48 protein-coding genes (2 of these 48 cut by a window edge) are annotated in these 57,671 nt (G+C 64.5%); 28 read left to right on the top strand and 20 right to left on the bottom strand.

Features of this window, described 5'->3' with window-relative positions:
- Both LVJ94_04510 and LVJ94_04505 read left to right on the top strand, forming a co-directional pair.
- Window positions 1-82 carry the end of a class I SAM-dependent methyltransferase gene (locus LVJ94_04510; protein WXB06506.1) on the top strand. Its footprint begins 755 nt before the window's first position, so the window shows 82 of its 837 coding nt (coding positions 756-837); its start codon lies off the left edge, out of view; it ends in the stop codon at window positions 80-82.
- Between the two features lie 184 nt (window positions 83-266).
- A complete protein-coding gene (locus LVJ94_04505; protein WXB06505.1) occupies window positions 267-446 on the top strand; it encodes a hypothetical protein in 180 nt (59 codons plus the stop codon).
- 259 nt (window positions 447-705) lie between these two features.
- Here the strand turns inward: LVJ94_04505 and LVJ94_04500 are convergent, their stop codons facing one another.
- The 3 genes from LVJ94_04500 to LVJ94_04490 all read right to left on the bottom strand — a co-directional run bounded on the left by LVJ94_04500 (window position 706) and on the right by LVJ94_04490 (window position 3,341).
- Window positions 706-1,521, bottom strand: a complete 816-nt coding sequence (locus LVJ94_04500) for a uracil phosphoribosyltransferase (GenBank protein WXB06504.1) — start codon at window positions 1,519-1,521, stop codon at window positions 706-708.
- Window positions 1,522-1,603: 82 nt separating this feature from the next.
- Complete coding sequence (locus tag LVJ94_04495; GenBank protein ID WXB06503.1) at window positions 1,604-1,987, bottom strand: SMI1/KNR4 family protein; 384 nt, start codon at window positions 1,985-1,987, stop codon at window positions 1,604-1,606.
- 286 nt (window positions 1,988-2,273) lie between these two features.
- Window positions 2,274-3,341 carry a hypothetical protein gene (locus LVJ94_04490; protein ID WXB06502.1) on the bottom strand — a complete coding sequence of 356 codons (1,068 nt, stop codon included), beginning with the start codon at window positions 3,339-3,341 and terminating at the stop codon, window positions 2,274-2,276.
- 386 nt (window positions 3,342-3,727) lie between these two features.
- On the opposite strand from LVJ94_04490, the gene LVJ94_04485 reads away from it, so the two are divergent.
- Window positions 3,728-5,122: a hypothetical protein gene (locus LVJ94_04485; GenBank protein WXB06501.1), complete on the top strand. Its 1,395-nt coding sequence runs from the start codon at window positions 3,728-3,730 to the stop codon at window positions 5,120-5,122.
- A gap of 3 nt (window positions 5,123-5,125) precedes the next feature.
- Here LVJ94_04485 and LVJ94_04480 read toward each other — a convergent pair whose 3' ends face one another.
- The 3 genes from LVJ94_04480 to LVJ94_04470 form a co-directional block, all read right to left on the bottom strand.
- The gene (locus LVJ94_04480) at window positions 5,126-6,298 is read right to left on the bottom strand and encodes a CoA transferase (protein ID WXB06500.1); all 1,173 of its coding nucleotides are present in this window, start codon (window positions 6,296-6,298) and stop codon (window positions 5,126-5,128) included.
- 26 nt (window positions 6,299-6,324) lie between these two features.
- Complete coding sequence (locus LVJ94_04475; protein WXB06499.1) at window positions 6,325-6,657, bottom strand: SCP2 sterol-binding domain-containing protein; 333 nt, start codon at window positions 6,655-6,657, stop codon at window positions 6,325-6,327.
- A 106-nt stretch (window positions 6,658-6,763) separates the two neighbouring features.
- The gene (locus tag LVJ94_04470; protein ID WXB06498.1) at window positions 6,764-8,329 is read right to left on the bottom strand and encodes a family 1 glycosylhydrolase; all 1,566 of its coding nucleotides are present in this window, start codon (window positions 8,327-8,329) and stop codon (window positions 6,764-6,766) included.
- 31 nt (window positions 8,330-8,360) lie between these two features.
- Between LVJ94_04470 and LVJ94_04465 the strand changes: the two genes are divergently transcribed.
- Entirely contained in the window at window positions 8,361-9,206 is an 846-nt protein-coding gene (locus tag LVJ94_04465) for an SDR family NAD(P)-dependent oxidoreductase (protein ID WXB06497.1), read from the top strand.
- A 23-nt stretch (window positions 9,207-9,229) separates the two neighbouring features.
- Window positions 9,230-9,883: a hypothetical protein gene (locus LVJ94_04460; protein WXB06496.1), complete on the top strand. Its 654-nt coding sequence runs from the start codon at window positions 9,230-9,232 to the stop codon at window positions 9,881-9,883.
- 152 nt (window positions 9,884-10,035) lie between these two features.
- On the opposite strand, the gene LVJ94_04455 is transcribed toward LVJ94_04460, so the two are convergent.
- A complete protein-coding gene (locus tag LVJ94_04455; GenBank protein ID WXB06495.1) occupies window positions 10,036-10,449 on the bottom strand; it encodes a MarR family transcriptional regulator in 414 nt (137 codons plus the stop codon).
- A gap of 74 nt (window positions 10,450-10,523) precedes the next feature.
- On the opposite strand from LVJ94_04455, the gene LVJ94_04450 reads away from it, so the two are divergent.
- Window positions 10,524-12,020 carry a DHA2 family efflux MFS transporter permease subunit gene (locus LVJ94_04450; protein WXB06494.1) on the top strand — a complete coding sequence of 499 codons (1,497 nt, stop codon included), beginning with the start codon at window positions 10,524-10,526 and terminating at the stop codon, window positions 12,018-12,020.
- 85 nt (window positions 12,021-12,105) lie between these two features.
- Here the strand turns inward: LVJ94_04450 and LVJ94_04445 are convergent, their stop codons facing one another.
- The 7 genes from LVJ94_04445 to LVJ94_04415 all read right to left on the bottom strand — a co-directional run bounded on the left by LVJ94_04445 (window position 12,106) and on the right by LVJ94_04415 (window position 24,634).
- Window positions 12,106-13,095 (bottom strand): SurA N-terminal domain-containing protein, encoded by a 990-nt coding sequence (locus LVJ94_04445; protein ID WXB06493.1) that lies wholly within the window; start codon window positions 13,093-13,095, stop codon window positions 12,106-12,108.
- Between the two features lie 38 nt (window positions 13,096-13,133).
- Window positions 13,134-15,425, bottom strand: coding sequence for a hypothetical protein (locus tag LVJ94_04440; GenBank protein ID WXB06492.1), 2,292 nt, complete (start codon window positions 15,423-15,425; stop codon window positions 13,134-13,136).
- Window positions 15,401-15,709, bottom strand: coding sequence for a hypothetical protein (locus LVJ94_04435; protein ID WXB06491.1), 309 nt, complete (start codon window positions 15,707-15,709; stop codon window positions 15,401-15,403). Before LVJ94_04435 ends, LVJ94_04440 begins: the two co-directional genes overlap by 25 nt.
- Before the next feature lie 112 nt (window positions 15,710-15,821).
- Window positions 15,822-16,220 carry a 30S ribosomal protein S9 gene (gene rpsI / locus LVJ94_04430; protein ID WXB06490.1) on the bottom strand — a complete coding sequence of 133 codons (399 nt, stop codon included), beginning with the start codon at window positions 16,218-16,220 and terminating at the stop codon, window positions 15,822-15,824.
- A gap of 23 nt (window positions 16,221-16,243) precedes the next feature.
- Window positions 16,244-16,690, bottom strand: a complete 447-nt coding sequence (gene rplM / locus LVJ94_04425) for a 50S ribosomal protein L13 (GenBank protein ID WXB06489.1) — start codon at window positions 16,688-16,690, stop codon at window positions 16,244-16,246.
- A 113-nt stretch (window positions 16,691-16,803) separates the two neighbouring features.
- Complete coding sequence (locus LVJ94_04420; protein WXB06488.1) at window positions 16,804-20,205, bottom strand: BamA/TamA family outer membrane protein; 3,402 nt, start codon at window positions 20,203-20,205, stop codon at window positions 16,804-16,806.
- Window positions 20,159-24,634, bottom strand: coding sequence for a translocation/assembly module TamB domain-containing protein (locus LVJ94_04415; protein WXB06487.1), 4,476 nt, complete (start codon window positions 24,632-24,634; stop codon window positions 20,159-20,161). The genes LVJ94_04420 and LVJ94_04415 overlap by 47 nt, the downstream gene beginning before the upstream one ends.
- Before the next feature lie 76 nt (window positions 24,635-24,710).
- Between LVJ94_04415 and LVJ94_04410 the strand changes: the two genes are divergently transcribed.
- From LVJ94_04410 to LVJ94_04390, 5 genes are all read left to right on the top strand, one after another.
- The gene (locus LVJ94_04410; GenBank protein ID WXB06486.1) at window positions 24,711-25,421 is read left to right on the top strand and encodes an RNA methyltransferase; all 711 of its coding nucleotides are present in this window, start codon (window positions 24,711-24,713) and stop codon (window positions 25,419-25,421) included.
- A gap of 12 nt (window positions 25,422-25,433) precedes the next feature.
- Complete coding sequence (locus LVJ94_04405) at window positions 25,434-26,027, top strand: nucleotide exchange factor GrpE (protein ID WXB06485.1); 594 nt, start codon at window positions 25,434-25,436, stop codon at window positions 26,025-26,027.
- Between the two features lie 67 nt (window positions 26,028-26,094).
- The gene (locus LVJ94_04400; protein ID WXB06484.1) at window positions 26,095-27,384 is read left to right on the top strand and encodes a LeuA family protein; all 1,290 of its coding nucleotides are present in this window, start codon (window positions 26,095-26,097) and stop codon (window positions 27,382-27,384) included.
- Between the two features lie 16 nt (window positions 27,385-27,400).
- Complete coding sequence (locus tag LVJ94_04395; protein WXB06483.1) at window positions 27,401-28,810, top strand: anthranilate synthase component I family protein; 1,410 nt, start codon at window positions 27,401-27,403, stop codon at window positions 28,808-28,810.
- Window positions 28,811-28,978: 168 nt separating this feature from the next.
- The gene (locus LVJ94_04390) at window positions 28,979-30,151 is read left to right on the top strand and encodes an acyltransferase (protein WXB06482.1); all 1,173 of its coding nucleotides are present in this window, start codon (window positions 28,979-28,981) and stop codon (window positions 30,149-30,151) included.
- 11 nt (window positions 30,152-30,162) lie between these two features.
- Here the strand turns inward: LVJ94_04390 and LVJ94_04385 are convergent, their stop codons facing one another.
- A complete protein-coding gene (locus LVJ94_04385) occupies window positions 30,163-31,629 on the bottom strand; it encodes a hypothetical protein (protein ID WXB06481.1) in 1,467 nt (488 codons plus the stop codon).
- Window positions 31,630-31,801: 172 nt separating this feature from the next.
- Between LVJ94_04385 and LVJ94_04380 the strand changes: the two genes are divergently transcribed.
- Complete coding sequence (locus LVJ94_04380) at window positions 31,802-32,170, top strand: Bor family protein (protein ID WXB06480.1); 369 nt, start codon at window positions 31,802-31,804, stop codon at window positions 32,168-32,170.
- On the top strand, window positions 32,167-32,535 hold the full coding sequence (locus LVJ94_04375) for a hypothetical protein (GenBank protein ID WXB06479.1): 369 nt from the start codon (window positions 32,167-32,169) through the stop codon (window positions 32,533-32,535). Before LVJ94_04380 ends, LVJ94_04375 begins: the two co-directional genes overlap by 4 nt.
- Here the strand turns inward: LVJ94_04375 and LVJ94_04370 are convergent.
- Complete coding sequence (locus tag LVJ94_04370) at window positions 32,532-33,194, bottom strand: pyridoxamine 5'-phosphate oxidase family protein (protein WXB06478.1); 663 nt, start codon at window positions 33,192-33,194, stop codon at window positions 32,532-32,534. The two genes, LVJ94_04375 and LVJ94_04370, sit on opposite strands and share 4 nt — an antisense overlap.
- A gap of 71 nt (window positions 33,195-33,265) precedes the next feature.
- Here LVJ94_04370 and LVJ94_04365 point away from each other — a divergent pair, with 71 nt between their 5' ends.
- Both LVJ94_04365 and LVJ94_04360 read left to right on the top strand, forming a co-directional pair.
- Window positions 33,266-34,732 carry a PLP-dependent aminotransferase family protein gene (locus tag LVJ94_04365; protein WXB06477.1) on the top strand — a complete coding sequence of 489 codons (1,467 nt, stop codon included), beginning with the start codon at window positions 33,266-33,268 and terminating at the stop codon, window positions 34,730-34,732.
- Window positions 34,733-34,830: 98 nt separating this feature from the next.
- Window positions 34,831-35,556, top strand: coding sequence for a hypothetical protein (locus tag LVJ94_04360; protein ID WXB06476.1), 726 nt, complete (start codon window positions 34,831-34,833; stop codon window positions 35,554-35,556).
- A gap of 1 nt (window position 35,557) precedes the next feature.
- Here the strand turns inward: LVJ94_04360 and LVJ94_04355 are convergent, their stop codons facing one another.
- Entirely contained in the window at window positions 35,558-38,107 is a 2,550-nt protein-coding gene (locus tag LVJ94_04355; protein WXB06475.1) for a hypothetical protein, read from the bottom strand.
- Window positions 38,108-38,284: 177 nt separating this feature from the next.
- Between LVJ94_04355 and LVJ94_04350 the strand changes: the two genes are divergently transcribed.
- Window positions 38,285-39,289, top strand: coding sequence for a LacI family transcriptional regulator (locus LVJ94_04350; GenBank protein ID WXB06474.1), 1,005 nt, complete (start codon window positions 38,285-38,287; stop codon window positions 39,287-39,289).
- Between the two features lie 42 nt (window positions 39,290-39,331).
- Window positions 39,332-39,832, top strand: coding sequence for a hypothetical protein (locus LVJ94_04345; protein WXB06473.1), 501 nt, complete (start codon window positions 39,332-39,334; stop codon window positions 39,830-39,832).
- On the opposite strand, the gene LVJ94_04340 is transcribed toward LVJ94_04345, so the two are convergent.
- On the bottom strand, window positions 39,817-40,371 hold the full coding sequence (locus tag LVJ94_04340; protein WXB06472.1) for a hypothetical protein: 555 nt from the start codon (window positions 40,369-40,371) through the stop codon (window positions 39,817-39,819). The genes LVJ94_04345 and LVJ94_04340 overlap by 16 nt on opposite strands.
- A gap of 121 nt (window positions 40,372-40,492) precedes the next feature.
- Here LVJ94_04340 and LVJ94_04335 point away from each other — a divergent pair, with 121 nt between their 5' ends.
- The 4 genes from LVJ94_04335 (at window position 40,493) to LVJ94_04320 (ending at window position 45,309) form a co-directional block, all read left to right on the top strand.
- Window positions 40,493-41,854, top strand: coding sequence for a hypothetical protein (locus LVJ94_04335; protein WXB06471.1), 1,362 nt, complete (start codon window positions 40,493-40,495; stop codon window positions 41,852-41,854).
- 185 nt (window positions 41,855-42,039) lie between these two features.
- Window positions 42,040-42,816: a sugar ABC transporter permease gene (locus LVJ94_04330; GenBank protein WXB06470.1), complete on the top strand. Its 777-nt coding sequence runs from the start codon at window positions 42,040-42,042 to the stop codon at window positions 42,814-42,816.
- Window positions 42,813-43,697: a carbohydrate ABC transporter permease gene (locus LVJ94_04325; protein ID WXB06469.1), complete on the top strand. Its 885-nt coding sequence runs from the start codon at window positions 42,813-42,815 to the stop codon at window positions 43,695-43,697. Before LVJ94_04330 ends, LVJ94_04325 begins: the two co-directional genes overlap by 4 nt.
- A gap of 7 nt (window positions 43,698-43,704) precedes the next feature.
- The gene (locus tag LVJ94_04320) at window positions 43,705-45,309 is read left to right on the top strand and encodes a glycoside hydrolase family 13 protein (GenBank protein WXB06468.1); all 1,605 of its coding nucleotides are present in this window, start codon (window positions 43,705-43,707) and stop codon (window positions 45,307-45,309) included.
- A 365-nt stretch (window positions 45,310-45,674) separates the two neighbouring features.
- On the opposite strand, the gene LVJ94_04315 is transcribed toward LVJ94_04320, so the two are convergent.
- On the bottom strand, window positions 45,675-47,123 hold the full coding sequence (locus LVJ94_04315) for a hypothetical protein (protein WXB06467.1): 1,449 nt from the start codon (window positions 47,121-47,123) through the stop codon (window positions 45,675-45,677).
- Between the two features lie 368 nt (window positions 47,124-47,491).
- Between LVJ94_04315 and LVJ94_04310 the strand changes: the two genes are divergently transcribed.
- Genes LVJ94_04310 through LVJ94_04290 form a run of 5 tightly spaced genes read left to right on the top strand, consistent with a single transcriptional unit; the run spans window position 47,492 to window position 53,184 of the window.
- Window positions 47,492-48,835, top strand: a complete 1,344-nt coding sequence (locus LVJ94_04310; GenBank protein WXB06466.1) for a sugar ABC transporter substrate-binding protein — start codon at window positions 47,492-47,494, stop codon at window positions 48,833-48,835.
- The gene (locus LVJ94_04305; GenBank protein WXB06465.1) at window positions 48,832-49,713 is read left to right on the top strand and encodes a sugar ABC transporter permease; all 882 of its coding nucleotides are present in this window, start codon (window positions 48,832-48,834) and stop codon (window positions 49,711-49,713) included. Before LVJ94_04310 ends, LVJ94_04305 begins: the two co-directional genes overlap by 4 nt.
- Window positions 49,710-50,543: a carbohydrate ABC transporter permease gene (locus LVJ94_04300; GenBank protein WXB06464.1), complete on the top strand. Its 834-nt coding sequence runs from the start codon at window positions 49,710-49,712 to the stop codon at window positions 50,541-50,543. Before LVJ94_04305 ends, LVJ94_04300 begins: the two co-directional genes overlap by 4 nt.
- Before the next feature lie 57 nt (window positions 50,544-50,600).
- Window positions 50,601-51,686 (top strand): ABC transporter ATP-binding protein, encoded by a 1,086-nt coding sequence (locus LVJ94_04295; protein WXB06463.1) that lies wholly within the window; start codon window positions 50,601-50,603, stop codon window positions 51,684-51,686.
- A 16-nt stretch (window positions 51,687-51,702) separates the two neighbouring features.
- Entirely contained in the window at window positions 51,703-53,184 is a 1,482-nt protein-coding gene (locus LVJ94_04290) for a mannitol dehydrogenase family protein (GenBank protein WXB06462.1), read from the top strand.
- A gap of 172 nt (window positions 53,185-53,356) precedes the next feature.
- Here the strand turns inward: LVJ94_04290 and LVJ94_04285 are convergent, their stop codons facing one another.
- Window positions 53,357-55,384, bottom strand: coding sequence for a hypothetical protein (locus tag LVJ94_04285; protein ID WXB06461.1), 2,028 nt, complete (start codon window positions 55,382-55,384; stop codon window positions 53,357-53,359).
- A gap of 356 nt (window positions 55,385-55,740) precedes the next feature.
- Between LVJ94_04285 and LVJ94_04280 the strand changes: the two genes are divergently transcribed.
- Entirely contained in the window at window positions 55,741-57,204 is a 1,464-nt protein-coding gene (locus tag LVJ94_04280; protein WXB06460.1) for an OprO/OprP family phosphate-selective porin, read from the top strand.
- 344 nt (window positions 57,205-57,548) lie between these two features.
- Window positions 57,549-57,671: the start of a hypothetical protein gene (locus LVJ94_04275; GenBank protein WXB06459.1), read on the top strand. 333 nt of this gene lie beyond the right edge of the window; the window shows 123 of its 456 coding nt (coding positions 1-123); its start codon is at window positions 57,549-57,551; its stop codon lies beyond the right edge, outside the window.

The following is a 57,671-nucleotide window of genomic DNA, read 5'->3' as shown; positions in this document are numbered from 1 at the left end:
GCTGCGCGCCCTCTACTTCCGCAACCGCGACGACGGCCTAAGCGTGTCGAACCGCGCCCACTTGATGCACGCGCGGGTGTAACGGGCACAGACTGTCCTGGGACACCGGGAAACTGTCCGGGACACCATCGAGAGTACGTGAGACTGCCTGATTTTCCGCGGACCTCGTTGGCATCATGAGTGCTCTCATCCCCGCGTCATGAACACGACGTTCGACGGATTGCCGTGAATTGGTCGCGATTCCGACAGAGGAGTAAACTCGAGACATGAATTCCCAAACGCAGGCCCACGCCCTATGGCTTCCGCACCCGGACGATGAGGCGGACGTGCGCTCCGCCATGGACGCTGCAGACCGTGGCGATTTGCTATCGGCCGAGGCGAGTGAGGCGTTTCTTCAGTGGATCGAAGGAGCGGAAGATGAATCGTGGCGCGCCGAATTAGAGTAACGACATGGTACGCGCGCGAAGCTTCCCGTACTCTTCGCCGGGGATCACTTCGCGGGCTCGCGGTGGCGCGAACGATTCGAGCGCTCGCCGATGCCGAGACACTTCCTGGGCCTTCGGACTTCGAGTCGACGGTCCGGCCCGTGGGACGCGCTTGGGTCCGACGGGTCGCCGATAGAAATCTTTGGATATGGTACCGGCTCGGCGCCGACGACCTGATTCTGGTGACCGTTACAACGGAGCCACCCGTCCCGTTCGAGGACTAAACCCACGCGTTGTTGAGCAATTCGCCGACGCCGCCGGCGCCCGGGACGATGTACTGGTGCTCGTCGAGCCCCTTTTCATCGTCCCACTGCGTGCCCGGCACGGTGGACAACACCTCGGGGGCCGACAGGCCGCGATCCAGGCGCACCGCGTAGATGATCGTCTCCGGATGCGCGGCGAGGACCCTCTTGAGGTACTCGGGCGTGAGGATCAAATGCATCGTGATGACCTTCGCCGGGGTTCCGCCGATCTTCGATTTGTAGTGCGAGATCGCGCTCACCACGGAGCTGCCGGTCGCGCCCATCGGATCGGGGATGACGATGATGCGGCCGTCGACGTCGCCGCCGATCTTGGCATCGTGCCACGAGGCGCCCGTCACGCGGCCTTCCGTGTCCGTGACGCGCGACATGAACAGGTGGTCTTGGCGCACGCCCGACGGATCGAGGACCTCGTTCAGCAGGTCGTAGACGACTTGCGACGGCATGGTGCCCGCGCGGGCGATGCCCACGCTGACGGCCTTCGTCGCGGGGGCGATGGCGGCGCCCCGGTAGACGGCGTAGGGCGAGGAGGCCACCATGCGCGTGGGCACGTCGATGCGCACGCGTGGGAACTCCGCGGCCAGCACCACCTCGCTCAAGCGCTCGTAGAGCGTGCGCACCAGGCGGCCTACGTGCGGCTGCCCGGTTTCGCGTGCGCAGAGACGCGCGAGCTGAGTCCATGCCAACGGGTCGTCCAGGAGATGGACGTTGGGCCCGTAGCGGTGCGCGATCTCGGGCGCGCGGTAGTGACTCTTCGAATACGCGGTTTCGACCATGTCGGGGCCCCAAGCCCCGCCTTGGTGGCGCGGCCGCTCTTTTCCCAAGGCCCCCGCTTTGGGGGCCCAAGTTGCCTGCTGCCTACGTCCAGTGACCGGCGCGCAGCGCGGCGGCGTCGATCACTTTGACCTTGGGGCCGAGGGCTTCGCGGAAGCTGTCCTCGTCCTCGTCGTCCATGATGGCGTCACCGAAGCCGGCGGCGATTTCCATCGCCGTCGAGATGATTCGCAAAAACTGAGCGAAGCTCGAGGCGGCCAACGTCGGGTTCCACTTTTCCTGCCCGCTCATCGCCGTGTAGACGGGGCAGTCCCCTTCGGGGTCGGGCTTGGAGACGTCCAGGAAGTACGGATCGCTCAGCAGCGAGCTTTCGCCGATGACGACCCAGGACGGCTTCCAGTTCGCCGTGGGTTGCGACTTCACGATTTCTTCCGCCGGGAGCAGTCGGATTCGCTCGACCGGGGTCACCGTTTCCACCTTGACCGGATTCGCCCCTAGGAGAAAATTCCGATACCGAGAGGGGACTCGGAACTGTTTCTTCAACGAGTCGACGAGTTCTGGAGGCGCTTTTCCGAAGCTAGCCTCGATTTTTCGTCTCTGAAATATGGCTTTGAGCCCTTCTACCGCGTCCGCTAGATCACTGTCCACGATGGCCCCTCATCACCAATCCACGCTAGGCCGACAACATCCCCGCCAATAGGTCGGGGCGCCATCGGACACGCTAACACCACCGCGTCGTTACGTCTCGCACCTTTTAGCGACCGCGGCGGCGTGGGTTATGGTGCGCCACCAGCGCCAAGTAGTCCGGGAGGCGCTGATCCGGGCCTCGCCAGCTTGCGCGGGCGGCATTTGCAGCTTGGGGCAAGCGTTCCACCATTCGGCGAAGCTCTGCGTGTCCCGGCAATCGATCGTCGTACCGTTCGAAGGCGGTTGACAGATCGTCCACTCCGGTGCCTCGGAGGTGCCCACGGCGGGCCAACTCGAGGTAGCTCCGGGCCAGGGCATCGCCGTCGAAACGGTGTTGCACCACCAGCTCCACCCCGACCCGCAGAACCGCATCGGCCGGAAGGCGCTGGTCCTCGTGCACGACGAATGCAGCCTGCAGGTAATTGTAGAACGGCACCGCGCGCGCGCCGTAGACGTGGAAGTCGTCGGGCGGCGTTTGCCGTTCGAGGTGGATGAGGATGCGTTCGACGGCCTCGCCGGGCACGATCAGGTTGGCGTCGCGCATGACCCGATCGATGACGTCGGGGTAAACGCGGCCGCGCTCGCAGATTTCCAGCAAGGTCTCGGGACTCACGTGGCCGGACACGATGTCCGAGTACAGCGAGTAGACGAACGCGTCGGCCTCGGCATCGTCGCCGAAAAGGGTCTCCCGGCAGAGAACGCGCCCGTTCCCCTCCTGCGACGCCTCCTCCTCTGGCGCGCGTGCGGGCGAAAGCTTGGTGGCGTGGTCGAGCAGCGCCCGGGCGTGGAGCAGCGCGGGCAGCTTGTAGCCGAGTTGGTCGCGCAGGGCCCGGAAGCGGAGCTTGAGGACGTTCTTGAGATTCGGCTTCAGGGTGAAGCTGTCCCAAGTGATGCCATCGAGGCGCAACTTGTCCTCGAGGCGGCGGCGCATTTGCTCGGGCGAGCCGGACAAGATGTGCACCGAGATCCCGGCGCGAACCATTTCCCGGAGAAGCGTGGCGGCCCCAGGGTTGGTGCGCTTTTCGTCCGGCCGTTCGAGCGCGGTCCGCACGAGATCCCGCAACGTATCGAACTCGGTCCGAAGGTAAGTCTTGTCGAGATCCCAGCGGGCGATGTGACGTTGCGAGGCGTCCATGAGCTGGCTGGCCCCGTTCTAACACACCCGCACACCAGGCAACGGCCTCGGGCAACCTCCGGGCAACTTTTACCCGAAAATTCGGCCCAACGTTGCCGGACGGCTTTGCGCTTTCGACCCGAGACTCCGCCGAAGCCGAGCAGCGGCAGCGCAACAAGCCCGGCGGGGCCGGCGCCCTGTTCGCTTTTGGATACGAGGATCGCCAAGCGTCGTGGCGATTCGTGTCGCCTGACTGCGACTTGCCGCCGGCCCCGCCGGGATTGTCCCGCTGCCGCGGTTCGATCGGACCGGAAATGCCAAGACCCGTACGAGATCCAAGGACCTAACGGTAAGCCTTACCCGAAAATTCGGCCCAGGCAGCTCATCGTGCGTACGATGACCTGGTCGTGGCCCCCCGCTTACGCATAGGAGAGCTCCTCGTTGCTTCGAAAATCCTCAGCGAGGACCAGCTCGAGGAGGCGCTGAAGCTACCGCGCCTGCCCGGGCAGCGCCTGGGTGAGCTTTTGGTTTCACGCGGGCTGGTAACGGAAACGCAACTCACGCAGACCCTGGGGCAGCAACTCAGTGTCCCTTGGGTGTCGCTTTATCACGTGGATTTTTCCCGCCAGCTCCTCAACCTCGTCCCCCACGAGTTGGCGGATCGGTACTGCCTCGTCCCCATTTTCGTGCGGCGGGTCAAACGCCAGGACACGCTCTACGTGGCGATGGCCGACCCGACGAACGAGGCGGCACTGCAGGAGGTGTCGCGATCGGCGGGGCTTCCGGCGCGGCCGATGATTGGCTCGCCGACGGACATTCGCAGCGCCATCCGCGTGTACTACGGCGCGGGGGAGACGTCGGAGCGCGAGACGCCGCGCCCCATTCCGCCACCACCGCCCACGAACCCCGAGGGGGTGGCCGCCAAGGCGGCAGCTTCGGTCTCGCGGCCGCCGGCGCGAAAGTCGGAGGTGGCACCGAGCCGTCCGGCCGCACCGCCGCCGCCACCGTCGGCGGCGATCCCTCCGCCCCCGCCGACGAAGCCCACGCGCCCCTCCGCGGGGCAGAAGGCTGCACGCGCGGAACGTCCTTCCGCGGCGCCAACGACCTCGTCGACCGCGCCCACGCAGCCGGCCCCCGCACCGCGACCGGCGGAGCGACCTTCGGCGACCGAGCGGCCTTCCGGCGCGGAGCGTCCTTCCGCTGCGGAGCGTCCTTCCGCTGCGGAGCGCCCCTCCGCCACCGAGCGTCCTTCGGGTGTCGAGCGCCCGTCGGGTGCCGAGCGCCCCTCCGAGCGGCCTTCCGCCACGGAGCGCCCCTCTGCGACCGAGCGGCCTTCGGCGACCGAGCGACCTTCGGCGACCGAGCGCCCCTCGGGCACGGAGCGACCTTCGGCGACCGAGCGGCCCTCCCGCGACGGGCCGGACATCGACCCGGAAATCGAAGCCCGTGAGATCTACGTCAGCAGCACGTGGCGCCGTCCCCCGATGGTGGAGATCACGCTGCTCGACGGCACGACGTTGCAGCTGCCCGCGCGCGTTCCGCGCCGGCGCGGGGCCTCCACTCCGCCGGGGGCCGACGTCTCCGAGGGCCTCACCGCGCGCGACCTCATTCGCGCCCTTCGCGCACGCGCCGAGGGTGCCGATGCCCGCGCCGTCCTTGGAGAAGACGTCCGCTGGGAGCCGCTCTTCGCCGCGCTGCTTTCACTCTTGATGAAAAAGGGCCTCATCGCCGACTGGGAATTCATCGACGAATTCCGCCGCGTCACCGCGCGAAAGCCCTTCAAGGTCCCGCCGCAAAAGTAGACGCTACTTCTGCAGCGCGGAAATCTCGGCGTCCGAGAAGCCCGCCTCACGCAGAATCGCGCCCGTGTGCTCGCCCTGGCGCGGCGGCGGGCGATGCTGCCCATCGGGATCCGTCACCGGCGTGCGGAACTGAAGAAGATTCCCCCACGGCGAGGGAAGCTCGAAAAATACGCGGCGCGCCAACAGCTGCGGATCGCTGGCCAGTTCCTCCGGCAAGAGCACCGGCTCGAGGCAGCAATCCGTGGTGCGCGCGAACTCGGTCCACTCGGCAAGGGTGCGGCCCTTGAAGATCTCGCGGAACTTCGCCTTGAGCGCCTCTTGGTGCGGTCCCACGACGAGCGCACTCAGATCCACTTCGATCTGCACGGCAGCGGCGAAGGCGAGCAAAAACTTGGGCTCGAGCGCCCCGAGCGTGACGTAGCGGCCGTCCTTCGTCTCGTACGTGTTGTACGGCGCGATGGCGCCGCTCAACGTCTCGTTGCCGCGCTTGGGCATTTCCTCGCCCAGCATCTGTCCGAAGCTCGAGGCGGCAAAGCCCATCGAGGCTTCGAGCATCGACACGTCGACGATGCTTCCCTCCCCGGTGTTCGCACGGGCGGACAGCGCGGCCATGATGCCGATGACGCTCCAGAGTGCGCCGCCGATGTCCGCGAGCTGAAAGCCGAAGACGGCGGGCGGTCCATCCGGTGGACCTTGAAAACCGAGCACCCCGGCGCGCGCCAGGTAATTGATGTCGTGCCCCGCACGCAAACTCAGAGGGCCGTTTTGCCCATAGCCCGTCAGCGCGCACACCACGAGGCGCGGATTGCGGGCGCGCAGCGTCGCGTGCGAGAGCCCCAGGCGCTCCATCACACCGGGCCGGAATTGCTCCAGCACCACGTCGTAATGGTCCACGAGGCGCAGGAGTGCGTCGCGGCCCTCGGGCTTCTTCAAGTCCAGCACCGCACTGCGCTTGTTGCGGTTGATGGCGAGGAACAACCCCGATTGGGCACCGCCCTCACCTGGCAGGCTGGCCACGGGCGGCGGCATGTGGCGCAGATAATCTCCGCCGCCCGGATCTTCGATCTTGTCGACCTGCGCCCCGAGATCCGCCAGCACCAGCGATGCGAACGGTCCCGGGAGCAACCGGCTCAAATCGAGAACTTTGATTCCCTCGAGCGGCGCCTTCTTGCGCATGGTCGTGACCTTCTTTTCGGGTCTTGTCAGGCCTTGTAGCTGAAGAGCTTCTGCAACTTCATGGCGAGCATTTGATTGCCCTGCACTTTGAGCTTGCCCGCGAAGAAGAGCTGCATGCCGTTGGCTTGCGGATTCTCGATGAGCTTCTGGAAGTCCTCGGCCGCGATGGTGATCGTGCAGTCGGCGTCGCCCTCACCAGCCTTACACGCGGGGCCGGTCGCGGAGACGTCGATGTTCCACGCGCCTTCGCCGGTCACGTTGAGCTGGTATTTCGCGCCGATGGTCTTCGCGTCGTCCGCGTTCTTCGCAAGCGCCGCGGGAAGTTCTTCGTTGAACAGCTTCTTGACGTCCACGCCCATTGCAGGCCTCCTCGTGACCTCATCCGTAGCGATGAGGCGGGTTTTTACAAAAGTGAATGGTGATTCAGTTGGCTACCACCCGGATGTGCATCGCGTCAAGCGCGACTCAATTGCAAATCGTGGGTTCGGCATACCCTGATAGCGAAGCGGTCGCATCCCGCCTCACCTTCTTCGCGTCGATGATCGATCTGTAGGTCGCCACGCTACCGCGCTGCGTCCGTGCGCCACCATCGCCGACGGCGTAGAGGCCGAATTTCGGACAATAGCCGCTGTCCCATTCGAAGTTATCCATGAGCGACCAGTAGTAATAACCGCGCAATTGCACGCCATTTTGGATCGCCCAGCCCGCTTGATACAGGTGCTCGGTGATGAAGCGTGCGCGGTTCTTGTCGGACGCGTCGGCAAGGCCATTTTCGGTGATGGCGATGGGCAGACCATAGGCATTCGCCTGCACGAGCACGTCGCGAATGCCCTCGGGATGGATGTCCCAGGCGAAGTCGGTTTTGTGTCGGTTCGTCGGCAACGGCTGGGGCACGATGGAGACGCCCACGCCGGGGATCGAAATGCCGTCGTGCGTGCTCACCAGGATGTCGGTGTAGTAATTGATGCCCAACCAATCGAGGCGTTTGACCAGGGAAAGGTCGGCGCGCTTGTCGTTCGGGCCGTCGTACTTCTCGTCGAAGTCGTCGTCCCAATCGCCTTTGACGACGGCGTTCACGAACCACCAATTCCAGATGTACGCGATGTGCTTGGCGCCCTGGATGTCGGCCGCATCGCCCTCCACCTTGGGGTGGAAGGTCTCCATGTTTTGCGCAATGGAGACGAGAGCGCTCTGGCCGTCTCCGTCGGCATCGACGGTGTCTTCGCGGTGGATGGCATCGTAGGCCAAGGCGTGTGCGCGGGCCTCGGCGCGGGCGACGGCGAAGGCCCGGTTCGTTTCGAGCAAACGGCCCGGCGGCGCGGCGCCGGCGACGTAGCCGTTGAGCGCGACCACGACGGGTTCGTTGATGGTGATCCACTCGTCGACCTTGTTCTTGAAGAGGCCTGCCACGAGCCCGCAGTACTTCGCGAAGAGCTCTTTGGTCTCGGGCCGCTCCCAGCCCTGAGGGTCCGACGGCTTGGTGGGATCCGACACGTACGACGGGAGCGAGAAGTGCTGCAACGTCACCAGCGGGTGGATGTTCGCAGCGCGCAGCTTGTCGAGCAGCTCGGTGTACTTCGCCACGGCGGCGGCGTTGGCCTTGCCGGCATTGAGGTCGGCCAGGGTCGGGTAGAGGCGCGCCCACTCCATGGAGAAGCGATAGGCATTTTGCCCGCTGTCTTTGAGCGCGCGGACGTCGTCGTCGATGTGGTTCAGCGCGTCGGGCCCGCCCTTGTCGGGGGTGGCGGCATCCTTGATTTTGCCCTGCATCGTGACCCACTTGCCCCAGTCGGTCTGCGTGTTGCCCGTTTCGGTCTGGAAGGCCGACGTGGACGAACCCCAGCGGAAGCCCTCGGGAAAGGTCACTTCCTCCGGGCCCACCTCGCCCGCATCGAGGCCGGTGTCGGGCCCCGCATCGGCGCGAACGAGTGGATGAAAATCGTCGGGGTTCGTTTTGTCGCAGGCTCCCGAAAGCGGCCCCAGCGAGCTTGCAAAGAGAAGCAAAAGGGGAAGACGGCGGCTCGGCTTCATGGGATGTAGGTTACCTCGACAAGGAGCTTTCATGGGTCTTCTGGACGGCAAGGTCGCGATCATCACGGGAGCGGGCGGTGGAATCGGGCGGGCGCATGCTCTTCTCTTTGCGCGAGAAGGGGCGAAGGTCGTGGTGAACGACGTCGGCGGCGCGCGCGATGGTAGCGGGGAGGACGCCGGCGCGGCGAGCCTCGTCGCGGAAGAGATCACGAAGGCGGGCGGCCACGCGGTGGCGCACACCGAATCGGTGGTGGAAGCCTCGGGCGCGCAAAGCCTGGTGCGTACCGCGGTGGAAACCTTCGGGCGCGTCGATGTCCTGGTGAACAACGCGGGCATCCTTCGCGACAAGACGTTCCTCAAGATGGACGAGGCCATGTGGGACTCGGTCGTTGCGGTGCACTTGAAGGGCACCTTCTTGGTGTCGCAGGCCTTCGCGAAGCAAGCGGTCTCGCAGGGCGAGGGCGGCCGCATCGTGAACACGACCAGCGTGAGCGGCATGCAGGGCAACTTCGGCCAGGCGAACTACGCGGCGGCCAAGGCGGGCATCTATGGCCTCACACGGACCATGTCCATCGAGCTGCAGAAGCAGCGCATCACGGTGAACGCGCTCGCGCCCATCGCGAAGACACGCATGACCGAGGACCTGCCCATGTTCCACGGCGTGGAGACGATGACGCCGGAGCACATCTCGCCGGCGGCGCTCTTCTTGGCAAGCGATCTATGTGCAGACCGCACGGGTTACGTCCTGGCGGTGGCCGGTGCTCGTATGTACGCCTTCAAGGTGATCGAGACGGCGGGCCGCTTCAAAGAAGGCGATGCGGGGGTCTGGTCGGCGCAGGAAATCGCCGAACACTGGGACGCGATCGTCAAGTCGTAAGCTCGTGCTAGAGTGCCCGTCGCATGCTCAAGCCCCGCGAGCTCGCCCAAGCGGCATTCGACTATCTGCGACGCAATCCCGACGAGGTGGTCCGCGCCGCGCGCAACGCGGCGGGGCTTCGCTTCGGCGTTCCCGTCGCGGCGCTTCGCTACTTCACGTCGCAGATCAAAGGGCGCAAAGCGCCCAAGGACATCGAGCTAAGCACGTCCCCACCGGACCTGCGCTTCGGTGCCACCATCGACGTGATGGGCACGCCGCTGCGTGCGACCACGTCGGTGACGGTCGATGACGTGACCATCGGCACCGATGCCGTGCGCATCGGTATCCGTCTAAGCAACATGAAGCTGACGTTGCTCCAGGAGAGCGACTCGCCGGTGGCCACGTTGATCAAGTCGGGCGCGCTCGACTTGTCCAAGCCGGCCAACCTGGTGAGCTTCGCGCCGAAGAAGCCAGAGGCCATCGTCGAGGCCGAAGGCGATCGCATCGTGCTCGATCTGCTCAAGGTGCCCAAGCTCGCCGCCAACGGCGCCTTCCGCAAAGCGCTGTCGATCGTCTCGCCGCTCATCGGCGTCCGCAAGGTGGAGGCCGACTCGGACCACGTCTACGTCGCCCTGCGCGCCACCCCCCGCGGCCTCTTGCAAGCGATCAACGCCATCCGCAACGGCAGCAACCCGTAGAGAGAGAATTCACGGGAAGACGGGAAGGTTTTTTGGATTCCAATCCGCCCACTGGGCGAACTGGAACCCTCAAAAAAGCGTTCCGCGCTGTCCTCGCCGTAAGTCCTTCCCGTCTTCCCGTCTTCCTGTGAATTTCTCTCTAGCCGTTTCCTCTAGCCGAGGGCTTTGGCGAGGAGTTTGCGGAGTTGGGTGCGTTCGTCGTTCGTGAGCGGGGCGAGCACCTCTTCTTCGAGTTGGAAGAGGACGTGTTCGGCGTGCTCGAGGGCGGCTTGGCCGGAGGGTGTCAGGGCGACGTTGTGCTTGCGCCGATCCTCGGGGTCGCGAATGCGCTCGACGAAGCCGCTCGCTTCGAGCTCGTTCAACCATGCGACCACGGTGTTGGCCGTCGTATGCATGAGAACGCAAATCGAGTTCTGCGGAAGGCTGCCCTGATCGCGCAGCTCGCGCAGGATGTAGAGCTGCTTCAGGCCCAACCCGAGACGCTCCTCGTCCGCCTTGGCATACACACGGCGCGTCAGGCGCGTGAGGGTGGGAAGCGCTTCGAGAGGTGTCCTGTGGGAGCCCATCGGTTCCTTAACCAAGTTATAACCATGCTTGGATCATCTTGTCGGCCAATATCGTCACACCTACTGTGACTATCATGGCAACCAATACGACTGATCCGGCGTCCAGGCGACGCTGGATCGCGCTGTTCGCCGTGCTGCTCGGGCAATTCATGCTTGTGCTCGACGCAACCATCGTGAACGTGGCGCTTCCAGTAATTCAAGCCGATCTGCACCTGCCCGAGGCGCGCCTGACGTGGGTGACGAATGCGTACCTGCTCGCGTACGGCGGGCTCTTGCTGCTGTTCGGACGCCTTGGCGACCTCTTCGGCCGGCGGCGCATGTTCCTGTTCGGCCTGGCCCTCTTCACCGCCGCCTCGGTGGCGTGCGGAATGACGCACCACGAGCTCGTGCTCATCGCCGCGCGCTTCGTGCAGGGCGTGGGCGCGGCGGCGGCGTCCTCCGTGGTGCTGGCCATCGTGGCCATCGAGTTCCCCGAGGCGGCGGCGCGCACGAAGGCCATGAGCGGCTACATGTTCGTGAGCATCTCTGGCGGCTCCGTCGGGCTGCTCGTGGGCGGCGCCATCACGCAGATGCTCGATTGGCATTGGATCTTCCTCGTCAATCTTCCCATCGGGGTGCTCTCCATCCCGCTCGCGCGCGCGGTGCTGCGTGAAGACGCCCTCGATGCGAAGAAGGGCAGCGTGGACGTGGCCGGCGCGGTGCTGGTGACGGCTTCCGCCATGAGCCTCGTCTATGCGCTGGTCACCGGGGCCACGCAGCCGTGGACCTCGCCCGCCGTGCTCGTGCCGGCAATTGGCACCGCCGTGCTGCTGGCCGTGTTTTTCGTGCTCGAGTCGCGGGTGGCGCATCCCATTTTGCCGCTTCGGATCCTGCGCATCCGCAGCTTGATGGTCGGCAATTTGGTGCGCGGCCTGCTCATGATGGGCATGTACGGCGTGTTCTTTTTCGGCTCGCTGGAGCTGTGGCACGCGCTGGGGTTCGGCCCGATGCGGGTCGGGCTCGCGTTTCTGCCGATGACCGGCATGGTCGGCCTCATGTCGCTCGGCATCAGCGCGCGGCTGGTGGCTCGCTTTGGGCCGCGCCCGGTGCTCGTGGCGGGCATGAGCCTCGTGGTGCTCGCGGTCGCGTCGTTCGCGCGGCTCGATCCGCATGCGTCGTATTGGCCGTGGCGGCTCCTGTCGTTCGCCGTGCTCGGTCTCGGCGCAGGCAACTCGTTCCTCCCGCTGCTGACCATCGCCATGTCCGACGTGCCCGCGCGCGATGCGGGGCTTGGCTCGGCGATGGTGACGCTGTCCTTGCAGCTCGCGGGCGCGATCGATCTCGCGATCCTCGCCACCGCGGCCTCGCACCGGACGGCGACGTTGCGCGCGATGCACCTCGCGCCGATGGATGCGGTGCTCGGCGGCTACCACTTTGCCTACCAGGTCGCGCTGGGCGGCGTCGTTCTCGGGTTGCTTGCGGCGGCGTTTCTCTTGGCGCCGGCGCCCAAGCAGGTCAAACCGAGCGACAAACAGTTCGACGGACCGAGGATTTCAAGGAGTTTCGAGCAGCGCGAGGCGCTCCGACGATAACTGCTGCTGCCAATTTGAGGAGGAGCAACGAAGCGATGCGACGAAAGTCCGCTGAAAGCCGACGGGAGTCGAATTGTTTGTCGCTCTAGAGACGAACGTCGATGTAAAGGCCGCGGCGTAGGTCCTGCAGCCAAATCTTGCGCTGGCGCTCGATGATCTCGCCCATCGCGCGCTCGCGCATCACGGCCCGCACGTCTTCGTACGTGGGGATGTGCGGGCCCTTGTTCAACTGGGCGATGACGATGGCCTCCGCACCGAAGGCGATGGGCTCCGACGTCTCCCCTTCTTTCAGGCTCTTCGCGGTCTCCTGAAGCGCGGGAAGAAGCGCGGACGTGGGCTGCGAGCCACGCGAGCCGCAGGTGTTCTTCGTGGTCACGTCCTCGGAGTACTGCGCGATGAGCTTGCAGAAGTCCTCGCCGCCGCGAACCTTCTTGACGAGGTCCTTGGCGAAGTCCTCGCGCTCTTTGGCCTGCTCGTCGGTCGCGTTGGCGGGCATGCGCAGTGCGAGGATGCGCAGCTCGATCACGCGCTCCTCGCCCATTTCCTTGACCCAGCGCGCGTACGTGGCGCGGGCGTCTTCTTCGCTGACCCGCACGCGGGGCAACACGCGCAACTGAATCAGCTTTCCCTCGAGGAGCTGGCGACGCACCTCCTCGCGGTAATCTTGCTCGCTCAACCCTTGGCGACGCGCCTCGACGAGCAGATCCTTCAGCGGCAGGTTCAGGCTTTCGGCCTTCTGCCGCATGCCGCGGTCGATCTCCTCGGTGGTGACCGCGATGCGCGACTTGTCGGCCGCCTGCTCTTCGAGGCGGTCGTCGATCATGCGGTTCAGAAGGTCGCGGTACATCTGCGTTTCGGCGGCGGCCCGCTGGGTGGGGTTCTGCTGCTGCGCGCCGTAGATCTGCGCGAGGAAGGGCTTGGCGCGCCGGCGCAGGTCGGTCAGCAGAATGGGGCGCTCGCCCACGACGGCCACGACACGCTCGATGATGGCGGCGTCACTCTTCGCGCAGAAGAACGTCGCGCTCGCTGCGAGAGCGGCTGAAAATGCGAGCCATCGGAAAGAGCGTTTCAACATGCGTCGTTCTAGCTGCTCCTAGCACAGCTCGTCGAAATTCAAGGCACGGTAAATGAGCCGAGGTCGAGCCGGTTGTCGCTGACGGTCGCCGTACCGGTACGGATGACGGGAATGCGCTTGCCATCGCCGCGAACGCGCCAGAGGCCGGCGTAGACCTTCCACGTCTTTCCCCCGGCGTCGTAGGGGACGCTCATCTGCATGATGTCGCGCAGCGTCTTGCCGGGCGGTGCCTTTTCGATTTCGAGCGCGTCGGAGACCATGACGTGATCGGCGCGCAGGTCGTTGCCCGACGAGGGGACGAGGTGGACGAAGAAGCCCATCTTGGACTCGACGTCGGGGGCGACTTTCCAGTCGAACTCCATGGTCACGACCGATTCGGCGGCGGGCGTGGTGGGCGTCATTTTGAAGGCCTCGAGGGTCACGCCGCCGGCGAACTGCGCGTCGATGCGGCGGGCGTCGGCGGGTGGAGCATCGGCGAGGATGCTCTCGCCGGTGACCGTCTTGAGGGGCACGGAGGGTGCGGACGGCTCGCGCACGACGGCGAGGGTCAAGGCGAAGGGCACGATGGGAAGGACGAGGGCGCCGGCGTACTCGCGGGTGGAAAGCCCCGTGCGGCGGCGCCTCACGCGCCACACCAGCCATCCTAGGACGCCGAGCGCCGTGAGCGAGATGGCCGCCCCGCCGAGGGCCGCGCGTGGAAGAAAGCGCAGCACGACGTCGCTCGTTCCCGCGGGCACGTCGACGGAGAGGAGGCCCTGCGCGCTCTGGACGGTGCCCACGCTGGAGCGCCAGCCGGGGTGCCAGTTTTGGTTCACCAGGACGCGGCCTGGTTTGCGCATCTCGACGTGAAGCCAGATCGCACCCGGCGTCCAACGCGTGCGGGTCACCGTGCCGGCGTTGGGCTCCTCGAGGTACTCTTCGGCCTCGAGATCGCCGCGCAAGAGCGGCGATTGCGGAACCGGGTAGGCGTCGTAACACGAGAGGCACCCGAGCCCCATCGGGCCGTAGTACGCGACGCCCCATCGCGTGCCGCGCGCCTGCCGGAACGGCTGATCGACGTGCACCGGCGGTGGCGCGAGCATGCGGCCGTTCGCCGACGCGTGATGGTTTTTCACCAGCGGCTGCAGGTTGACCAAAAGGAGCCCCGCCGCGATGCCCAAGACGGCCACGCCCCAGCGCCGCCGGCGCGCGATCACCTGAAGCTGCGTGATACCCAGCGCGGCCACCACCGCCGTGGCCAGCGCCAGCAGAACGAGGAACCGCTCCGGGTAGCGCAACGCCGAATAGAGCGGAAGCCGCTTGAGCAACGCGAAGAGCGAGACGGGAACGCTGAATCCCTGCGCCAGCCAGATCGCCGCCGCCCCCGCGATCACGAGCGATGCGCTCCTTCGCCGCAGCAGCCCCGCGAACACGGCGGCGAGGCACATGCCGCCCACCAGGTAATTGCCGCGGATGTCGAAGTCGCCGCCGGAGTCGGGGTGAATCTGCCCGAAGAGCGCCGGCAAAAGGTCCTTGCTCGCGATGCCCTGCGCGCCGCCCACGATGCGCGGAGCCATCGACATGGTCTGCAGGAGTGGCCACAGGCGCACCGCCGAGAGCGCGCCGGCCAGAACGACGGCCAACGCGACGAGCTTCAGCGCGCGCGCGCTGCGCAAGACGATGAGCCCATCGATGATCTCGAAGGCGCAAAACAGTGCGGCAAAGGGCACGGAGTACGTGCCGCCGAACCCCATCATCCAGGCGAAAGCGACGGCCGTGATGGCCACACCGGCCAGGCTTCCACGCATCGCACGGCGCACGCCGAGCACGGCCCACGGCACGAGCTCGAAGCCGAAAAAGTTGGTCCACGTGAGCGCGGGCGAGAAGGCGAACAAGCCGCTGGCCGCGTAGATGGGCGCAGCCAACGTCGCCCCGAGGTGCGACGCTGCGCGCGAACGCGCATAGCGGTACGTTCCCTCGAGCCCGAGCAGGATCATCACGAAGGGGACGAGCGCCTCCGCGCGCAAGGTCCCCACGAGCAGCGAGAGAAGGAACGTGGGCGACACGTACCGGCTCTGCGGTGTGCCCAAGAGATCCAGACCGCCGCAGTAGTACGGATCCCAGAGCGGCAGCTGCCCGTATTCGACGACGGTTCGGCGCGCGGTCTCCTCGTAGGGCAACCAGTCGCGGTACGCGTTGAACGCGCCCGCCGTGCGCAAGAGAGGCCAGGTGCACGCCAGCGCGACGCACGCGAAAAAGAAGAGCCGAAACGGCGTGCGTGCGGCCTTTTGGCCTGCCTCACGCAGCAGCGCATCCAGGCGCGACATCAATGAATCGGGCGCGGTCGACACGGTGGCACCGTTGGACGGAGCGTCACGTTCGCGGGTGCGGCCCACCGGCGGTGCAGCCCTTCGTCGATCGCGAGCAGCACGTCCGGCAGGCGGAGGCGCCTCTCGCCGGCCAGGGTCTTGGCGCGGCGGTACTCCGAGTTGTGGAACGCATCGTCCTGCGACCAAAGGTCCGCAGGGAAATCCTTGGCGGCGTTCCGGCGCATCTCCCTCTCCTCGAGGGCCATCGTCTCGAACGCCTCGCGCCGCTGCTCGTCATCGGCGGGCGCGGGTCCAGACAAAGGCATGGCCGTTACCGCCACGAAGGCAGCAACGGCCATGACAGCCCCGAACAGGAGCCATGACGAAGCGGCAGGTGGAAGCGAGACAACCCGCATACCGACCCGACGACGACGTCTCTCAGCGCTTGCTGTACTGGAAGCGTTTGCGGGCGCCCGGCTGGCCGTACTTCTTACGCTCCTTCTTGCGCGCGTCGCGCGTGAGGAAGCCGGCGCGCTTGAGGACCGAGCGGCGCTCGGGGTCCATCAGGCAGAGAGCGCGGGAGATGCCGTGGCGCATCGCCTCGGCCTGGGCCGAGTGACCGCCGCCGTTGACCGTGGCCGTCACGTCGAACTGATCGATGGCTTCGATGAGCTCGAGCGACTGGCGCATGACCATGCGGGAAGTCTCACGCTCGAAGTATTCATCTGCGGGCGTGCTGTTGACGGTGATCACGCCCGTGCCGGGCTTGACCCAAACGCGGGCAATGGCGGTCTTGCGCTTGCCGGTGGAGTACGTGCGATTGTCGGTGGCGGCCATGTTCTAATTCTTTTGTCGCTCGACTAGAGCGAGACCTTGAGGGGCTGCGGTTTCTGGGCGGCGTGCGGATGATCCGGCGTCGCGTAGACCTTGAGCTTGGTCAGCATTTCGCGACCGAGCACGTTCTTCGGGAGCATGCCCTTGACGGCCTTCTCGATGGGGAAGGTGGGCTTGCGGGCCAGAAGGTGCCGGTAGCTCTCGGCGCTGAACCCGCCCGGGATGCCCGAGTGCGAGTAGTAGTGCTTCTGGTCGAGCTTGTTTCCCGTCAAGCGAATCTTGTCCGCGTTGACGACGATGACGAAATCGCCCGTATCCTGGTGCGGCGTGAACGTCGGCTTGTGCTTCCCACGGAGAACACGCGCAATTTCACTGGCCAGGCGCCCGAGGGGCTTGCCCGCTGCATCCACCACGTACCACGAACGACCGGCCTGAGCCTGTTCCTTGGTCGCCGAAAATGTCGTCTGAGACATCGTTGAAAAAGCCTTTCCTAGGCGAACTTGAAGCCTGCTGGTGCCCCAAGCCCCAGAGGGGGCGGGAACGTACGAGGACAGGGGTTGCTTGTCAAGCGGTGGTTGCCCCTCGTTCAGAAGAGCCCAATCGCAAAGTGGAACGCGCCGAAGTCCTCGTAGGCTTTGCGGCGGGTCAGGTTGATACCGTAGTCGAAAACGAGCGGGCCGACAGGGGTTTGAAACCGGATTCCGGTCCCCACCGAAACGCGCATCGGGAATTCCTTCTGTTGGAAGGGATAGAGCGGGTCGTACCAGAGGTTGCCCACGTCGGTGAACAACACAGTTTCGAGGGCGCCCCGGAGGGGGATGCGCAGCTCGAACTTCGGGTTGAACATGAGGTTGCCACCGCGGATGGGGATGGTGTTCTGCGTGAAGGGCTGACGTCCCACGGGTGGATTCTTTTTGTCGTACTCGATGAGGTCGTCGAAGTCCTGCGGGACCAACGAGTCCTGGGCGAAGCCGCGCATCGATTCGATGCCGCCCATGAAGAAGAGACGGTCCGGGTAGGTGGTCGAGCCCGAGGTGAGCTGCACGTTGGTGCCGAGGCGCAACTCGGCGGCGAACGTGAGCTTTCCCAGCGGGATGTAGCCGGCGAAGGTTTCGGCGAACCGAAGAAAGTGGCCCTGCTGCTGGTTGATCTGCTCCTGCAGCGTGGGATCCGCGACGGTGGGGGTGCTCACCGGGTTCCAGTCCACGTGCTCGATGCCGCTGACGAAATACGTCCCCGAGTGCGCATTGAAGGAGTTGTCGCGGCGGTCCCACGAGACGATGAGGCGCTGGGAAACGGCGATGCTCGTCCCCTCGGGCACGCGAAGGAGGCGCAAGAGATCGCCGCCGCCTTGCTGCTGCTGCAATTGCTGCTGCAACTCGTAGAGCGACTTGTTGAAGACGGTCGCCGTGTTTCGCTCGAGCGTCGGAGAGAACGTGAGCAGCACCGGCCGGAACGGCCTGTACGAAATGCTCGGAATGCCCGCCCACTTCGTCAGAACGAAGTCGCGCTGGAGCGCACGCGAAAAGATGCCGTCGACCCCGGAGCGCCAGAGAGGGCCGAGCCCGATCTCGGGAAATTCGCCGCGTAACGTGATGCGCCCGGCGATGCGCTCGCTGAAGGAGAGGGTCCCGAAGTTCGACTTGACCTGGTCGTCGAGGATGAAGGCATCGGGCAGATACGACACCTGCACGCGCGCCGACAGACCGATGGCCGAGCCCGCGAAGTTCCGATCGCCGATCTCGGTGGTGAGGCGGAAGCCCTCACCGGTGGAGAAGCCGGGGCGGATCTCCAGGAACTTGGGAATGACCTCGGCCACCGTGATGATGACCGTCTTGTTCTTCGCGGGAACGTACGGATCGGAGAGGCCGACGTCGACGCTGCTGAAGACGTTGAGCGTGGCGATGCGCTCTTGGGTCTTTCGGATGTCGCTGGTTCGGTAAGGCTGGCCGATCTGCAGCGCGATGCGGCGCCGGATGACGCCCTCGCGGGTCAAGTCGTTGCCTTGAATGACGATGTTGCGAACGATGACCTGCTCACCCTCGGTGATCTCGAAGCGGGCCCGCGCGCGCGTGTGGTCGAGCGACTCGTCGAGGGTGTACTTGATGTCGACGAACGCGTAGCCCTCCTCGCGGTACACGTCGAGCAAACGGCGGCGAGCTTCCTCGAGCTTCACGGTGTTGACCGGCGTGCCCAGCGAGAGCTGCGCGGCGAGGGCCAAGGTGCGCTCGGAGATGGCGCGCGTGCCGGTGAAGGACAGGTCGTACAGCGTGGTGCGCGGGCCGAGCTTCACCGGAATGCGCAAGGTGACGCGGGGCTCGCAGGCGATGCCGTGGAGCGGATCCGGCACGCAACTCATGGCCGCCGGGAGCGGCGCCACGGGAAGCGGGAGGTTCGTGATGTCGTAGGTGCAGGCCTCCGGCTCCACGGGTTTGCCGTTCTCGTTGGGCAACGGCAGCGGGATGCAGCGGCCGGCGGGCGAACGCGGATCGCAGCGGCGCCGTACGATCTGCACCGGGCCGACCTGGGCGTGGAGAAAGCCTTCGTGGCGGTAGAGCTCCTGCACGTGCTCGACGGCGCGCTGGTACGTGTCGGCGACGTAGACGCTGTCGGGCTCCAGATCGACGGGCACATCGACGGCGCCGCGCTGCTGCGGGCTGATGAGCGCGTCGACCCCGCGCGGATCGGGGCTCTTGAGGATGTCGGCGCCCGGGAGCTCCTCCTCGAGGTAGCTGTCGATCTCGCGCCCGATCTCCGACACGCTGGTGGGCCCGCCCTGATTGAGGCGGCGCACGTCTTCCTGGCGCAGGCATGGGTACGCCCGGGCCGCGACGCGCACGCGAGGGTGCTCGCTGATCTTGAAGACTAGGTAGTGCACCTGATCGCGCGCGGTGCCGCGTTCTTCGAAGGCGACCTCCACGTCGAGGTAGCCGCGCTTCTGGTAAAAATCTCGAATCTTTTCCGCAAGATGAATCGGGCTGAGATCCGCTTCGGTGGCAATGCCCAGGGCCTCGGTGAGGGCGTCCTGGTCGTAGTGCTCGTTGCCCTCGAAGCGCGGGAGAAAGAGTTTGCCGGCTTGGACGCGGATGCGCAGAACGATCATGCCGTCGGCCGAGACGACGTCGTGCCAGACGTCGGCTTGGTGGTAGCCGCGGGCGCGCAGGCGCGCCTCCAGCTGGCTGTCGGCGGCCTCGAGTGCGGTCTCGTCGGCGCGATCGCCGACCTTGACGCGGTAGCTGCCGTTCGTCGATTCGAGTTCCTCGGGGCGCGCGTCGTAGACGTAAAAAACGCGGCGCCCGAGGATACGCGGCTCGCCATCGCGCACCGTCAAGGTGACGTCGATGCGCAACGGATCGTCCGTGGTGCGGGTTTCCAGGGCGATGGTCGCTTTGGGGTAGCCCCGGCGCGCGAGCAGGGCCTCCATGCGCTCTTGCTTGTCGCCCAGGTCGGCGCCCACGAACTCGCCCCCCTCGGTGAAGTCGGCCTCGCGCAGCAGCTCGTCGCGCTCGACTTTGACGCCGCCCATGTGAAAGCGCAGGTTCTCGATGATCTTGCGCACGGCGACTTGGACGACCATGCGGCAGCCGGCGCCTTCGGTCGTCAGGGTGACGTGGCCGCGGGCAAACTGACCGCGATCGAGCAACTCGGAAAGGGCGCGGCGGGCCACGGCCTCGGAGAAGATCTCCCCGGGCTTGACGCCGACGACCTTGGGCAGATGCATCATGCCCCAGCGCTCGCCTTCCAGTTCCGTATCGATGGCCGTGATGGGGCGCCCGACGCAGGCATCGACGTTGGGACGCGGCGGAAGCACCGGCACCGAGGGCGGGGGCGCAAGCAGCTCCGGGGGCGTGAGGACCTCGACGCTCCCCTTCCCCGGCTCCGAACGAGCGCGTGTCGAGAAAAGCAGCGTCGCGAGAAGGAGAACGAGGGCTACGAGCCCTTTACTGGAACTCCAGCCGCCAACGGAAGTCGAGCCCCAAGTTGCCAATGCTCGAGGAGGATACGTCATTGACGTTGTCGTAGGAGCCTAGAACGCTGGTTCGTTGACTCAATCGCCACTCGATGTTCGAGCGCAGCTCGCGGTCCTCCGAGAGGCCCGTGGTGACGGTGGCGCGAACGTCGTCCGTGATGCGTTTTCCAATGGTCACCTGAGGCTCGGTGCGGCCGCTTCGGGACGAGTAGCCACTGCCGAAACGGAAGTCGTCGATGACCGGGATGGCGTTGGTCACCGCACGGTCGGCCCCCGTCGCGCTCGACAGCGCCTCGAGCGCCACGCCCGCCCCGAGCGCCGCACTGCTCTGAAGCTGGTCGACCTCCGTGCGGGTCATGCCCACCGCCAGGAGCAACACGATGTCGTCCTGCGACAGCGGAGGGTCGCTCGTCAGGTCCAATCGCAAGTTGTCCGTGTCGCCGTGCGCGTGAAGGGTGATCCGCCATAGTCCTGCAGTTCTCCCCCCGCCGCCCGTGGCCGTCGTCGAGGTGCCGTAGCGACGGTACTCGGTCTGGGCTATTACGTCGATGTTCGGATCGATGCGTGTTGGATCATCGAATCGGATGATTGCCTGCCGAACCTCGAACTCCGTCGAGCGAAAGCGGAAGCGCCCGCCTTGCTGCGCACGCACCTCGCCCCGGAGGCCGATGCGCTGGTTGGTGCCCGTGACGTGGAGCCCCTGGTTGTCGATGTTGAGCTCGACCTCCGCCAGGTTGTTGTGGATGCGCAGCGGCCCCCTATTTTTCACCTGGATGTCCAAGGTCAGCGCGTCGAGCGAGGGATCGTAGCTCTCCACGACGGTGCGCTTGGCGCGCATGCCCAGGGCGCTGAGATCCGTGGTCAGGGAGATGGGGCGCGTGTACTCGGCCGACGTGATCAGCACGTCGCCGGTGACCTGCGGGAGCGGCGTCTTCGCATCGCCGCTGCTCGGCGGGCTCACGTGCAACGCGAGATCCGCGTCGAAGGTCGTCGTGACGCCGTCGGTGGGCGACATGCGCAAGTTGCGCGCGCGCACGTCGACCTGGCCGGCGCCCACGGTGAAACCCGAGATGGGAAGGTGACCGGTGACGCCCAAGGTCCCGCCCGAAAAGCGCGCCGAGCCGCGGGTGATGCGCACCTCGGACGCGTCGGCCTTCACGTCCATTTCGACCGCGGTGACGGGGCTGGGCAAGCCTTCGACGATGAATTCCCCACCGCGAACGGTGAGCGAGCCATCCATCTCGGGCGCACTCGCCTTGCCCGTCACGTAGAGCGACCCTCCGAGTTTGCCCTGGGCGCGTTCCAGCTTGGGAACGGCGCCCACGAGCACGCCGAGATCGATGGGCACGAGCTCCGCGTTGAACGCCAGCTCGGGCGAGGTGCTGAAGTGGTACGCGGCACCGCGCACGGTGATGGTCCCGCGGAGGGCCTTGCTGGCGTTGGCCGAGTTGCCGGCCTGCAGATCGAAGGTCAGCGGCGGCACCGCCAACGTGTCGTCTTTGACGTACACGACGGAGCTCGTGGAGCGCATGCTCACCTTCTGCGAGCCCTTCTCGAGCGACATCGAGCCGGGCACGAACGACAGCTGCGCGTGCGCCGCGTCGCCCTGGCGGTAGCGCGCGATGGTGAGCTCGCCGGTGAGCTCCCCCGTCGCCGGAACCTGCGGCACCGCCGCGGCCTCGAGATCTTCGGCCGGGGGCTTGGCGATGCGCAGCACCGCACCGAGATCCAGACCCTTCGTGAGGATCTTGCCGGTGATGAGCGAGTTCTTTTCGCGGGTCATCACCAAGTCGTCGACCTTGACCTGGCCGCTGAACAACTCGCCGCTCACCCGAAACTCGCCGGCCAAGGCATCCGGGTTGTACGTCGCCTTGTCGAACGCCGGGTACATCGGCGCGCCGCATGCCGTGGTGCCGATGGGCTTTTTCGCCGTCGGCTCCTTCTGAATCATCGCCACGTCCACGTGCGAGGCCCCGAGGCGCGTGTTGCGCACCAAGAGCGGCGTGATGTCCAGGTTTCCCTCGACCTTGAACGCGTCGATGGTGCCGCTCACCTGGGCGAAGCCCGAGGCCGAACCATCGAGCTCCGACGCGAGGCTGCCCATGGAGGCGCTCATGGTCTGGATGCGCGAGAGCGGAATGCCCTGCACGACCACGCTGCCATTCAGCTTGCCGCGGTCGACCTTCGCCGAGCCGAACACGGTCCCCACCGCGATGCCGGACGGGTTGGGCCGCACCTTGCGCAAGGTGGCCGCGTGCACGTCGATGCGAGCTCCATCGAGCCCTGCGAGACGGTCCTCCCATTCGTAGCCCAGGTCGATGTCGCCATCGTCGAAGGCCTCGCCAAAGAGCTTCACGTCGCGCAGATGGGCATGGCCGCCCACGTTCAAGAACCCGCCCTTGCAGCGATCCTGCGGGCCGCCCAGGGCGAGGTGGAGGGTGGAATTGGTGGTGAAGGTGCCGTCGATTTCGGTAAACCGCGGATCTTCGTCCATCTGGAACAGGTTGAAGAAATCGCGCGCGGAAAAGCCGGTGGACGTCACCACGGCGTCCATGACCATGTTGGCCGCGCCGCCGAAATCGAGCTTGCCCGAGGGCATCTCGTAATTGCTCTTGTTCTTCGTCGCCTTCACGTTGGAAAGCTCGACGGTGAGCCCTTTGAGCGTGGCGTGCCCCGCGGTGACGTTGCCGAACGGGATCCCGCTCAGGACGAAGTCCTCGATGGTGGCGTCGGCCTCCAGGTGCGGATCGTTGAAGGCGCCGCTGACGATGGCGCTGGCCGTGGCCTTGCCCGAGATGGGGATCGAGCCCAATGGGCCGATCTCGGTGAGGTCGGCGACCACGGAGGGAACCTCCACGCGCAAGTCCTCGTCGAAGCCGATGGAGACGAAGCCGCCATCGATGGTGCTCTTCGGCAAGGTGGCCTTGACAGCCTTGAATTGAAGCGCATCGGGGCGCACGGACACGTGGGCCTGAAGCTGCGCCTCTTTCACGCCGATGACGCGGGCGCGGGCGGGATCGTCCACCGCCACGTCGAAGACGGCGAAGTTGGGCGTGTGCGCGATCATGTCGCCGTCGAGCTTCAACGGATCGATGGTCCCGCCGAACGTCGCGACCTTGACCTCCTTGAGGTCCCACGTCACGTGCGGGTGCTGGCTCACGCCGAGCTCGCGCATGAGCGCGGTGAAGCTCGCGTCCTTGACGTCCACCTTGGCGCGGATGGGGATGCCCTTCACGAGCGGCTCGACCCGCACGTCGCTCAGCAAGGCGGTGCCCTCGGCGATGCCGATGGCCGTGCGGGGACTGGTGATGACACCCTGCTTGGCGACGATCTCGGAGTCGACGTAGCTGGCCAGCTGGTACTTCCCGATGCGCAGATCGCGCGCCTCGACCTTGCCATTGACGTCGGGCAGGTTCATCCCCTCGAGGTAGCGAACGTCGGCGTCGACCGAGATCCACCCGCCGCTCTCCGGAAATGGGCCGGCCTTCGCACCGATGGCCAGCGGGGCGCGGGCCATGATGTGGCCATCGCCGTGGGGCAGATCGCCCTCTTTTTCCGGGAGGCGCACCGTCGTGTGGGTCACCGAGAGCTCGACCTTGCGCACGTCCGTGTCGGGGAGTTTGCAGGGCGGTGCCGTGCCGGCGGCGGGATCGAGATCGGCGGCACCGGAGACGCGGAGGCGGTGGATGGCGACCACGTGCGGATCGACGCGCACGCGCCCGTCGACCAGGCAGAGCGTGTCCTCGTCGTGCGCGGTCATCTGCGGCGAGAGCACGCGGTTGCGCGAAATGCGCGATTCGCCCATGCGCAGGGCCACCTCGAGGCTGGTGCCCTCTTGCGGATCGTCGTCCGAGGTGACATCGAGGTCCACGGCCTGCGCCTTCACGCGGATGCCCTCGATGTCCAGGTCGAGCTCACCGTCGGTGATGGCCAGCACGCCCGAGGGCAGGTGCAGCGGCCCGGTGCTCTCCTTTTTCTCGGACTTGGGAAGCTCGATGCCCAGGTTGGCCAGATTGCCGTCCTTGAGAACGACGCGAATCTTGGGGCCCTCGATGTCCACCTGCTCGATGGCGAGCTTTCCCGACAAAAGGCCGAAGAACTTGGGCCGCACCGCCACGCGCTGGGCGATGAGCAGGGGATCTCCGCCGTCGTTGGACTCGACCCGTACCGAGCGCAGCTCGATGGAGAGCGGCCACAGCTTGGGCACCACCTCGTAGTCGGCCACGATGCCCTTCGAGCGAATGAGCTGATCGAGCTGCGACGTGGCCCACCGCTGCAAGAAGGAGGAGCGCACCGCCAGCACGACGACCGGCGGAAGCAGCGCCAACACCGCGAGGATCGCGCAGAAGACCCGCGAGATGGAGCGGCCCCAATCGCGGCCTCCGCGGGCGGGCCGCGGGGGGCGAGGAAGGCGGCTGCTCCGCTCGGGTGTGCCGTCTTGATCCATGCGCGAGGAGGTCAACTGTAGTCAGAAACCCGTATTGTGCCCATTTTGGTCCAGGTTCGATCTAAAGAGCCGTGCGATGCGGCGGAAGACCCCAGGCGTACTTAACAAAGACGAGCTCGTTTCGGAGCGCATTCTACGCTTCGAGCAGCACGATCCGGCAGGGGTCGTACGTGCCTTGGAGCCTTTCGTCCAGCAACGACGGCGCGAGCGGATCTTGGAGGTGATTTCGGGCCGGTTCGCCAGCATCACGGTGTTGTTCGAATCGCCGCACGATCCGCACAACGGGGCGGCCGTGGTGCGGACGTGCGAGGCCTTCGGGATTCAGACGTTGCACGTCATCGAGTCGCGCGAGAAGTTCCTCGCGGCGGCCTCCGTGGCGCGTGGCGCCGAAAAATGGGTCGACATCGTCCCACATCCCACCGTGCAGGACGCGGCGGCGGCGGCCAAAGAGGCGGGGCTGGAACTCATTGCCACGCACCCTGATGGTGAACTTTTGCCGTCGGACTTGGCGAACATCCCGCGATTTGGCCTGGTGCTGGGCAACGAACGGAACGGAATCAGCGACGACTTGACGGCCGCGTGCACGCGCGCGGTGCGGGTCCCCATGCGCGGATTCGTGGAGAGTCTTAACGTGAGCGTCACCGCCGCCATCCTACTGGCAGCGGCCACCAGCGGCCGCAAGGGGGATCTCGATCCCGCCGAGCGGCTGCGTCTCTATGCCCGCGGTCTCTACTTGTCCGCATCGCATGCGGACGAGCACCTGGCGCACGCGGGTTTTTCGGTATAGTCACCCCCCATCATGACGGAGAAGGATGTGAGTCGAACGGAAAATGGCAACGTTTCGCCGGAGCTCGAGACCGAGGCCGAGGCGCTGCTCGAGGCCGAAGAAGCCCCCGCTGAGGACCCGCTCGCGCAAGCCCAGCTCGAGGCGGCCCGGCTGAAGGACATGTGGATGCGCACGGCCGCCGAGTTCGATAATTTCCGCAAACGCTCGCGCCGCGAGGCCGACGATGCGAGAAAACAAGGACGCGAGGATATCCTGCGCGAGCTGCTTCCCGTGTTCGACAACCTCGAGCGCGGTGTCCAAAGCGCGCAACGCGCCCAAGACGTGAAGGCCGTCATCGACGGCATGCAGATGATTTTGAAGCAGTTCGAGCAGACCTTGGGGAAGCTCGACATCAAGAAAGTGCCTGCGGTGGGCACGCCGTTCGACCCGACGGTGCACGAGGCCATTCAGCAGGTCGAGACCGACCAACACCCCAGCGGCACCGTTATTTTCGAGGTGCAGCCGGGCTACATCCAGGGGGACAAACTCCTCCGCGCTGCGATGGTCGTCGTGGCCAAGGCTCCTGCAGGTAAAGGGCCGGGCGACGACGGCAACAGCGCGTCATAACCGCGCCAACCTCCTGAACGGAGGATGGGGGGCACGTTGCGGATTCCCGATGTAGAGTAGAGAGGCGATGGGAGACGCACGGACGGAGGGGGCGAACATCTCGGACCTCGTTTACGACTGGAACGAGGTCGACCGACGGGGACGCATCGTGCCAGCGGGCGTCTCGTTCTTCGACGAGACGCTCCGCGACGGGCTGCAAAATCCGTCGGTCATCGACCCCGACGTCGGGCACAAGCTGGAGCTTCTCAACCTGATGAACGACATCGGCATCGACGCTGCCGACATCGGGTTGCCTGGAAGCTCCAAGCGCGCGTTCGACGATTGCCTGCGCATGTGCAGGGAGGTCGAGCACAACCGGCTGAAGATCAAGGTGGCCTGTGCGGGACGCACGGTGGTGAGCGACATCACGCCGATGATCGAGCTGTCGCAGCGCGCGGGTATTCCCATCGAGGTGTACGCGTTCATCGGCTCGAGCCCCATTCGGCAATACACGGAGGAATGGGACGTCGCGCTGATCGCCAAGCGCAGCGCCGAGGCGATCGACGTGGCGGTGAAGGCCGGCTTGAAGGTGGCCTACGTCACCGAGGACACGACCCGCTCGCGCCCCGAAACGTTGACGACCCTGTTCCGGGCGGCCATCGAGCATGGCGCAACGCGTCTATGCTTGGCCGATACGGTGGGCCACGCCACCCCGGACGGCGTGCGCAATTTGATTCGGTTCACGAAGGACGTCATCGCCGGCACGGGCGCGAAGGACGTGGGCATCGACTGGCACGGCCACAACGACCGCGGGTTTGCCCTGGAGAATGCGATCTGGGCGCTCGAATACGGGGCCAATCGCGTGCACGGGACGGCCCTGGGCATCGGCGAGCGCGTGGGCAACGTGCCCATGGAGCTCCTGTTGATGAACATGAAGCTTCTCGGGCTCCTGGGTGAGCAGGATTTGACCCGGTTGCTGGACTACGTGCAGGCGGCGGCCGCGGCCGTCGGCTGGCATATCCCGATCAACTATCCCTTGGTGGGGCGCGACGCGTTTCGCACGGCGACGGGCGTGCACGCGGCGGCGATCATCAAGGCGATGGCCAAGGGCGATGCGTGGCTCGCCGATCGGATCTACAGCGGGGTGCCGGCCGGGACGTTCGGGCGGTCGCAGGAGATCTGCATTGGGTTCATGAGCGGGGCCTCGAACGTGAATTATTGGCTGCGGCGGCGGGGGATTCCTGCAACGGAGAAGCTCGTGCAGGAGATTTTGAAGGCCGCCAAGGCGCAGGATCACATCATGACCGACGAAGAAGTGCTGAGCGTGGTCGCCCGCGTGAACGGGCAAACCGCGGACGTGCCCGCATCGTCGTCGTAGATAGAGGGTTGTCGAGTTGGACGAGCGGACGTTCGGCGGCTGGGTCCGCGCAGGGTACAATCAAGTTCCAGTGGTCGCCGCGGTGCCGCGCCAGGGGCGGACACCCGTGGATCTCTTGCGGGCTTTGCCGGAGCGAAATCGCTTCTTGCTGGAGAGCACGCGCGTTTCCGAGGAAGGGCGATATTCCATTTTGGGCGCGGCGCCATTTCTGCGCTTCGTGGCCAAAGGGGATCGCTATTGGATCGACGGCCGGCCATTCGAGGGCGATCCGATTGCCGCGCTGAGAGCGCTGTTGCGTGAATGGCGCGCTCCACGGCTCCCGGACATGCCGCTTTTCATGGGCGGGGCCGTGGGCTTTTTCGGATACGACGCCCATCGCTATTTCCAGCGCCTTCCCGCACACCGCAACGACGACCTCGGTATTTGGGATATCGCCTTCCACTTCGTCAACGAGTTCCTCGTCGTGGACCACCACGCCGACGTCATTTACGTGGTGGCCACCGGCGACCGGTATTCCGAATGCAAAACGCGGGTGGACGCACTTCTGCATGCCGTGAAACACCTGCAAGGGCCCCCTCCCCCGGGGGAGGGCCGGGGTGGGGGAGATTTCACATCCAACTTCACCCACCAAGATTACCTAACCGCCGTCCGCCGAATCCAAGACTACATCCGCACCGGCGACACCTACCAAGTCAACCTCTCCCAGCGCCTCGAAACGGAATACCGCGGCCACGGGCTCGATCTCTACGAAACGCTGTCGCGCATCGACCCCGTGCATTTTGCCAGCTACTTCCAATTCGACGACTTCGAAATCATCAGCGCGTCCCCCGAGCGCCTCGTCCGCGTGGACGCCGGCAAGCTCTTCACCCGCCCCATCGCCGGAACCCGGCGCACCGGCGCCGACGACGAGAACGCCCGCTTCCTGCACGAGCTACGCACCTGCGAAAAAGAGCTCTCCGAGCATGTCATGCTCGTCGATCTCGAGCGCAACGATCTCGGGCGCGTCTGCCGCTACGGCAGCGTCCACGTCTCGAGGCTCATGGAAATCACGCGCTACGCGCACGTGATGCACATCGAGTCCGAGGTGGTCGGCGAGCTCTCCAACGGCAAGGACCTCCTCGACGTCGTGGCTGCCCTCTTCCCCGGTGGAACCATCACGGGCGTGCCCAAAATCCGCACCATGGAGATCATCTCCGAGCTCGAACCCACCGCCCGCGGCCTGTACACGGGCTCCATCGGCTATCTGTCGTTCGCCGGCGACATGGACCTGAACATCGCCATCCGCACCATCCTGCGCAAAGGGTCCCGTGCCTACGTCCAAGTGGGCGGCGGGGTGGTCATCGACTCCGATCCGCAGCGCGAATTCAAGGAGACCCTGAACAAGGCGCGCTCGCTCCTCCGCGCTCTCGGCACGCACTCTGGCTAGGCGCCGCTAGCACCACTCCGCCATCAGGTCCACCAGAATTCACCGCGAATCACGACGAATTTGGTGAATCTTTTATCGGACGGCGACGACTATTGTGACGGGCCGGGAGCCTTCTTCCCAACCACATGGGAGGGACTGCCGCTCGACGGAGCGAACTGGAGTTTCCATATGGCTGCGACGACCAAGACTTACAATACCCGCAGCGATGCGCTCGATGGATTGCGTGCCATCGCTGCTCTCTTGGTTGCATTTTACCACTGCGGGGCCGAGTTCCGGAGTTCACCGCTCGTGATCCCAGGCTTCACGGGCGTGCTGATCTTCTTCGTATTGAGCGGATACCTGGTGTCGAAGCCCTTCGTGCAGGCTCTCGCGGCAGGGACCTCGCTCCCATTGCTTTCGAGTTATGCCATTCGGCGGTTCCTTCGCATATACCCTCCGTATTTGGGCGCGCTCATCTTCTTCACGGCGCTGCGCTATGCGACCCACCTGCACCCGCCGAGTGCGTCGGCCTTCACCGCGCATGCTCTTCTGTATTTCAACTTCATGGGTGGCCATTCCTTTTTCGATATCAACGCCGCATTTTGGAGCTTATCCATCGAAGCTCAATTTTACGTACTCTTGCCCATGAGCGCATGGCTGGTAGCGCGCGTCGTCGGCACGCGGCACGCAGCCCTTGCCCTCATCTTGTTGTTCGTCGGCGTCGGCCTCGTTTCGCGCGTGCTCGAATTCACCTACCCCGTGGCGGGGAATGAATCCCACTTCGTCCTGCCCACGTCGTTTTTGGATCTCTTTGGCGTGGGCATGTTGGTGGCCTATGTCGAGCCGCGTGCGGCCATCACCTTTTCGCGGTCACCGCGCCAGCGCGGGGTTCTTTGGCTCATTGGCATTGGCGTCTTCCTCGCCGCCAATCACTGGTGCCTCTACGATGCGGGAAGGGCCGATTACCTCCGCACGGACATCTTCTCCTACGCCACGCTCTATCCGCTCGTGTGCTGCCTCGGTGCCGGCGTGGCCGTCCTGGCGATTTGCGTCCAGCCGGCGGATACGAAGCTTCCGATCCTGTCTTGGAGGCCGCTGGTTGCCATTGGGCACATCTCTTACAGTGTCTATTTGTACCATGTCGCCGTGCAGCTCGCGTTTTTCGCGGCGCTCCCGCACCTCCCGCGCGGCTATGAGCTCTATCTCACGAGCCATCATTGGCTCACGGGCTTCCTCACGTTGCCATTCGTCCTCGTCACCAGCGCGATCGCATACCGCCTCGTGGAACTCCCCACCATGCGCTACGGAACGATCTGGTCGAAGGCCGTCGTCCAGCGGGCGGCCATCGCCCGTCCAGGCTGAACGACGGCGCGCTATTCCACGGCACCGGCGTTGGTCATCAACGTCGTATACCAACTGGCCCACGGGGTGTTCGTCGCGGGGTAGTTCGCCAGCGGGTCGGTGGCCTTGCTCGCATCGTCGAAGTCCCAACCGCGTGCCGCCTTCCCGGCATTGCGCGCGGACGTGATGAACGAAGCATTGGTCGCCGGCGCCGCGTAGAACAAGGCCTCACGCAGCTCGGCGGCGTCGTTCGGCTGGTACTCCACGAAGGCCCATTGGGGATAGCGAATCCGATCGGCGCTCACGCGATCCGTCCCGTAGCGCAACGTGTTCGACGGTGTCGAGCCATCGGCGCCCGTCCACACCGAAACGCGGGAGCTCCCACGCGCGGACACCGTCACGTCGTAGCGCGCGTCCGACGTCTTGCCGTGGGTCGCATCGTCCCAGACCACGCTGCTCGCGGCCGTATCGAGCACACCGTCCCAGTCCCAATTTTGGCTGCTGCTCGGGCTGCGATGGATCTCGCGAACCCGGGTGCCCGCCGCATCGGCGAACCGCACCGTCGGCAGCACGCCCGTGTCGTATTTGCGGCTCTCCGACCAGGTGATCTCACCGTCCGAGCCGAGACGGCCCACGTGGTACCAAAGTGTGTTCGCACTCTGCGATTGATGCACCTCGACGAGCCACCCGTCGTCGTTCAGGGCCACCGCCGGCGTCTTCCCCGTGTCGTAACGGCCATGCCGGCGCCACTCCACGCGACCGTCGGAGCCGTAAACCCCCGTCCAGTACCATAGGGTGCCGCTCCCCGAGTCGTGCACCTCGACCACCTGCCCGCGTCCATTGAGGGCCACCGCGGGACTGCTCCCCACGTCGCGCTTGTATTCTGCACGCGTCCCCGCGTGGCCGGAAAGAAGCGTCAAAACGCGTCCGCGCAGCGCGCCGATGGTCGGCAGGGCACCGGGAACGTCTTTGGAGAGCAGCAACTGCGACCCGAAGACCGACTTCAACTCCGCATTCAGCGCCGTCAAGTTGCCCGCGGCATAGGACGGATTGTCCGTCAGGTCGTCCTTCAAATCGAGCATGACCAAAAGCGGTGCATGCTGCGGATGATTCCTCGACCACGATGCCACCGGAACGAGCCAATCACGCAGCGCGTTCGACGCTGGATTGCCGCCGGCATGGTCCACCGCATCGCCCACGGAATCGTGCCCTATTCCATAGTCCCGCAACGTTCCATATCCATTGTCGTGGATATCGAACTCGAGAAAGCGCACCCCGCGATCCAGCTGCGCGGCAATCGCCCCTTTCTCGCCCTCGACGTTTCCCGAATAGCTGTTGTGCGTGGCGCGAAAAATCGCGGACGCAAAGGGCAGATTGTCCCCAGGCAGCGCGGCGAGGTTTTCCTCGACGCTCTCGCCGTCATCGAGCACGCCATCCGAACACCCGGCGCTGCACGCCACGAGAACCGAGACCCCCAACGTTGCGACCCGCGACGCCATTCGGTGGACCATGCGCGCGAGCATATCCCGCCACGCGTGACGCGAGCGTTCCGAGCGCGCGTCAAATGCGTTTTCAGCTGCAGTGCATCACTTCGTTCTCACACGACGCTCACACCGATTCACGCAACCATGGGTCGAACGCGGCCGAGACTAGAGGTGTAGTGGGCAACCCATGAATCTTTTCATCACGAATCGACGGCTGCGGGCGGGGGTGCTGGCGCTGGCTTGGCTCAGCCAGGGGTGTTTCAGCACTAGCCTCGTAAACAAGAATTTAACTCCAGGAGCGGAGAAGCACGAGGAGTGGAATTCCTTTTTCTTTTGGGGACTTGCGGGCGAAGCCGAGGTGAATGTGGCCGACATTTGCCATCAACGCGACGCCTGGAAAATCGAAGAGGGCACGAACGGGGCCACATGGTTCGTCAGCTTGATCACGTTGGGCATCTACTCGCCGCGGAAGGTGTACGTCACGTGCGCCGAACCTTCGCCGCCTTCGCAGCAGGAAGCGAGAACCGAAGCTTCCCACGCGCAGGAGGCCCAATGAAGCACTGGCTCCCCATCGCCTGCTTGGCGCTGCTCACCGGCGGCTGCTACCGCACGACGATTCGTTCCGGCCTGCCCACGCAACGGCAAGCCGCCCAGGGCTACGAGGAACGCATGCACAGCGCCATCGTGGGCGACGTGGTGGTGATCGATCCGCCCTACCCCTTGCAGTACGCGTGTCCAACGCAGGGCCGGTGGGCCACCATCGAGACCAAAATCAGCGCGCGCGATTGGTTCGTCGGGCTTCTCGGTGGAGGCGTCTACCAAGCGCAGAGCGTCACGGTGTACTGCACCAAGGAGAAACCGCCGCCACCGCCCCCCGCTCCGCCGCCACCACCGGCCGAAACACCGCCCGTGAGCCTCTAAGGCCGTCGGTACGACGCGATCGCCTCGGGCATGGGTGCGCGGGGTGGATGCTCGGCATCGGAAATGGGTTCGCTGGCCACCAAACGAAGGGGCACGTGGCCCGCCCAATATGCGCGCTCCATGTCGTCCTCGTCGTCTTTGGGGCCACCCGTCCGCGTTTTGACGGACGCCTCGACGATGGGAAGCGCCAAAACCCGGGTGGCGACGAGCTCCTTGCGGTTCGCCGGGCGCGTCTCCCTCGAGCGCCCCGGCACCGCATGGTCGACGAGGGCATCGAGCGCGCGAAGCTTTTCCTCCGTGTCGGTGATCTCGGTCGCCTCGCCCAGCACCATCACGGAGCGGTAGTTCATCGAGTGGTGGAAGCCCGAGCGCGCAAACACCAGCCCGTCGACCAAGGTCACCGTTACGCAGAGCGGCGTGCTCTTGGCCCCTGCCTTCAGGAGGCGGCTCGCCGCGGCGCCGTGCAGGATGAGGCGATCGCCCAGCCGCGCGTACACCATGGGGATGACGAACGGCTGTCCTTCCACGGCGATGCCCACGGACGCGTAAAGCCCCGCGTCGAGAATGGAATAGGCAAGATCGCGATCGTAAGAGCCCCGATCCGGGATGCGGTGCAACGTCGTCCGCGGGGTACGTTCCAGTGGGCCTCGGTTTTCCATACCCCGAGGATGCGCCATCACTGGTATCTCTTGTAGGTCCGGTTTCGACAATTCGGACCTACCAGTTGACCATGCGATCTTGGACCTTCTCCGTGCCCCTCGAGGCGGCGAGCCGCACGCCGCTGTTCGCGCAGATTGCCCAGGCCATTTCCGACGACATCGCGCGCGGCCGCTTGAAGCAAGGCGACGCGCTTCCGGGAACGCGCACCTTGGCGGAAACGTTGGGCGTGCACCGCACGACGGTGGCGGCGGCGTACGCGGAGCTCGAGGCGCAGGGCTGGGTCGGCACGCGGCGGGGGTCAGCCACCTTCGTCGCCACGGCTTCGCCCGATGCCGAACCGCGCCGGCTCTCACGCGCACGCCCGAGCCCCGGCGTCCCGCGCCGTGCCGGCTTTCCCGTGGAATCGATCCGCGAGCGCCCGCAGCGCGACACCACCCCCGGGCGCGATGCGTTGCTCCTCTGGGGAGGCTCGCCCGATCTGCGGCTCGTACCCGTGGATCTCCTCGCCCGCGCCTACCGCCGCGCGGCACGCGGTCACGGCGTCCACCTGCTCGACTACACGGGGGAGAGCCGCGGCCAGAAGCGCCTGCGCGCCGCCGTCGCCGCGATGATCGCCACCGCCCGCGGCATCCCCGCACGCGAGGACGACGTGATGATCACGCGCGGAAGCCAGATGGCCATCGACTTGGTTGCGCGCGCCCTCGTGGTGCCCGGCGACGTGGTGGCCGTCGAGTCCCCCGGCTATCGACTCGCCCACGCCGTCTTCCGGCGCGCCGGTGCCCGCATCGTGCCGATCCCCGTGGATCGCGATGGCATCGACGTCGGCGAGCTCGCACGCCAAGCGGCAAGCATGCGCATTCGTCTGGTGTACGTCACGCCGCACCATCAGTATCCGACCACCGTCGTCTTGACGCCGACGCGCCGCCTCGCACTGCTCGAGCTCGCGCGCCAGCAGGGCATGGCCATCGTGGAAGACGACTACGACCAGGAGTTCCACTACGACGGCCGCCCCGTCCTGCCCATGGCCAGTGCCGATCCGCACGGGCAGGTGATCTACATCGGCACCTTCGCGAAGATCCTGGCGCCGGGATTGCGGCTCGGTTTCGTGGTCGCCCCGGAGCCGGCGCTCGCGCGGATGGCCTACGAGCGGGAGCTCATCGATCGGCAAGGCGACGGTGTCCTCGAATGTGCCGTGGCCGAATTGCTGGAGGAGCGGGAGATCCAGCGCCATGCGCGACGCATGCGACGCACGTATCAGGCGCGCCGCGATGCGCTGTGCGAGGCGATCGACAAACACCTGGCGGGCGCCATTTCCTATATCAAACCGCCGGGCGGCATGGCCCTTTGGACGAAGGTCGCCAGCGACGTCGATGTCGATCGATGGCAACAGCGCGCGGTCGAAAAAGACGTCCATTTCCAAACGGGGCGACACTTCTTCCTCGACGGTGCGCGCGCTCCGTATGCGCGATTCGGTTATGCCATGTTGAACGAACGCGAATTGCTCACCGCCGTGCGACGACTGGCACAAGCCTTGTAGAGGGAGCCGGCCGGGCTGCGCCTTCGCTTTTGACGTGGGTGTGTCTTCGTTTTGCTACAAAATCGCTGGCTCGCCGCTTGCGATAGGCCCCCTTCAGAATGAGCACACGTCGGATCATCGCAGCCGCCTCCCTTCTCGCGGCCGTCGCCGCCTCGGCGGCATGTGGCCCCTCCTCCCCGAGCGACCCTACCAACTACTGCGCCAGCACCGCCGTGGACGTGGAGACCACGTGCCAGTCGGCGGCCGATTGCCCGGGTGCCGGAGACCCCAACGCCAGGGTCACCTGCATCGACTCGCACTGCACCTTCGCCTGCAAGGGCGAGGCGTACGATGTGAACGGCAACACCGCCGACGGCTGTGAAGTCGTGGACCCGGTGAGGGACAACCACCATTCGAGCGACGCCATCGACCTGGGCGACGACTCGTGCCTCGACTCGAGCAGCGCGGAGCACTTCTCCGGCATCATCGCGACGGACGTCCGGCAGCACGTTAGCCCAAGCATCGACGGCTACGACGGCAAGGTGGGCGCCGCGCCCGATTGGTACATGATCCGCGCGAACGGCGGCCAGTGCGAAAACGACATCGAGTTCGAACTGCGCGTTCGCGGCGCCGCGCACTTGGACCGCTACAGGCTGCACATCGACAGCGACAAAGACTCCTGGGACTGCACCACCGACGCACTGGGCTTCTGCCGGATCAAAGACGACGCCGGCAGCTACCACGACAACACCTGGATCTACATCCGCATCAGCAAGGTGGACGCCGGGGACACCATTTCATGTGCCCCCGAGGTCGCCGAGTACAGGGTGGACGGGCACCTCTGACTCAGGGCCACATGCGGTCGTGCCAATCGGACCACGTGGCGATCCGCTGCGGATCGGCGCCGACTTGCTTCGCCGCCAGGATGCCCCACGCCACGTATTGCTCGATGGTCCAGTCGACCCATCCACCGGCGAGGTAGGGCTTTCCGTTCTTGTCCGTGGGAAGGGCCTTGCGTTCCTTGTCCAGGCAAAAGCGGAATCCCGACTTGGTCTCCAGCTCGCCACCGAAGTGGGCATTGGGATCGCAACGGCGCCATTGGTCGGCGGCGGTGTTGGCGAAGTACTCGTTGTAGACGCCAATCGACGTATTCACGAGCATCTTGTACAACCCTGCCTGGAGCACGTCCATGTGTCGAAAGCGCGTGCGCTGCCAGTCTTCCGCCCCCGTGTGGAGGATGCCCGTGGGGGCCAGTTTGTGAACGAAGTGGGCCCGGCTCTGAAGGCCCGTGTTCTTGAACAGATTGTCCGGCTCCTTCGGATCGGGCGTATTGAACGAGATGTTCGTATTGGCCAATTGAGAAATCTTGGCGCGCACTTGGAAGAAGCGGGCGAGGTGCGCGGCCGAAACCCACGTCGGAGCCTTCGCCGTTTCCAAATCGTCGACCACGCCCGTGGTAAAGCCGAGATGGTACGGCCAATCCATGGGCCCTTGCGAGGCGCCCGCCCAACCGGGGTTGACCGACATCTGCAGCTGGTACCACTGATTCGTACGGAAATACGAAACGAGGCGCGGCTCCCACGAGAAATAGAATTCACGTTTGCCCTTCGAGGTCTCCTCCGGGGCATAGAGCATGTGCGGCGCGAGGTAAAAGACGCTGGGCCACGTAAAGATCCAACCGCGCTTGTCCCCCTCGCCAATCCACGTTCCGCCTTCGCGCCTCCCGTGGAACTGGCTCTGGTCGCCCTCGAGCCCGTAGGTGTGGGCCAGTTGCCATTGCTTGACGCCCATCCAGTGGAACAAGCCGACCAGCGCGCGCTCGATGAATGCCTGTTTCGAGAACGCCGCCGCGGGCGCGAGGGCCGCCGTCTCCTTGGAGAGAAGCGCCTCGAACTTCGCCCCGCCGATCTCGCCGCCGTAAGGCTTCGACGGATCGCTCGATTGCCGATCCCCTCGCCCGCCGCCCCCGAAGCCGATGGTCCTCGCCCCGAAGTCGTAGAACCATTGTTGGATCCGCTCACGCTGCTCGGGCGTGAGGTGGCGCCAATCGCCATAGACGCCATTCTTGTTCTTGTTCGTCTCGAGAAACTCTTTGATCTTTTCGAAGGCCTTCAGCGGACTCCGATCCTCCGCCACCGTCTCGAAGAGCCCCGCAGACTGCCCTTGATCCGGCGTCCAGATATCGAGCGGGTGCACGTTGGGAAGCCACGCATTCCAATCCGGGAATTGCAAAGGAACGGGCATCTCGCGCGTGTTCAATTTGCCTTTCGGGTCCATCGCCCGATCCAGCTCCGCCTGGGTCACCGACAGCGGCTTGTCGTCCACCGGCTGCCCGACGAAGGTCTTCATGAACGCTTTGCCGTCGGGCAACACGGCCGCGAGCCCCGCGCCCGCCGCCCACTCGAGCACCGGTTTCGCGTCCAGCCCCGGCCCCGGCTGGTACGGCGGATTCTCGGGTGCGGCCGCCGGCACGTGCGGCACCTTGTCGTGCAGGCTCGCGCGCAGGTACGCGGCAATCTGCTTTCCCTGCTCCGTGCTCAATCCGTGGAACTTGCTCCTCTGGACGATGGAGTTGTTCGAATAATTGAAATACTGCAAATCGCGGCCGTCCTCCGCGTGGCACGAATCACACGCAGCGTGGATCTTGCGAGGCACCACCGGCGACTTGATGAGCAGGTCCTTCCCATGCCAGAGCGCCTGCCCTTTGGCAGCGTCGTCGGACCACTGTTTTCCCGCTTCCTTCTCGGCGCCAATGTCCACGTACTTGCGTGGCGTGCGATTCAGATCGGTGCCGCCCGCATTGCGAAGTTGCACGTCCAGAATGCGGAATCCATTCGAATTGCCGTCGGTGCCATTGAAGCGGAATTCGATTCGGTTCGTGCCGGGCAACCCCACCAGGCGGGCGCGGGTCGGTGCATCCAGCGCGATGGAGAACGTGGTGGTGACCAAGCCTCCATTGATGCCACCGTGGGCGCGCGACACGTCGTCGAGCTGCACGTTGGCATCGGTCACGTCGATCCAGGGCGCGTCGTTGCCGTCGCCGCCCACGATGCGCAAGCTCGCCTTCACCTTCGCCAGCGGCTTGGCCAGGGCTTCGAACTCGGGCGAATCGTAATGGCCGCATCGATGGCAGAGCACGACGAGACGCTCTGCGGAACCCACATCGGCCGCCTCGACACCGAGACGCGTGATCGCGATCGCGGGCTCGTCCGGGGAGCCGGTGCCCAGCACCTCGATGGGCAGCCGGACCTGCGTGCCCCCGTTGGTGCCGTCGTCGCCATTGCCGTCGGGTTGCGAGGTACCGGGGTCGTCGGACGATGAAGATTTGCAACCCGAAAGGCTACCAAAGAGCGGAAAGGTGGCGCAGACTGCGAGAAGACACAGCTTGATACGCATCGAATTTCGCATGTTCCCCTCGCGAAACGGTGATGACGAACGTGGTAGTGGGCATGGCGAGCACTCTCCCGGAGCGGCTCAGCCACGGACGATGATGACGGACATTGTTGCGGTGCGCCAGACCAATGACGTCGTCTATGCAAATTATTTGCACGATTATGCGGTAGAATTGCACACATGACGCGCAGGCTTGCGGAAGTGGCAAAGTACGTGGGGGTAAGCGAGGCAACGGTGAGCCGTGTTCTCAACGGCAAACCGGGCATCTCGGATCCCACGCGCACGGCGGTGTTAACCGCGCTGGACGTGCTGGGTTACGAGCGGCCGGTCAAACTTCGCGGCGAACGGGCCCGCCTGGTCGGCCTGGTGTTGCCGGAGCTGCAGAACCCGATTTTCCCGGCATTCGCAGAGGCGGTGGCGGGCGCGCTGGCGCGGCGAGGTTTCACGCCCGTGCTGTGCACGCGCACCACGGACGGAGTGACCGAGAGCGACTACGTCGATATGTTGCTCGAGCAACATGTATCCGGCGTCATCTTCGCGGGCGGCAACTACGCGCAAGGGGACGCGGATCATGGTCACTACCAGCGCATGCTCGAGCGCGGGCTGCCGGCCATCCTGATCAACGCGGGTATCGATGGCTTGGGCTTCTCGCACATCTCGGCGGACGACGCCGTCGCCGTCGAGCAGGCGTACAAGCACCTCACGTCGCTGGGCCACACGAAGATCGGCTTGATCCTCGGCCCCCCGGACCACGTTCCCTCGCAGCGCAAACACGACGCCTTCGTTCGCCACGCCGGCCGCGCGGCGCTGGTGGAGCGCACCATCTTCTCGATGGAGGGCGGACATGCGGCGGCCGCGCGCCTCGTGGAGCTGGGTGCCACCGGTCTCATTTGCGCGAGCGACGTGCTGGCGCTGGGGGCGATCCGAGGGGTCCGCCGGGCGGGGCTCTCGGTGCCGCAAGACATTTCCGTCGTGGGATACGACGACTCCTCGATGATGACGTGCACCGATCCGCCGCTCACCACGATCCGCCAGCCCATCGAGGCGATGGGCCAAGCCGCCGTCACCTTGCTGGCCGGCGAGATCGGCGGCGGTGCGGTGCAAGCGGACGAGCTCTTGTTCGAACCGGAGCTCGTGGTGCGCGGCTCGACGGGCATTCGCGCACCGTCCACTTCGAAGCGCTGAGCCCCCTGCGCCGAGGGAACGGTGCATGCAATCTCGCGCACCATGACCCTCCAGCGCATGGCCGATGACACGCTTCAAGGCAGTATTGCCGGCCTGATCGCCACCGTCCCCATGACACTCGCGATGAAGCTTTTGCATCGCAGGCTTCCTCTGCACGAGCAGCATCCGCTACCACCGCGCCGGATCACGATGAGGGTGCTCGCCATGCTCGGGTGGAGTCCGCCCCGCGTGCCTTTTGCGCGAAAGGCGCTCACCTTGGTCGCGCACTTCTCGTACGGCGCGGCCGCGGGCACCGTCTATCGCCATGCCAATCGGCACACACTGCATTCTGGACCGGGCACCGGCGTCGTCTATGGCCTCACTGTGTGGGCCGGCAGCTACTTGGGCCTCTTGCCCGCGCTTGGCCTGCTCACGCCGGCGACGCGGCACAGCCCCCGCCGCACCGCGCTCATGATCGCCTCGCACGTCGTCTGGGGATGGGCCCTGGGGGAGGTCACCCGCCGCATGGATGGACTACCTCACGCCCATCACGCAGAAACGTGATCGTGCACCGGTGCGCCCGCGATGCGGGCCACGGTTGCCAGGAGACCGGGCACCACACGGGCGAGGTGGGCTACATCGGAGTGCTCCTCGGGATCGGTGTCGGCGGTGACGAAGGTGAGAAGCCGCACCGTCCGCGCGAAGTGCCGCGGCTCGAGGATGCGCGCGAGGGAAAGGAGCACCGCCACGCAGGCGACGTCCTTGATGTGCGCGCCGATCACCACGGGGTCCTGAGCAAGCTCGGTGCCCGGCAGAATCGCCTCGATGTCGCGAATTCCCTCGATGCCGTGCGGGTAGTGCGTCATCGCGCGATGGGCTCGCCGCAGCACACTCGCGACGTGTTCGAGCGCTGCGGGCACGTCGTCATCTCGGGAGAGCGCCAGCACATCGGCATCGATCCAAGACTGAATCTCTCGCTCGGGCGCGAGCCCGCGGTACGCTGACGCAGGCATGCCGCCATGCGTCGCAGTCCAACAGGGCGGATCGCTCGCGGGAAACGATTCGGCCAGGGCCTCGTCAATCAGCGCGTCATCCGTGTTCATGCCCGAGCGCGAGCGAAAGGCGTGCCGGACGCGCGATCTTGTTTTTGCAACAATCTATAGACTTTTTGCACGACCGCACTTTTAATGACGACTTGGCAGCAGGGACGTGAAGGAGTGGGCCATGAATCGAGGAACGTTCGGCAAGGTAGCCGTCAGCGGGCTCGTTGCATTCGCCGCGAGCATCGTGGCGCTGGTCACCGGCTGTAGCAAGGAGAAGGCGGCCGCTTCCGAAAGCGTGACCACCAGCATCACGGTCAATGCACTGCCGCCCGAAACGGAGACGTTCCTCCGGCAGCAGTTCCTCGACGACGTGAAGTCCTTCGAGGCGAAGAACGCGGGCATCAAGATCGACGCGCGCGAAGGAAAGATGGATCCGCGCACGTTCACCACGAAGCTGGCCGGCGGGCAGCTCGAGGACGTCTTCTACGTCTACTTCACCGATCCGGCGAACCTCATCGCGAAGAAACAGGTCGCGGAGATCACGCCGTACCTGAAGGACTTCCCCTCCGTGGCCCAAATACGGCCCGAGTTGATGAAGGTCTTCAGCGCCGGCGGCAAAGTCTACGGATTGCCGTGGACCAATTATTCGATGGGATTGCTCTACAACCGAACCTTGTTCACCAAAGCCGGGCTCGATCCGAACAATCCCCCGAAAACATGGCCGGACGTGCGCACGGCCGCCAAGAAGATCGCCGCGCTCGGCGACGGTGTCGTGGGTTACGGCGACTACAGCAAGAGCAACACCGGCGGCTGGCACTTCACCGCCGAAATCTATTCCATCGGGGGCGACGTCGCCGTGAAGGACGGCGAGACCTGGAAAGCCGCCTTCAACGACGACAAAGGGAAGCAGGTTCTCCAGCAGCTGAAGGACATGCGCTGGACGGACAACGCGATGGGGCAGCGTCAGTTCCTCGAGTGGGCCGATCTGCTGCAGATGATGGCCTCGGGCAAGCTCGGCATGTACATCGCCACGTCGGACAACATTCCCGTCATGGTGAGCCAATTCAAAGGCAACTACGACGACTATGGCCTCGCCCCCATGCCCGGCGGCAAGGCCACACTCGCCGGCGGTGAAGGCTTCATGTTCAACGCGAAGGCGACGCCGGAGAAGATCAAGGCCGGGTTGAAGTGGCTCTTGTTCAAGTACGACAACCCGGAGCGGTTCGACGAGCAACAGAAACAAGAAGCGACCGCCAAGCGGCCCGTGGGCCTGCCCGAGCCTGCCCTTTGGGTGGGAGACGCGGCCAAGAAATACACGGCCGCCGTCACGGCGTATGCCAACTTGCCGGCGGGCAACTATGCGCCGTTCAACGCGGGCTCGGGCGGTGTGCAGCTCAAACTGGAGCCGCCGTTGGCCCAACAGATCTACGCGGTACTCGATACGGCCATGGCCAAAGTGCTCACGGATCAGAACGCCGACATCGGCGCGCTCTTGGCCGATGCGGAGAAGCAAGCCAACGTGATCCTGGCCACGGTCAAGTGAGCACCGCCGCGCGATCGCGAAGCCACGATGTGGATGCTGGGCCGGATTTGGCGGGTGCGCGACTAATGGCCAAACGGGCCACGAGGCGAAAGCGCCGGGCCTCGGACAACGGCTTGGCCTACGGTTTCATGGCCCCAGCCATAACCTGCTTCGCTATCTTCTCCTGGTATCCCTTGGTGCGCGGGGTGATTCTGAGTTTCCAGCAGGTCAACTTCGTCAGCGATCCGGAGTGGGTGGGCTTTGCGAATTTTTCCGCCATCTTCCACGACCCCCTGTTTTGGACGGCGTGGTGGAACACCGTGACGTTCACCGGCATTGCGCTGGCCTTCGGCTACGTGGTGCCCTTCTTTCTCGCGGTGGTGGTGAACGAGATGCGCCACTTCAAGGGCTACTTCCGCGTGGCGGTGTACCTGCCGGTGATGCTTCCACCGCTGGTGGTGGTGCTCCTCTGGCAATACTTCTACGATCCGGGCAACGGCCTATTCAACACGGTCTTGCGCGGGCTGCACCTGCCCGAATCGCAATGGACGCAGTCGCCCCGCATGGCCATGCTCTCGCTGGTGCTCGTGTCGACGTGGGCCAACATGGGCACGGCGACCATCATGTATTTGGCCGCGCTGCAGAACATTCCCGGCGAGCTTTACGAGGCCGCGGAGATGGAAGGGGCCAATGTTTGGCAGCGCCTCTGGCACGTCACCATTCCGCACATGCGGTTCATTCTGGCCGTGCTGTTGATGCTGCAGATCGTGGCGACCATGCAGGTGTTCATCGAGCCATTCCAACTTACCGGAACGACCAATCCGGACACCATCACGGTGATGGTGCTCATTTACCGGTACGCCTTCACGGTGAATCACGATTTTGGAATGGCCGCGGCCATGAGTGTGCTTCTCTTTTTGGTGCTGGGGGCGTTCTCGGTGGCGTACATCCGGTTGGTCTCTCGCGAGGGGATGCGGGCATGAGCGAAACGCGATCGCTTTTCTCGGATGCGCAGCTCCGGCGCGGACGCGCGCGGTGGATCTATTTCCTCGTACTCACCTTGCTCACCTTGCTGTTCGCGGCCGTCTTTCTATTTCCCATGTACTGGATGGTGATTGGCTCCTTGAAGGACCCGGCCGAGCTCGCGCGGCCGATTCCCACGTGGATCCCGGAGAGCTTCCATCCCGAGGTGTACGTCCAAGCGTGGAACGAGCTCAATATCGGGCGGTTCTTTCTGAATACGGCGTTTTATGCCGTCGGGGCGTGGCTCATGCAGCTCGTCGTCGATGTCACGGCGGCGTATGCGCTGTCGAAGCTCCGCCCCGTGCTGGGGAATGTCGTGCTCGGCGCCATGCTCGCCACCTTGCTCCTGCCGACGGCCGCGCTGCTCGTCCCCGCGTACCTCACCGTCAGCGACGTACCTCTGTTCCATGTGAATCTGCTGGATACACCGTGGGCGCTATGGCTTCCGTCGGCGGCGAATGCCTTCAACATTTATGTGCTGAAGCAATTCTTCGATCAGATCCCCGACGAGCTTCTGGACGCCGCGCGCATGGATGGCGCCGGCAGCCTGCGCATTCTGGTGAGCATCGTCCTGCCGCTCTCGAGGCCGGTGCTCGCGGTCGTTTCGATCTTCGCGGTCATCGCCATGTGGAAGGATTTTCTATGGCCGCTCCTTGTCTTGCAGGAGCCGCGTACGCAGACACTCAGTGTGGCGCTCAGTCGACTGTCGGCCACGGGGCGGGTCCCGCTGACCGAAGTGATGGCGGGGTTGGTGATTGCGAGCGTACCGATGATTGCGGCCTTCTTGGTATTCCAGCGCAGCATTCTCAAAGGCCTCACTGCGGGCGGCCTAAAAGGCTAGGACATCGATGAGCAAAATGTGGTGGCGCGACGCCGTCATTTATCAGGTCTATCCGCGCAGCTTCGCCGACGGCAACGGCGACGGTGTGGGCGATCTCGAGGGTATTCGCTCGAAGCTTTCCTATCTTCGGTGGCTCGGCATCGATGCGATTTGGTTCAATCCTTGGTACGCCTCCCCCATGGCCGACGCCGGTTATGACGTGGCCGATTACCGCGCCATCGATCCGCTCTTCGGGACCCTGGCCGAAGCCGAGGCGCTCATCGCGGAAGCGCACGAGCTGGGTATCCGCATCATCGTGGACGTGGTGCCCAATCACGTGTCGCGCGAACATCCGTGGTTTCGCGCGGCGTTGGCCGCCACGCCGGGCTCACCCGAGCGGGAGCGCTTTTGGTTCCGCAAAGGACGCGGCGCGGAGGGTGAGCTCCCGCCGACGAATTGGATATCGCAGTTCGGCGGCGGCACGTGGACCCGGGTCGGCGATGGTCAATGGTATTTGCACCTCTTCGATTCGGCGCAGCCCGATTTGAATTGGGAGCACCCCGACGTGCGCACCGAGTTCGAATCGGTGTTGCGATTCTGGTTCGACCGCGGCGTGGACGGCATCCGCGTCGATTCGGCCGCGTTGCTCACCAAGGATCCGAAGCTGCCCGAGGTGAATGGCGCGGGCATACACCCGTTCACCGATCGGGACGATGTGCACGATATTTATCGGGCGTGGCGGCGCATCGCCGATTCGTACGACGGCGACCGGGCGCTCATCGGCGAAGTGTGGTTGGCCGACAAGCAGCGGTTTGCCAATTATCTGCGACCGGATGAATTGCATTCGGCGTTCAATTTCGATTTCTTGTGCTGCCCGTGGGACGCGGCGCGCCTCCGGGCGATCATTTCGGACACCTTGGCATCGCACGCTCCGGTGGACGCGCCCACGACGTGGGTGCTCTCGAACCACGATGTCACCCGCCACGTCACCCGGTACGGGCGAAAGGATACGTCGTTCAGTTTCGCAACGCGGCGCCATGACACGCCGGTCGATCTGCCCTTGGGGCACCAGCGCGCGCGCGCGGCGGTGCTGCTGACCCTCGCGCTTCCGGGCGCGGCCTACCTTTACCAAGGCGAGGAGTTGGGCCTTTGGGAAGTGGAAGACATTCACCCGGAGCTGCGGCAAGATCCGATGTGGCACCGCACCGGCAATGTGGATCCGGGGCGCGACGGCTGCCGCGTTCCCCTGCCCTGGGCCGGAGATGCACCTCCTTTCGGATTCAGTCCGTCCGAGACGAAGGCGCCATGGCTTCCGCAACCGGCCACCTGGAAAGCGCACACCGTGGAACTCCAAATGGGCGATCCATCGTCGATGCTGGAGCTTTACCGCACGGCCCTGCGCCTCCGTCGCTCCCTTCCGCAATTGGGCGACGGTCCCATGAATTGGCTCGACACGAGCGAACGGGTTCTCGCGTTCACCCGGCCGAGTGACGGGGACCGCGCATTCGCGTGCGTGCTCAATCTGTCGGAGCGCGCGATCCGACTGCCACCACACCACCGCCTCTTGCTGGCGAGTGGGCCCTTGTCCGGCGACAATTTGCCGCCGGACACGGCGGTGTGGCTGCAGGTGTAAGCTGGCAGGCCACTCTGGTCCAGAGTGCATTCTGGACCATGACCATCCAGTGCCTATACTTTCTAGCCATGAAGCAGCTGACAGTTGCGCAGGTCGACCAGAATTTCGCAGCGGCGGCTCGGGAAGCGGAGCAGGAGCCGATTGAGATAACCCGACATGGGCATGGCGTCCTGGTCTTGCTCTCCAGCGAAGAGTTCAAACGCCTCATAGTTATCGAACCGCCGAGACAACGTTCGTGTCGAGCGCATACAAGGATTAACGATGCTCTTCGAATTGATGGAACGCCTGTTTGCATCCCAATACTTGGCGTCTTGGCGGTTCAAATACCTCAGGGGCTCACGATGTGAACCCATCGAGGGACATGTTCAACGCGAGGGGCGATGGCCTCTGCGGCGCGGCGGTTGGTCGATCATCGATTCGGCCTCGAAGGCGGAGAAGTCGCTCGGTGCGATGCCTTCGGGGATGGGGACGTCCATCCATTGGAAGATGTGGGTATAGGCTTCGCGGGCCTGCTCCGGTGGAAGAAGCCCAATGTGCGCGCCGTGGGTGCCTTGGGGCACGACGTAGCGGTAACTATCGTTTTTCTCGCGTACCGTGAAGGCTCCCGACGACCACGGGTCTTCCTCTCCGTAGACGAAGAGCATGCGCTCGGCGGCAAAGTGCACCCAAGCGGCCACCGCGGGCATGCTCGAATAACGGAATCGTAGATGGACGCCGAGGGGCGCAAGCTCGGCATAGTCGCAGCGGAATCCCGGGGTCAAGAGCGGTCCCAGATGCGCAGTGTCGCACTCGGGTCCCCCGAGCTCCGTGGCTCCTTGGTAATAGTACGCGGCAACTTGGTCGAGCGACGCATCGCCGTACGCCCCAATCATGCCCACACGATCGAGAAAGCCATAGAGCTCGTCGCTCGTGGCGCCGGCCGACGGAACGAGCGGGCAGGCAGGCCGCCCCATGTATTGCCAGAACGTGAACGCGAGATCGCTGACGGTCCAATCGAGCCCCTTGTGAATGCCCAGGTGCTCGTACCCATCGCCACGGGCCGCGGCTTCTTCGGCCAGGCGCGCCTCGAACTCCGGGCGCCGTCGCAACACTTCCGTCTGAACGGCCCGAACCTTGTCGCGACACTCGGCACTGCCCACGTTCTGGAGAAACGAAGCGTAGCGCTCGTCGGTGGGTCCGAAGCTATTCGGCGCGACGTATGGCACGGTGACATCGACGTCACGGGGATAGAAAAATCGATGATAGACGGCGGTCATCCCGCCTTTGCTGGCGCCCGTCGAGAGCCACTTCTTTTTGAACAACGGACGCAATGCTTCCACGATCCGGTGTTCGTCCGAGGCTGCCTGGAAGATATCGAGTTTTTTCCAATCCACCGAATCGGGCGTCGATGGGCCGAAGAAGCGATGCTCCAGCATCAGCTGATTGGCATTCAACATTCCCGCCGGTTCCGAGAGATACAAAGGCGGTAGCCCATATCCGGAGGTGAGGATCACCATCGGGGCGTCGTACGATCGGAAAAGAAGTCTTACCCGCTCGGTAAACGTCGCTCCCCGCGGGCGGTAGTGGTCCACCGGCTGGCGAAATTGCAGCACGAAGGCGCGCGTATTGGGGTAGCGCGAGACCTCTTCCTTCACCTCGACGACGTTCTGCAGGTTCTGCAGCTCCGTAAGGATATCGCCATACTGGCGCGTTCCGTCGACGGCTTGAACGGCCGAAACCTCGTCGCCCTGCGAGGAGGTCGTACCGTTGTCAATCGAACAGCCACTGACCAACAAGAGCAAGCTTGCACACCAACGAATGCCAAACGTCGCCATGGAAGAGCCTCACTTCGAAGAAAAGCTGCGAAGTCTTCTTCGTATGGTCTCACCCGAACTATTTCAATTATCTAAATCGACGTCGTAGCAACACTGGCGCGGACCATTCGGCACTCGCCGGAATTTGTTGCCTCCGTAGCACACGGGCGGGTGACGCCGAACAGCGGGGCACCTGACCGTCGAGCTCGTGAACGGCCATGCGGTCGACAAATGTGCTCTGCCCCCGGGCCGGTGGCCGCAAATGCCCGACCGGAAGTGTCCCGATGGTGCGCATCGCATCGAATGCCGCATTGCGTAATCGGCAAATGCATCCGTGGCGGGTGAGAAAGCCGCGCAAACGTTTGCGGAAGCCTATATCGTTCAAAGTCATGGCGCGAACGACCCGATGGACCGCGGTTGCGACGATGGCCACGACGATGCTGATCGCCGGATCGGCGCACGCCGATGCCACCCTCACGATCGGCACCGTCAACAACGCCGACATGGTGCGCATGCAAGCCCTGTCGAGCGAATACGAGAAGACGCATCCCGGAGTGCACCTCAATTGGGTCGTCCTCGAAGAGAACACCTTGCGGCAACGCCTCACGACGGACATCGCCACGCACGGTGGCCAGTTCGACGTGATGACCATCGGCGCCTACGAGGCTCCGCTCTGGGGTGCGCAGCAATGGCTGAAGCCCCTGGACAACCTCCCCGCCGATTACGACGTGAATGACCTCTTCCCCAACGTGCGCGAGCAGCTCACCGTCGACGGCCACCTCTACGCGGTGCCGTTCTACGCCGAGGCGTCGATCACCTTCTACCGCAAGGACCTCTTCGCCGCCCGCGGGCTCACCATGCCCGAGCAGCCCACGTGGCAGCAGATTCGCGAATTTGCAACCAAGCTGCATGACCCCAGCCATGGCGTTTACGGCGTGTGCTTGCGCGGCAAGGCCGGCTGGGGCGAAAACATGGCGCTGCTCGGCACCATCGTGAACAGCTACGGCGGCCGCTGGTTCGACCCCGGGTGGAAGCCGCAGCTCGACACGCCGCCGTGGCACGAGGCGGTGAAGTTCTACATCGATCTTCTCTCGCACTACGGCCCGCCGGGGCCGAGCGACAATGGATTCAACGAGAACCTCGCGCTCTTCGCCGCAGGCCGATGCGGCATGTGGATCGACGCCAGCGTGGCCGGCGGCACCCTGGTCAACCCGAAGGAAAGCACGGTCGCCGACAAAGTCGGATTCACCCGCGCCCCCAAGCAGACGACCGATCGCGGCTCGTCGTGGCTCTGGGTGTGGTCGCTCGCGATTCCGGCGAGCACCCGCCAATTCAACGAGGCCCGCGACTTCATCCTGTGGGCAACCTCGCGCCCGTACCTGCAGCGCGTGGGCGAGCGTTACGGCCTCTCGAGCACGCCGCCGGGCACGCGCCTCTCCACCTACGACACAGCGGCGTACATGAACACGGCGCCCTTCGCCAAGGTCACCTTCGACTCGCTCAAGGCCGTCGATCCAGCGCACCCCACGTTGCTTCCGGTCCCGTACAAAGGCATTCAGCTCGTCTCCATTCCCGAATTTCAAGCCGTGGCCACCTTGGTGGGCCGGCTCATCGCCGGAGCGCTGACCGGACGCGGTCAGGTCGACCAAGTGCTCCATACCTGTCAAAACGCCGTCGAGCGCACGATGAAGCGCGCCGGCTATTACCAGCCAAACAAGGCAGAGCAACCATGAGCTCGAAAGCAAAAACGCAGGTCGAACGCCTCCTGGCGCAACCGGCCACCTTGATGCTGTTCGCCTGGATGATCGTCCCCCTGGCGATGACCGTGTATTTCTCGGTGCAGTACTTCAATCTGCTCTACCCGAACAAATCGTCGTTCGTGGGCGTAGAGAACTTTGCCTACTTCTTCACCTACCCCAGCTTCTGGACCAGCATCCTCAACACCATGCTGCTGGTGGGCTTCGTGCTCCTCGTCACAGTCGTGGGCGGGGTTCTCATCAGCGTGCTCGTCGACGACCATTTTCCCGGTCAGGGCATCGTGCGCATGCTGCTCATCTCGCCCTTCTTCGTGATGCCCACGGTGGCCGCGCTCACGTGGAAGAACCTGCTCATGAATCCGGTGTCCGGCTTTTTCGCGTGGATTGCGACGTCGCTGGGCATGACGCCGGTCAACTGGTTTGCCGATTGGCCGCTCTTGTCGGTCATCATGGTGGTGGCCTGGGAATGGCTGCCCTTTGCCATTTTGATCTTCGTCACCGCGCTGCAATCGATGGATCGCGAGCAAAAAGAAGCAGCCCAGATGGACGGCGCCAAGGCGTGGGACATCTTTTGGCACCTCACCCTGCCCCACCTGCGCCGGCCGATTGCCGTCGTGATCATGGTGGAGGCCATCTTTTTGCTGAACGTGTTCGCCGAGATCTTCGTCACCACCAACGGTGGCCCGGGCGATGCGACCACCAATGTGCCATTCTTGGTGTACACGCAGGCGCTGTTGGAGTTCGACGTGGGGGCGGCGTCCGCCGGCGGCTTGTTCGCGGTCGTCTTGGCCAACCTCGTATCCATTTTCCTGGTTCGTCTGATCGGCAAATCCTTGACCGCGGGTGCACGATGAGTACGGCGAAGTCGCGCAAACGACTCTGGCGCAACCTCCGCACCGTCGCGGCGTGGGCGGTGGGGTTCGCCATGTTTTTCCCCATCCTATGGATGCTGCTCACCAGCTTCAAAACGGAGCTGGACGCCTTCTCCATGCCGCCGAGCTTCCTCTTCGCGCCCACCTTGGAGAATTACGCGACGATTTTGGAGCGCGCGAATTACATGCACTACGCATGGAATTCCATCGTCACCGCGGGCGGTGCCACCGTTCTCGGCATGGTGGTCGCCGTGCCGGCGGCGTATGCGTTCGCGTACCACCCGACGAAGCGCACCCGCGGGACCTTGCTGTGGATGCTCTCGACGAAGATGCTTCCCAGCGTCGGCGTCTTGGTGCCCATTTACCTGATTGCGCGTGATTTGAACTTGCTCGATTCGCGCACGGCGCTGGTGCTCGTCTTCGCGCTGGTGAATCTGCCCATCATGGTGTGGATGATTTACACCTATTTCCGCGACATCCCCATGGACATCCTCGAGGCGGCGCGGATGGACGGCGCGAACACGTGGAAGATCATGATGCACGTGCTGCTTCCCGTGAGCCGCGGCGGGCTCGCCTCCACCGCGCTTCTCTGCCTCATTCTGTCGTGGAACGAGTCGTTCTGGTCGCTCAATTTGACCACCAGTCAAGCGGCGCCGCTTTCCGCGTTGGTCGCATCGTTCTCCAGCCCCGAAGGGCTCTTTTGGGCAAAGCTCTCCGCGGTCTCGACGCTCGCCTGCGCACCGATTCTCGTGTTGGGCTGGCTCTCGCAAAAGCAGCTGGTTCGCGGTCTCACGTTTGGCGCCGTGAAATAACGTCACCCTCCCCCCTCGGGGGGGAGGGCCGGGGTGGGGGGGAAGAAGGGGACTGGAATGGCACGATTGGAAATTCGTTCGCTGCGGAAACGATTCGACGAGGTCGACGTCATCAAAGGGGTCGATCTCGAGGTGGAAGATCGCGAATTCTGTGTGTTCCTCGGCCCCTCGGGGTGCGGAAAGTCGACCTTGCTGCGGCTCATTGCCGGGCTGGAAGACGTCGACGAGGGGCACCTGCTTCTCGACGGTGGAGACATCACCGATTTACCGGCGGTCAATCGAAATTTGGCGATGGTCTTCCAGTCGTATGCGCTGTACCCGCACATGACGGTGCGCGAGAACATGTCGTTCGCGCTCAAGCTGGCCAAGGCCGAGCCGGACGTCATCGCGAAGAAGGTCGAGCGTGCGGCGAGGATTCTCGCGCTGGAGCCGCTGCTCGATCGCAAGCCGGCGGCACTCTCGGGCGGCCAGAGGCAGCGCGTGGCCATCGGGCGCGCGATCGTGCGCGAGCCGCGCATCTTCCTGTTCGACGAGCCGCTCTCCAACCTGGACGCTGCGCTTCGCGTGCAGATGCGCCTGGAGATCGCGCGCCTGCACCAGGAGCTCAAGGCAACGACCATTTACGTGACGCACGACCAGGTCGAGGCGATGACCTTGGCCGACAAGGTCGTCATCTTCAACGCGGGCCGCATCGAACAAGTGGGCTCGCCGCTCGAATTGTACCGCCGCCCGGCGAACCGCTTCGTGGCCAGCTTCCTCGGCATGCCGCAGATGACCTTTCTCGATGTGGCCATGAGCGACGGCGCCCAGCGTTTGGCCAATGGACAAGCGCTGGAGCTGTCGGAACGGGGAATGCCCAAGAGCTTCACCCTCGGCGTGCGCCCCGAACAGCTCGTCTTTTGCGAGCCGTCGGAAAACGGCGGCGGCGTGAAGCTCGAAGGGCGCCTGGCGGTGGTCGAACGCCTCGGCAGCGACACCTGTGCGTACGTGCACGTGGAAAAGCTGGGTACGCTCACCGTGAAGACGGACGGCGAGTATGCCGGGCGCGCCGGCGCCTCGGTGTGCCTGCGGCTCGACCCGGCGCGCTGTCATGTCTTCGACGCCAAGGGCGAGGCGGTCTACCATCCGTCGGACCGAGCTTGAGAGAAAGGGTACTCGAATGGCAGCGCTAAATCGTCGAACCTTGGCGGCATTGCCGCCCGCCGTCGTTGGGCCGAAGTACGATCGCACCGCGGTCCGCGCAGGCATCGCGCACATCGGCGTGGGGGCCTTCCACCGCGCACACCTGGCCATCTACACGGACCGCTGTTTGACCCACGCGGGGCAGAACGCGTGGGGCATCTTGGGGATCAATCTGCTCCCGCACGATCGCCCGCTGGCCGAGGCCTTCGCCGCGCAGGATGGCCTCTACAGCGTGACGGAAATGGCGCCGGACGGCACGCGGACGAGCCTCGTACTCGGCGTCATGGTCGACTACCTCTACGCGCCCGACGGTCCCGAGGCCGTGCTCGCACGCCTCGCCGATCCGGCCATCCGCATCGTCTCGCTGACCATCACCGAGGGCGGGTACCTGCTCGACGAGCAAGGCCGCTTCAAGCTGGACGATCCCACCGTGGTGCACGATCTCGCGCATCGCGATGCGCCGCACGGCGTGTTCGGCTTTCTCATTGGCGCGCTCGCACGGCGCCGCCAAAATGGGATTCCGCCCTTCACGGTGATGTCGTGCGACAACCTGCGGCACAATGGCGACCAAGCCCGGCGCGCGTGCCTTGCGTACGCGAAAGCGTACGATCCGGCGCTCGCCGCATGGATGGAGACCGACGTCGACTTTCCCAATGCGATGGTCGACCGCATCACGCCCGCCACCGACGCGGCACGCCGCACGGAGCTGAACGCCCTCACCGGATTGGACGACCGCGCGCCGGTCATCTGCGAGGACTTCATCCAGTGGGTGCTCGAGGACAAGTTCCGTCACGGGCGCCCCGCCTGGGAAAACGTGGGCGTGCAAATCGTCGACGATGTCACGCCGTACGAGGAGGCCAAGATCCGCCTGCTCAATGGGGCACACCAGATGCTCTCGTACCCGGCGTTCCTCGCCGGCTTGCGCGGGGTCGACGAAGCGCTGCGCGATCCGCTGTTCCACGATTACCTTCGCGACTTCTTGGCCAACGATTCCGCGGTGTGGCTGAAGTCCCTCCCGGGCATGGAGCTGGCCAGCTACCAGCGCCTGCTCTTGGAGCGATTCGGCAACCGGGCCATCGCCGATCGGCTCGATCGCCTTTGCCTCGATGGCGGCCCGAAGATTCCGGGCTTCCTGGTACCCACGCTGGACGCGTGCCTCTCGCAAGGACGCGACGCGCGGCGCATCGCGTTCCTGCTGGCGTGCTACGACCGCTACATCAAAGTCCGCAAGGACGACAACGGCGAAAGCTACCCGCTGCGCGAGCCCAACGCGATGCGCCTCCTGCAGCCGATCATCGACAGCCCCTCGCCCATGACCCTTTTGGAGTGCGAAGAGCTCGTCGGCACGCGCGCCTCGAAAGACGCGCGTTTCGTGGCGCAATACTTGGCATTGCGAAAGCAACTCGACGAGCAAGGCGTGCGCAAAACGCTCACCGCCCTGCCCGCCCTCACGGTCTAAATCACCGTCACCCGGAGAAGAGGAAACCGCCAGGACGCCAGGGTCGCCAGGTGAACCAACAATAAACCCTCATTATTTGGTTTATTGCCGTTTCACTCGGTACCCCTGGCGACCCTGGCGTCCTGGCGGTTTTCTCCTTCCTATTCGAAAACCGTGCCCGCGCGTTTAGGGCTTACCAGCCCGAGTTGGTGCCGACTTTGTTGAAGAACGAATCGGGGGCTCCGCCACGGTCGAGGGCTCCTTTGGTGGAGCCTGCGACCGAGACGTTGTCGAACGTCACGCTTCCGCGGGTGGCGTTGTCGAGGATCTCGATGCCGTAGGTGCCCGCCTTGGTGATTGTGATGTTCTTCAAGATCACGTTGGTGAACTTTGCCTTGTCGGCCGCGGCGAGGAGGTCCGGATGGTACTTTTCGCCGGGGGGAACGTAGGCCGTGCCAAACCCGCGGAACTCGATGCCGGCATAGAGCGGCTCGATGATGTCCACGTTTTCCACGAGGATGTCGGTCACGTCGCCCTCGCGCAGGTACAGTTTGAGCGCGCCGTGGCGCCATGGCTTGTCGGTGTTCTCGAAGAACATTTCACCGCCCGCGCGGAGCAGTGAAATGTTCTTGAACGTGGTCTGCCCCGGTCCAAACGGATACGACGAGAACTCGTTGTCGATCAGGATGCCCGGGTACGTGAGAACATCCTCGCAGGTATTGTCCTCGAAGTGGTTGTCGTACCCGCCATAGTTGGCAAAACAATTCGCACGCCAGGGCATCTGCACCGACACGTGGCGAATCGTATTTCCGTGCCCTACGCCTTGGTCCGGTGAATTGCGCGACTCGGGGCGAATGAAGTCCGGCCCAATTTGGTACGACTTGTCCCGTACCCATTTGGTCCATTTGATCGACCAAATGGCGGTCGCATCGTCCCCCGTGTTGCGGAAGTGGGATTCTTCCACCAGCGAATTGGACGTACCATTGTCCAAATTGATACCGTCGGCGTACGTGTTGCGCACGCGAACGTGGCGCACGGTCAGGTTCTGCGTGGGGGCATCTTGGTACGGCGGATCGTTGCCCACCCAAATACCGGCAACCTCGTGCTCGATCCAAAGGTTCTCCAGCACCGACCCATTGCCCAGCGGGCCTACGAAGGCCTTCTGCGGGCCGGCCGTCTCCTCGTTGCGCGCCTTGGCCTCGCCAAAGATGGCGAAGTCGCGATAGTTGCATTTCGTATTGGCGCCCACACAGAAGAACATCCACTTCGGGCCCTTGAAGACGGTGTGCCAAATACCGGCACCACGGATCTCCGTGCCCGGGTTGTCGAGCCCCAGGTTGCCGCCGTCGAGCTTCTGCGCCAAGTACTCGCCGGGCGGAAACCAGAGCTTCGGCGCCTGCTTCAGCGCATTGGCGACATCGTTCGCGTGATCCTTTCCGTCATTCGGCTGTATGCCAAATTCCGTCACGGAGCGGAATCCTTCGGGCATGCCCAGCGGCGGTGCGACCTCCTCGAAGTCGACGAGATCGATGACGTAGAACGCCGCGGTATCCTGCGCATCGCGTTGCAGCTTCACCTCTGCGCCGGCGGGGATCTCGTCGAGCAGTGCATGCGCCTCGTCGAAGAAGGTGTGCGGCTGCTCCGCGGGCTTGTCGACGATCGAGTCACCAATGAGACCGCCTTTGTACGACCAAGCGTAGCGCGAGGTGAGCGCCAGCGACTTCACGCGCACACCGTTCACGTACACACCGAGCGTCGCATCGATACCGCCGCCCTCCGGGGCATCGGGAATCGAGAAGCGGACCACGATGGAGTTGGCCTTCGCGGTGGTGCGGAAGGACACGTAGTCCCCTGTCTTGTCCAGGCGAACGGCCTTGCGCCCGATGGCCTCGGCTTCGATATGCTTCGCGTCCCACTTGACCCGGCTCGGCCCGAGGACGGTCGCATTCGTCGTTCCATCCTCCGCTTGGTGCTCGATCCACGGGGCCGACCACCCCCGACCGGGAGGAAAGGGCGACGAGCCCGGGCTCGCGTCGCCGACATTCACATCGGCCACGCCGCTGTCATTCCCATTGCCCGGCGAGCCTTTGTTTCCATCGTCGTCCGAGCTGCACGCGCCGCCCTGCGTAACCAGCGCGGTCGCGCCCAGCGCCATGACCACGCGCCATGCAGGATTGCGCGTGAGCGTTCGTGTGAGGCTTGCTCGTCTTGCATCTCCCATGCGTACGCCTGCCTTCCGGTTGGGGGCCAAATTTGCCCACATGTAGATTTATTGCACAAAATCAGTCGCCATTTTGCGCTCAATGATGACGTTTGTCATCCATTTATGTCGGATGGGATCGCTTCCACGGCGGAGCGGCATTGGCGCTCGGAAGGTGAGAACGGGCGCCCGATGTCCATTCGATGCGTGTCGCGTCGATATCAAAGTGACGACTTTGAAATCACCAGGGTGAATCGTTCGCGCCCAAACGGATTCGATCGAATTTCGACAATCCCACATGCCAATGGGCGATGCGAACGCCACGCGAAACATGCGAAGGTGCCTATACCAACCTAATTCATCACGAGGAGCGACGCATGAAGATCGGTTATCCCGTCATCGCCGCCGTCGTATTATTTTCGCGCGTAGCAGCAGCAGAATCCGTATCGGGTGCGCCAGCCTCTCTCGCCGGATATCGCAATGGGTCATTCACCCTGCGCGATGAAAAAGAGAATTTCGTGATCAGTCCTTCTGGTTTTTTCCAGATGGATCATCTCAGTTACTGGGGCCCCGGCATCGGCGACACGGCCCTCAAGCCCACATTTGCCTTCCGGCGTGTGCGGCTGTCGCTGGCTGGGCAATTCTTGAAACGCTGGGATTTTCGCATCGAGTTCGAAATGGGCCGAACGGCCCTCGACAACACGAGCGGCCGCGCCGACGAGCCGGTGGCCGCTCCTCCGGGCGTGCAGCCCACGCCGGCGACCGCGCAATATGCTCCCGCGCAAACCGTGAAAACGCATGCGCAGCTCGCGGTCATGTTTCTCAATTACAAAATAGCTCCCGCATTGAACATCCGAATCGGCCAGCTGCCGCCGGGCTTCACCATGGAGCAGATGACCCTACCGCAGTACTACCCTTTCATGGAGAAGGCGCTCGCCACCCGGGTCATGGGGCAGCAAGTTTACTATGCGGTGGATCCCGAGATCAACGTGTGGGGAGTTCTCGGCAACGACCTGCTCACGTATTACGTGGCCTACGGCAATGGCGCCGGCGTAAACCGCCTCAACACCGATGGGCGCGGAGACATTTCGGCCCGCGTCTACGCCCGGCCGTTCTCGGGGCGCACCGACCTGGGGCCCATGAGGGAGCTCCAATTCGGCGGGAGCGTCATCTACGGCTCGCGCGATCCTCTTTGGACGTATTACGATTACAATCCCATGACCACGGGCGCCAATTATCTATTCTGGCGGCCGACGTATACGAATTCCATCGTGGGACGCACCGTGCACGTCATCCCTGCGCACGATCAATGGGGCCTGGCGGCCGAGTTGCGCGTACCGGTCGACCGCTTCGATTTCCAGGGCGAGTTCGTCTACCTGGACAATGGCACCCGCGAGGTCGTCGAGGGGTATCAGAATCAAGACCCCACCGCGGCCCCAGGTACGCTCGGCTTCGGGCGCATGCGCGGCATGGGGTATTACATCTTCGGCGGTGTGTGGCTGTTCGGCCCGCGCACCCCGAGCAAGGACCACGCGAACACGGATGGCGCCCTGCAACTGATGCTGCGCTGGGAGCAGATGAATCTCAAGTACGAGGGGTACAGCCGCACCTCGTCGACCACGTCCACGGGTGCGCCCGCGTTTACGGGCAAAGGGCCGTACGACGGTAATATTCGCGTGAATGCGCTCACGTACGGCGCTCACTATTGGGCAACGAAGCACATTCGTGTGAGCGGACAATGGACCACGTATGTCTTTCCCGAGGTGGCGATACCCACCAGCCCACTCGCGCCGCGTCACACGCTGCACGAGCTGATGTTTCGCGGGCAAGTTTACTTTTGACGCCACCATCTGGCGCATCGGGCAGCACGGGCCGTCACGAGATCCCTTCGTAAGCTGGAAGGGATCCATTTGGCGGCCGTGTTTTTTCGCACGAGCGGGCGCGCTGCGCGGAATAAGAGCGACCGTCGGTAAGAACCGGCGATGGTTTGTCGTATCTATTTTTAAATAGGTCATATTGCTTCTCGATCCGTCGACGGGAGAGAGCGCATGTTTGTCGTCATTTCTACGATGATGGCGCGCTGACTCCATCGAATGGATATATCGCGTCAGCGAATGCGAGTTTCCCGCCAAATGAACCACTTGGACCCAAACGTCACATTGGAAAGATTTCCGAGGAGAACACAGTGAGGACCACCGGACGATTGCTCCGAGCCACCCAAGGCGCCATTGCCGTGGAGTTCGTGATCGCCTTCATGCCCATGGCCCTCGCGTTCTTTTCCTTCACGCAACTGGGTTACGCGTACACG

The organism is Sorangiineae bacterium MSr11367 (genome assembly GCA_037157805.1).
GTDB lineage: Bacteria > Myxococcota_A > Polyangia > Polyangiales > Polyangiaceae > Pendulispora > Pendulispora rubella.
This window is presented reverse-complemented; position numbering and strand designations above follow the sequence as displayed.

Coding starts and splice junctions, on each gene's coding strand:
- LVJ94_04505 (WXB06505.1), top strand. CDS start 267: ATGAATTCCCAAACGCAGGCCCACGCCCTATGGCTTCCGCACCCGGAC.
- LVJ94_04500 (WXB06504.1), bottom strand. CDS start 1,521: ATGGTCGAAACCGCGTATTCGAAGAGTCACTACCGCGCGCCCGAGATC.
- LVJ94_04490 (WXB06502.1), bottom strand. CDS start 3,341: ATGGACGCCTCGCAACGTCACATCGCCCGCTGGGATCTCGACAAGACT.
- LVJ94_04480 (WXB06500.1), bottom strand. CDS start 6,298: ATGCGCAAGAAGGCGCCGCTCGAGGGAATCAAAGTTCTCGATTTGAGC.
- LVJ94_04475 (WXB06499.1), bottom strand. CDS start 6,657: ATGGGCGTGGACGTCAAGAAGCTGTTCAACGAAGAACTTCCCGCGGCG.
- LVJ94_04470 (WXB06498.1), bottom strand. CDS start 8,329: ATGAAGCCGAGCCGCCGTCTTCCCCTTTTGCTTCTCTTTGCAAGCTCG.
- LVJ94_04465 (WXB06497.1), top strand. CDS start 8,361: ATGGGTCTTCTGGACGGCAAGGTCGCGATCATCACGGGAGCGGGCGGT.
- LVJ94_04460 (WXB06496.1), top strand. CDS start 9,230: ATGCTCAAGCCCCGCGAGCTCGCCCAAGCGGCATTCGACTATCTGCGA.
- LVJ94_04455 (WXB06495.1), bottom strand. CDS start 10,449: ATGGGCTCCCACAGGACACCTCTCGAAGCGCTTCCCACCCTCACGCGC.
- LVJ94_04450 (WXB06494.1), top strand. CDS start 10,524: ATGGCAACCAATACGACTGATCCGGCGTCCAGGCGACGCTGGATCGCG.
- LVJ94_04445 (WXB06493.1), bottom strand. CDS start 13,095: ATGTTGAAACGCTCTTTCCGATGGCTCGCATTTTCAGCCGCTCTCGCA.
- LVJ94_04435 (WXB06491.1), bottom strand. CDS start 15,709: ATGCCTTTGTCTGGACCCGCGCCCGCCGATGACGAGCAGCGGCGCGAG.
- rpsI (WXB06490.1), bottom strand. CDS start 16,220: ATGGCCGCCACCGACAATCGCACGTACTCCACCGGCAAGCGCAAGACC.
- rplM (WXB06489.1), bottom strand. CDS start 16,690: ATGTCTCAGACGACATTTTCGGCGACCAAGGAACAGGCTCAGGCCGGT.
- LVJ94_04415 (WXB06487.1), bottom strand. CDS start 24,634: ATGGATCAAGACGGCACACCCGAGCGGAGCAGCCGCCTTCCTCGCCCC.
- LVJ94_04410 (WXB06486.1), top strand. CDS start 24,711: ATGCGGCGGAAGACCCCAGGCGTACTTAACAAAGACGAGCTCGTTTCG.
- LVJ94_04405 (WXB06485.1), top strand. CDS start 25,434: ATGACGGAGAAGGATGTGAGTCGAACGGAAAATGGCAACGTTTCGCCG.
- LVJ94_04400 (WXB06484.1), top strand. CDS start 26,095: ATGGGAGACGCACGGACGGAGGGGGCGAACATCTCGGACCTCGTTTAC.
- LVJ94_04390 (WXB06482.1), top strand. CDS start 28,979: ATGGCTGCGACGACCAAGACTTACAATACCCGCAGCGATGCGCTCGAT.
- LVJ94_04385 (WXB06481.1), bottom strand. CDS start 31,629: ATGGCGTCGCGGGTCGCAACGTTGGGGGTCTCGGTTCTCGTGGCGTGC.
- LVJ94_04380 (WXB06480.1), top strand. CDS start 31,802: ATGAATCTTTTCATCACGAATCGACGGCTGCGGGCGGGGGTGCTGGCG.
- LVJ94_04375 (WXB06479.1), top strand. CDS start 32,167: ATGAAGCACTGGCTCCCCATCGCCTGCTTGGCGCTGCTCACCGGCGGC.
- LVJ94_04370 (WXB06478.1), bottom strand. CDS start 33,194: ATGGAAAACCGAGGCCCACTGGAACGTACCCCGCGGACGACGTTGCAC.
- LVJ94_04365 (WXB06477.1), top strand. CDS start 33,266: ATGCGATCTTGGACCTTCTCCGTGCCCCTCGAGGCGGCGAGCCGCACG.
- LVJ94_04360 (WXB06476.1), top strand. CDS start 34,831: ATGAGCACACGTCGGATCATCGCAGCCGCCTCCCTTCTCGCGGCCGTC.
- LVJ94_04355 (WXB06475.1), bottom strand. CDS start 38,107: ATGCGTATCAAGCTGTGTCTTCTCGCAGTCTGCGCCACCTTTCCGCTC.
- LVJ94_04350 (WXB06474.1), top strand. CDS start 38,285: ATGACGCGCAGGCTTGCGGAAGTGGCAAAGTACGTGGGGGTAAGCGAG.
- LVJ94_04345 (WXB06473.1), top strand. CDS start 39,332: ATGACCCTCCAGCGCATGGCCGATGACACGCTTCAAGGCAGTATTGCC.
- LVJ94_04340 (WXB06472.1), bottom strand. CDS start 40,371: ATGAACACGGATGACGCGCTGATTGACGAGGCCCTGGCCGAATCGTTT.
- LVJ94_04335 (WXB06471.1), top strand. CDS start 40,493: ATGAATCGAGGAACGTTCGGCAAGGTAGCCGTCAGCGGGCTCGTTGCA.
- LVJ94_04325 (WXB06469.1), top strand. CDS start 42,813: ATGAGCGAAACGCGATCGCTTTTCTCGGATGCGCAGCTCCGGCGCGGA.
- LVJ94_04320 (WXB06468.1), top strand. CDS start 43,705: ATGAGCAAAATGTGGTGGCGCGACGCCGTCATTTATCAGGTCTATCCG.
- LVJ94_04315 (WXB06467.1), bottom strand. CDS start 47,123: ATGGCGACGTTTGGCATTCGTTGGTGTGCAAGCTTGCTCTTGTTGGTC.
- LVJ94_04310 (WXB06466.1), top strand. CDS start 47,492: ATGGCGCGAACGACCCGATGGACCGCGGTTGCGACGATGGCCACGACG.
- LVJ94_04305 (WXB06465.1), top strand. CDS start 48,832: ATGAGCTCGAAAGCAAAAACGCAGGTCGAACGCCTCCTGGCGCAACCG.
- LVJ94_04300 (WXB06464.1), top strand. CDS start 49,710: ATGAGTACGGCGAAGTCGCGCAAACGACTCTGGCGCAACCTCCGCACC.
- LVJ94_04295 (WXB06463.1), top strand. CDS start 50,601: ATGGCACGATTGGAAATTCGTTCGCTGCGGAAACGATTCGACGAGGTC.
- LVJ94_04290 (WXB06462.1), top strand. CDS start 51,703: ATGGCAGCGCTAAATCGTCGAACCTTGGCGGCATTGCCGCCCGCCGTC.
- LVJ94_04285 (WXB06461.1), bottom strand. CDS start 55,384: ATGGGAGATGCAAGACGAGCAAGCCTCACACGAACGCTCACGCGCAAT.
- LVJ94_04280 (WXB06460.1), top strand. CDS start 55,741: ATGAAGATCGGTTATCCCGTCATCGCCGCCGTCGTATTATTTTCGCGC.